This window comes from Archangium lipolyticum (assembly GCF_024623785.1).
GTDB lineage: Bacteria > Myxococcota > Myxococcia > Myxococcales > Myxococcaceae > Archangium > Archangium lipolyticum.
In genome coordinates this window covers 170030-212943 of sequence record NZ_JANKBZ010000018.1, presented here as the reverse complement: position 1 = coordinate 212943, position 42914 = coordinate 170030, and the positions used below count along the sequence as shown (strand labels likewise).

39 protein-coding genes and 1 tRNA gene (1 of these 40 cut by a window edge) are annotated in these 42914 nt (G+C 69.9%); 23 read left to right on the top strand and 17 right to left on the bottom strand.

All coding sequences use genetic code 11. From position 1 onward, the window contains the following. Positions 1 to 39: 39 nt before the first annotated feature. Positions 40 to 1110, bottom strand: a complete 1071-nt coding sequence (locus tag NR810_RS32360) for a coiled-coil domain-containing protein (RefSeq protein WP_257458297.1) — start codon at positions 1108 to 1110, stop codon at positions 40 to 42. A 287-nt stretch (positions 1111 to 1397) separates the two neighbouring features. Between NR810_RS32360 and NR810_RS32355 the strand changes: the two genes are divergently transcribed. After that, the gene (locus NR810_RS32355) at positions 1398 to 2276 is read left to right on the top strand and encodes a 2-oxo acid dehydrogenase subunit E2 (protein ID WP_257458285.1); all 879 of its coding nucleotides are present in this window, start codon (positions 1398 to 1400) and stop codon (positions 2274 to 2276) included. Between the two features lie 31 nt (positions 2277 to 2307). On the opposite strand, the gene NR810_RS32350 is transcribed toward NR810_RS32355, so the two are convergent. Beyond that, positions 2308 to 3270, bottom strand: coding sequence for a zinc metalloprotease HtpX (locus NR810_RS32350; protein WP_407653862.1), 963 nt, complete (start codon positions 3268 to 3270; stop codon positions 2308 to 2310). Positions 3271 to 3497: 227 nt separating this feature from the next. Here NR810_RS32350 and fni point away from each other — a divergent pair, with 227 nt between their 5' ends. The 7 genes from fni to NR810_RS32315 all read left to right on the top strand — a co-directional run bounded on the left by fni (position 3498) and on the right by NR810_RS32315 (position 11406). Beyond that, complete coding sequence (gene fni / locus NR810_RS32345) at positions 3498 to 4583, top strand: type 2 isopentenyl-diphosphate Delta-isomerase (protein ID WP_257458284.1); 1086 nt, start codon at positions 3498 to 3500, stop codon at positions 4581 to 4583. A gap of 44 nt (positions 4584 to 4627) precedes the next feature. Continuing rightward, the gene (locus NR810_RS32340; protein WP_257458283.1) at positions 4628 to 5956 is read left to right on the top strand and encodes a hydroxymethylglutaryl-CoA reductase, degradative; all 1329 of its coding nucleotides are present in this window, start codon (positions 4628 to 4630) and stop codon (positions 5954 to 5956) included. Positions 5957 to 6093: 137 nt separating this feature from the next. Further along, positions 6094 to 7041, top strand: coding sequence for a mevalonate kinase (gene mvk, locus NR810_RS32335; protein ID WP_257458282.1), 948 nt, complete (start codon positions 6094 to 6096; stop codon positions 7039 to 7041). Then, entirely contained in the window at positions 7038 to 8030 is a 993-nt protein-coding gene (mvaD, locus tag NR810_RS32330; protein WP_257458280.1) for a diphosphomevalonate decarboxylase, read from the top strand. The genes mvk and mvaD overlap by 4 nt, the downstream gene beginning before the upstream one ends. Then, on the top strand, positions 8030 to 9109 hold the full coding sequence (locus NR810_RS32325) for a mevalonate kinase family protein (RefSeq protein ID WP_257458279.1): 1080 nt from the start codon (positions 8030 to 8032) through the stop codon (positions 9107 to 9109). The genes mvaD and NR810_RS32325 overlap by 1 nt, the downstream gene beginning before the upstream one ends. A gap of 8 nt (positions 9110 to 9117) precedes the next feature. Beyond that, entirely contained in the window at positions 9118 to 9996 is an 879-nt protein-coding gene (locus NR810_RS32320) for a DUF4846 domain-containing protein (protein ID WP_257458278.1), read from the top strand. A gap of 87 nt (positions 9997 to 10083) precedes the next feature. Further along, positions 10084 to 11406 carry a sensor histidine kinase gene (locus NR810_RS32315; RefSeq protein WP_257458277.1) on the top strand — a complete coding sequence of 441 codons (1323 nt, stop codon included), beginning with the start codon at positions 10084 to 10086 and terminating at the stop codon, positions 11404 to 11406. A 12-nt stretch (positions 11407 to 11418) separates the two neighbouring features. On the opposite strand, the gene NR810_RS32310 is transcribed toward NR810_RS32315, so the two are convergent. Beyond that, the gene (locus tag NR810_RS32310; RefSeq protein ID WP_257458276.1) at positions 11419 to 12648 is read right to left on the bottom strand and encodes an outer membrane protein assembly factor; all 1230 of its coding nucleotides are present in this window, start codon (positions 12646 to 12648) and stop codon (positions 11419 to 11421) included. Positions 12649 to 12777: 129 nt separating this feature from the next. On the opposite strand from NR810_RS32310, the gene NR810_RS32305 reads away from it, so the two are divergent. Together NR810_RS32305 and NR810_RS32300 are read left to right on the top strand one after the other, a co-directional pair. Next, entirely contained in the window at positions 12778 to 14379 is a 1602-nt protein-coding gene (locus NR810_RS32305; protein ID WP_257458295.1) for an alkaline phosphatase family protein, read from the top strand. After that, positions 14376 to 15458 (top strand): lysylphosphatidylglycerol synthase transmembrane domain-containing protein, encoded by a 1083-nt coding sequence (locus NR810_RS32300; RefSeq protein WP_257458275.1) that lies wholly within the window; start codon positions 14376 to 14378, stop codon positions 15456 to 15458. The genes NR810_RS32305 and NR810_RS32300 overlap by 4 nt, the downstream gene beginning before the upstream one ends. A gap of 48 nt (positions 15459 to 15506) precedes the next feature. Here the strand turns inward: NR810_RS32300 and NR810_RS32295 are convergent. The 7 genes from NR810_RS32295 to NR810_RS32265 all read right to left on the bottom strand — a co-directional run bounded on the left by NR810_RS32295 (position 15507) and on the right by NR810_RS32265 (position 20944). Next, positions 15507 to 15590 (bottom strand) — tRNA-Leu (locus NR810_RS32295). Positions 15591 to 15675: 85 nt separating this feature from the next. Next, the gene (locus NR810_RS32290; RefSeq protein WP_257458274.1) at positions 15676 to 16053 is read right to left on the bottom strand and encodes a 2Fe-2S iron-sulfur cluster-binding protein; all 378 of its coding nucleotides are present in this window, start codon (positions 16051 to 16053) and stop codon (positions 15676 to 15678) included. 1 nt (position 16054) lies between these two features. After that, positions 16055 to 17899 (bottom strand): Fe-S protein assembly chaperone HscA, encoded by a 1845-nt coding sequence (hscA, locus tag NR810_RS32285; RefSeq protein ID WP_257458273.1) that lies wholly within the window; start codon positions 17897 to 17899, stop codon positions 16055 to 16057. Continuing rightward, positions 17896 to 18462, bottom strand: coding sequence for a Fe-S protein assembly co-chaperone HscB (gene hscB, locus NR810_RS32280; RefSeq protein WP_257458293.1), 567 nt, complete (start codon positions 18460 to 18462; stop codon positions 17896 to 17898). Before hscB ends, hscA begins: the two co-directional genes overlap by 4 nt. A 187-nt stretch (positions 18463 to 18649) precedes the next feature. Further along, positions 18650 to 19051, bottom strand: a complete 402-nt coding sequence (locus tag NR810_RS32275) for a HesB/IscA family protein (protein ID WP_257458271.1) — start codon at positions 19049 to 19051, stop codon at positions 18650 to 18652. A 29-nt stretch (positions 19052 to 19080) separates the two neighbouring features. Next, complete coding sequence (iscU, locus tag NR810_RS32270; RefSeq protein WP_204227161.1) at positions 19081 to 19479, bottom strand: Fe-S cluster assembly scaffold IscU; 399 nt, start codon at positions 19477 to 19479, stop codon at positions 19081 to 19083. Positions 19480 to 19582: 103 nt separating this feature from the next. Next, positions 19583 to 20944, bottom strand: coding sequence for an IscS subfamily cysteine desulfurase (locus NR810_RS32265; RefSeq protein WP_257458292.1), 1362 nt, complete (start codon positions 20942 to 20944; stop codon positions 19583 to 19585). Between the two features lie 358 nt (positions 20945 to 21302). On the opposite strand from NR810_RS32265, the gene NR810_RS32260 reads away from it, so the two are divergent. Next, a complete protein-coding gene (locus NR810_RS32260) occupies positions 21303 to 23060 on the top strand; it encodes an SPFH domain-containing protein (protein WP_257458270.1) in 1758 nt (585 codons plus the stop codon). Between the two features lie 4 nt (positions 23061 to 23064). Here the strand turns inward: NR810_RS32260 and NR810_RS32255 are convergent, their stop codons facing one another. After that, complete coding sequence (locus NR810_RS32255; RefSeq protein ID WP_306818673.1) at positions 23065 to 23763, bottom strand: hypothetical protein; 699 nt, start codon at positions 23761 to 23763, stop codon at positions 23065 to 23067. 2 nt (positions 23764 to 23765) lie between these two features. Between NR810_RS32255 and NR810_RS32250 the strand changes: the two genes are divergently transcribed. Continuing rightward, positions 23766 to 24125 carry a glutathione S-transferase family protein gene (locus NR810_RS32250; protein WP_257458269.1) on the top strand — a complete coding sequence of 120 codons (360 nt, stop codon included), beginning with the start codon at positions 23766 to 23768 and terminating at the stop codon, positions 24123 to 24125. On the opposite strand, the gene NR810_RS32245 is transcribed toward NR810_RS32250, so the two are convergent. Continuing rightward, positions 24072 to 25256, bottom strand: a complete 1185-nt coding sequence (locus NR810_RS32245; RefSeq protein WP_257458268.1) for a leucine-rich repeat domain-containing protein — start codon at positions 25254 to 25256, stop codon at positions 24072 to 24074. The two genes, NR810_RS32250 and NR810_RS32245, sit on opposite strands and share 54 nt — an antisense overlap. Before the next feature lie 231 nt (positions 25257 to 25487). Here NR810_RS32245 and NR810_RS32240 point away from each other — a divergent pair, with 231 nt between their 5' ends. The 3 genes from NR810_RS32240 to NR810_RS52265 are packed head-to-tail and all read left to right on the top strand — an operon-like array spanning position 25488 to position 28666. Next, on the top strand, positions 25488 to 26069 hold the full coding sequence (locus NR810_RS32240) for a hypothetical protein (RefSeq protein WP_257458267.1): 582 nt from the start codon (positions 25488 to 25490) through the stop codon (positions 26067 to 26069). Between the two features lie 9 nt (positions 26070 to 26078). Next, positions 26079 to 27416 carry a flotillin family protein gene (locus NR810_RS32235; protein WP_257458266.1) on the top strand — a complete coding sequence of 446 codons (1338 nt, stop codon included), beginning with the start codon at positions 26079 to 26081 and terminating at the stop codon, positions 27414 to 27416. Next, the gene (locus tag NR810_RS52265; protein ID WP_306818672.1) at positions 27413 to 28666 is read left to right on the top strand and encodes a flotillin family protein; all 1254 of its coding nucleotides are present in this window, start codon (positions 27413 to 27415) and stop codon (positions 28664 to 28666) included. Before NR810_RS32235 ends, NR810_RS52265 begins: the two co-directional genes overlap by 4 nt. A 69-nt stretch (positions 28667 to 28735) precedes the next feature. Here the strand turns inward: NR810_RS52265 and NR810_RS32225 are convergent, their stop codons facing one another. The 3 genes from NR810_RS32225 to NR810_RS32215 form a co-directional block, all read right to left on the bottom strand. Then, positions 28736 to 29770, bottom strand: coding sequence for a GspE/PulE/PilB domain-containing protein (locus tag NR810_RS32225; RefSeq protein ID WP_257458265.1), 1035 nt, complete (start codon positions 29768 to 29770; stop codon positions 28736 to 28738). A 185-nt stretch (positions 29771 to 29955) separates the two neighbouring features. Further along, the gene (locus tag NR810_RS32220) at positions 29956 to 31203 is read right to left on the bottom strand and encodes a DUF1990 family protein (protein ID WP_257458264.1); all 1248 of its coding nucleotides are present in this window, start codon (positions 31201 to 31203) and stop codon (positions 29956 to 29958) included. A gap of 2 nt (positions 31204 to 31205) precedes the next feature. Continuing rightward, positions 31206 to 31808 (bottom strand): DUF1990 domain-containing protein, encoded by a 603-nt coding sequence (locus tag NR810_RS32215; protein ID WP_257458263.1) that lies wholly within the window; start codon positions 31806 to 31808, stop codon positions 31206 to 31208. An 89-nt stretch (positions 31809 to 31897) separates the two neighbouring features. Here NR810_RS32215 and NR810_RS32210 point away from each other — a divergent pair, with 89 nt between their 5' ends. The 8 genes from NR810_RS32210 to NR810_RS32175 all read left to right on the top strand — a co-directional run bounded on the left by NR810_RS32210 (position 31898) and on the right by NR810_RS32175 (position 42061). Then, the gene (locus NR810_RS32210; RefSeq protein ID WP_257458261.1) at positions 31898 to 32188 is read left to right on the top strand and encodes a hypothetical protein; all 291 of its coding nucleotides are present in this window, start codon (positions 31898 to 31900) and stop codon (positions 32186 to 32188) included. Positions 32189 to 32269: 81 nt separating this feature from the next. Next, positions 32270 to 32914, top strand: coding sequence for a hypothetical protein (locus tag NR810_RS32205; protein WP_257458260.1), 645 nt, complete (start codon positions 32270 to 32272; stop codon positions 32912 to 32914). A gap of 14 nt (positions 32915 to 32928) precedes the next feature. Continuing rightward, positions 32929 to 34242, top strand: a complete 1314-nt coding sequence (locus tag NR810_RS32200; protein ID WP_257458258.1) for an HTTM domain-containing protein — start codon at positions 32929 to 32931, stop codon at positions 34240 to 34242. Between the two features lie 76 nt (positions 34243 to 34318). Further along, positions 34319 to 36505, top strand: a complete 2187-nt coding sequence (locus NR810_RS32195) for a spermidine synthase (protein WP_257458257.1) — start codon at positions 34319 to 34321, stop codon at positions 36503 to 36505. Positions 36506 to 36814: 309 nt separating this feature from the next. Beyond that, complete coding sequence (locus tag NR810_RS32190) at positions 36815 to 38131, top strand: hypothetical protein (RefSeq protein WP_257458256.1); 1317 nt, start codon at positions 36815 to 36817, stop codon at positions 38129 to 38131. 76 nt (positions 38132 to 38207) lie between these two features. Further along, the gene (locus NR810_RS32185; protein WP_257458255.1) at positions 38208 to 39452 is read left to right on the top strand and encodes an MFS transporter; all 1245 of its coding nucleotides are present in this window, start codon (positions 38208 to 38210) and stop codon (positions 39450 to 39452) included. A gap of 166 nt (positions 39453 to 39618) precedes the next feature. Further along, a complete protein-coding gene (locus NR810_RS32180) occupies positions 39619 to 41037 on the top strand; it encodes a protein-disulfide reductase DsbD family protein (protein ID WP_257458253.1) in 1419 nt (472 codons plus the stop codon). A gap of 19 nt (positions 41038 to 41056) precedes the next feature. Next, positions 41057 to 42061 (top strand): hypothetical protein, encoded by a 1005-nt coding sequence (locus NR810_RS32175; protein WP_257458252.1) that lies wholly within the window; start codon positions 41057 to 41059, stop codon positions 42059 to 42061. A 4-nt stretch (positions 42062 to 42065) separates the two neighbouring features. Here the strand turns inward: NR810_RS32175 and NR810_RS32170 are convergent, their stop codons facing one another. Continuing rightward, positions 42066 to 42428 (bottom strand): cupin domain-containing protein, encoded by a 363-nt coding sequence (locus tag NR810_RS32170; protein ID WP_257458250.1) that lies wholly within the window; start codon positions 42426 to 42428, stop codon positions 42066 to 42068. Between the two features lie 82 nt (positions 42429 to 42510). Further along, positions 42511 to 42914: the end of a S41 family peptidase gene (locus NR810_RS32165; RefSeq protein ID WP_257458249.1), read on the bottom strand. The gene runs 1840 nt beyond the window's last position; only the last 404 of its 2244 coding nucleotides appear in the window; its start codon lies beyond the right edge, outside the window; the stop codon is at positions 42511 to 42513.

Here is a 42914-nt window from a genome sequence, read left to right as displayed (position 1 = left end):
CACCCCCGTCCCCTCTCCCAGAGGGAGAGGGGGGAGTAGTTACGCGTTCGGCGCCGAGGGCTTGTCTTCCTGGGTCTCGCCCGCCGCGGGCTGCTCGGTGCCCGCGGCCCCCGTCTGCTCCGTCGACGCGGCCGCCGCCTGCTGCTGCGCCGTCTCGGCGGCGGCTCGGGCCTGCGCCGCCTCCTCTACCTTCTTGTCGCTCGCCGCCATCTCGTCCGGCGTCAGCTCCGTACGCTCGGCCAGCATGCCCGTCTTCTTCTCCAGATCCTTGATGGCCCGGCGCAGCAGATCCCTCTCCAGCAGCGTCCGGTTCAGCCTCTTCTCCAGCGCCTTGTACTTGTCCTTCACCAGCTCCAGCTCGCTCTTGCTGGCGGAGAAGATGCGCTGCTGCGAGTCGGCCCGGCCCTTGATGCGCTTGAGCTCGCGCTCCAGCTCGGCCGCCCGGCTCCGCTCCTTGTTCGCCGTGGCCTCCAGCCGCTCCATCTTCTCGCGATCGGCGTCGTTCAGCTCGCGGTAGCGCCGCGGACCCTTCTCGGCCACGGGCTCGGCGGGGGCCGTGGTGGCGGCGGGCGCCACGGTCGTGGTCGCGGTCACCACCAGATCACTCGTCGGGGCCGACAGCTGCTGCTGCGCGGCCGGCGTGGTGCTCACCACGGCGGCCGGCGCGGGAGCCGGAGCAGGAGCCGGAGCGGCGGCACGGCGGCCTCCCCGGCCCATCTCCATCTCGGACTTCAGCCGGGCGATCTCCGCCTCGGCCTGCGCCAGCTCACCCCGGACCACCTCGAGCTGCGTGGAGGCGTTGCGCTCCACCTCGGCGCGGGCCCTGGCCAGGTCCTTCTCGCCCTTCTCCGACTCCTTCTGCTCGTAGATCTTCCGCTTGGCCTGCTTGAGCTGCTCCTTCACCTCCTGCAGCTGGCCGCGCTGCTCATCCAGCTCCTTGCGCTTGCGGTCGAGCTCGGACTCCAGGCGGGCCGTACGGGCCCTGGTATCGGCATCCAGCTCGACCCGCCCGTGGGACGTGGGGAGGGCGGCGGTCTGCTTCGGACCGAAGAAGATGTAGCCGAGCGCCGCGAGGAAGCCCAGCGAGACGACGATGAGGAGTGCTACCAGCACGAGGGTGACCTCCAGGGAGATGCAAAAAGCGGCGCAGCCTAACGTCAGGGGACGGGACGTCAATAGGTCTCGTCGCCCGCCCTCCAGCCCCTGGACCGAGCCCCACCCCGTCCGTTCTCCCTCCCAGGGGCATGACGCAGTCCACCTCTCAACGTAGGAGCGGGGGCGCCAGCATGCCTGGAGGGCCCGGGTGTCGGTGAGCAGGGCAGGGGGGCTTTCTCCGGGCGCGGGAAACACGTAATGGTGGACGGCTCGTTCGTACCGTCTGGAGGAACCCCCGCGTCATGGCTCACCTGGAGCTCATTCCCAAGGAGAACGTCTCCAGCTTCCGCAAGCTCGCCATCGGAAGCTGGAAGACCGCGTATGACCCGACCGTGTACGGGACGATGACGCTGCGGATGGACAACGCCCTGGCCTACATCGAGGCCTTTCGTCAGAAGACGGGCATCCGCCTCACCGTCACGCACCTGCTGGCCAAGGCCATGGCCGAGGCCCTGCGCCGCTGTCCGGACGCCAACGCCATCCTGCGCTTCAACAAGATCTACCTGCGCAAGCGCGTCACCGTCTCCACGCTGGTGGTGCAGACCGATGGCGGCAAGGTGGACCTGACCTCGGCGAAGATCGACGACGCCGAGCAGAAGACCCTGCGGGAGATCTCCGCCGAGCTCGAGGCGGCCGTCCAGAAGGTCCGTCAGCGCAGGGACGAGGCGCTGGAGAAGAGCAAGGGGACCATTCAGAAGCTCCCCTACATGTTCCTCAACCTCTTCACCTGGTTGATCTCCTTCCTCATGTACACGCTGAACCTGGACATGACCTGGGCAGGCATGCCCCGGGACGCGTTCGGCTCGGCCATCATCACCAACGTGGGCTCGCTGGGGCTGGACACGGCGTACGTGCCGCTGGTGCCCTACACGCGCGTGCCCATCTTCATCGCCCCGGGCGCCATCAAGGACGCCCCGGTGGTGGAGAACGGCAAGGTGGTGCCGGGGAAGGTCATGAACGTGAACGCCTCGTTCGATCACCGCTTCATCGACGGCTTCCACGCCGGCATCCTGGCCACCACGCTGCGCGAGATGCTGGAGAACCCCTTCGAGCACTTCGACAAGCTCGACGACGTGGCTCCCGCGCTGCCGGCCGCGGCCGAGGCCAAGGCCGCGGGGTAGGAGCCCCACCCGCGGGCGGGGCTCCCGGCCCTTACGCCCAGGCGCTGCGCCAGGCGCGCGAGCCCGAGCGGACCCCCATCTCGCGCAGGCGGCGCACCCGCTCGGGGATGGGCGGGTGCGTGGAGAACAGGTGCATGATCGCACCGCCGGACAGCGGGTTGACGATGAAGAGGTGCGAGGTGGCCGGCGCCCGGTCATAGGGCATCAGCTCCGCGCCCCGCTCCAGCTTCAGCAGCGCGTCCGCCAGGGCATCCGGGTCTCCACACAGCTGCGCGCCGGTGGCATCCGCGCCGTACTCGCGCGAGCGGCTCACCGCCAGTTGCAGCAGCGTGGCGGCGATGGGCGCCACCAGCAGCACGCCCAGGTTGCCGAGCATGTGGCCGAGGCCGTCCTCGTCGTCATCGCGGCTGAGCATGGAGCCGCCGAACCAGAAGAGCATCTGCGCCGCGTAGCTGATGACGCCCGCCAGCGTGGCCGCCACCGTGCCGATGAGGGTGTCACGGTTCTTCACGTGCCCCAGCTCGTGCGCCAGTACGCCCTCCAACTCCCGCTGATCCAGGATGTCCATGATGCCGGCCGTCACCGCCACCGCGGCGTGCTCCGGGTTGCGGCCCGTGGCGAACGCGTTGGGCGTCCGGGTGGGCAGCAGGTACAGCTTCGGCTTGGGCATGCCCGCGCGCGCCGCCAGCCGCTCCACCATCTGGTGCAGCCACGGCGCCTCGGCGTACTCCAGCGGTTGGGCCCCGTGCATGGCCAGGGCGATCCGGTCGCTGAACCAGTACGAGGCGAAGTTCATCACGATGACGAAGAAGCCCGCGATGACGAGCCCCTGAGGGCCGCCCAGGCGCTCGCCCACCAGAAGCAGGAGCGCGGTGAGCCCGGCCAGCAGCACCGTCGTCTTCAGCGCGTTGCTCAGCCGGTGGCCCCAGCCGCTCCCGCGCAAGCCCGGATTCTCCCGGGTCGTCGACGATCCATACATCCCGCCAGCACTCATGACGTGTCCTTGCCTTTCCTTTCCCTCTCTTGGGGTCTCGGAAAAAACGTAAGCAGGCGACAGGGCGCGTCAAACGCGGTGGGCTCAGGGCGTCCGGCCTCCGACCCGTCTACCCGGACTCACCGTGTGAGCCCGTTGAACAGGCGTGGCTTGCGCCTGCCTGGGGCACTTGCTAGGGAATCACGGATAACGGACACTCTCGACGTCATTGGAATTTTTTAGAACACATGCCATCCAAAGGTCAGGCGGGACTCAGGGGTGAGGAGGCGACGGCGAAGCGCAAGGATGCCCACCTGGATCTCTGCGCCACCGGGGATGTCGAGCCGCAAGGGAACAGCACGTTGCTGGAGGACGTGCGGCTGGTGCACTGCGCGATGCCGGAGATGGCCGTGGACGAGGTGGATCTCTCCACGGAGTTCCTGGGCAAGCGGCTGCGCTACCCGCTGCTCATCACCGGCATGACGGGTGGCACCGAGCGGGCCGGGGCGGTGAACCGCGACATGGCCACGCTGGCCGAGCGTCACGGGCTGGCCTTCGGCGTGGGCAGTCAGCGGGCCATGGCGGAGAACCCGCAGCTCACGGAGACCTTCCAGGTGCGCCAGGTGGCGCCCACCATTCCCCTGCTGGGCAACATCGGCCTGTACCAGGCGGTGGGCATGGGTGTGGACGGCGTGAGGCGGCTGGCGGAGGACATCGGCGCGGACGGCATGGCGCTGCACCTCAACGCGGGCCAGGAGCTCACCCAGCCCGAGGGCGATCGCGACTTCCGCGGTGGCTACAAGGTGGTGGAGGGGCTGGTGCGCGCCTTCGGCTCGCGCCTGCTGGTGAAGGAGACGGGGTGCGGCATCGGGCCCGAGGTGGCGCGCCGGTTGGTGGAGCTGGGCGTGCGCAACCTGGACGTGTCGGGGTTGGGCGGCACCTCGTGGGTGCGGGTGGAGCAGTTGCGCGCCACGGGCGTGCAGGCCCAGGTGGGCGCGGAGTTCTCCAGTTGGGGCATCCCCACCGCCGCTGCCATCGCCTCCGTGCGGCGGGCCGTGGGCCCGGACGTCCGGCTGGTGGCCTCGGGCGGGCTGCGCACGGGGTTGGACGCGGCGAAGGTGATCGCCCTGGGCGCGGACGTGGCCGGCACGGCGCTGCCGCTCTTCCGAGCCCAGCAGGAGGGCGGACTGGAAGGGGCCGAGCAGGCGCTTGCCATCATCCTCTCCGGGCTGCGTCAGGCGCTCGTGCTCACCGGCAGCAGGAACTGCGGTGAGCTCCGCCAGAAACCCCGGGTCATCATGGGCCAGTTGAAGGACTGGCTCGCGGCACTGTAGGGATTATTCCCGCGGGCGAGGTTCCGTCCGCGGTGGAGAGGATAATGTCCGAAACGTTGACGTCCCGGTTGTCTGGTTTCCACAAGCTGTCGATGGTCGCTCGGCACGAGAAGCTCGCCGAGATGCTGCAGCTGGACGAGATGGACCTGGCCCAGCTCCAGGGCATCAGCGCGTTGCAGCCCGGCCTGGCCAACCAGATGATCGAGAACGCCGTGGGCACGTTCTCCCTGCCGCTCGGGCTGGGACTGAACATGCAGGTCAACGGCCGCGACTACCTGGTGCCCATGGCGGTGGAGGAACCGTCGGTGGTGGCCGCGGTGTCCTTCGCCTCGAAGATCGTCCGCGAGTCGGGCGGCTTCAGCGCCGAGGCGGATGACCCCATCATGATCGGCCAGGTGCAGCTCACCCGGTATGGGGATCCCACCGAGGCCACGAAGAAGATCCTCGCGGCCAAGGAGGCCCTGCTGGCGCTGGCCAACAGCTTCCACCCGTCGATGGTGAAGCGCGGTGGTGGCTGCAAGGACATCGAGGTGCGCGTGCTGCCGGCGCCCGAGGGCCCGCGTGGCGAGCCGCTGCTCGTCGTGCACCTGATCATCGACACGCAGGAGGCGATGGGGGCCAACCTCATCAACACCATGGCAGAGGGCGTGGCGCCGCTCATCGAGCAGCTCACGGGCGGCAAGGTGTTCCTGCGCATCCTCTCCAACCTGGCGGACCGGCGGCTGGCGCGCGCCACGTGCCGGATTCCGGTGGAGGCGCTGGCGGACTTCGACATGCCGGGCCACCTCATCGCCGAGGGCATCTACCAGGCGAGCCGCTTCGCCCTGGCGGACCCGTACCGGGCGGCCACGCACAACAAGGGCATCATGAACGGCATCGACTCGGTGGCCATCGCCACGGGTCAGGACTGGCGCGCCATCGAGGCGGGCGCGCATGCCTTCGCCGCGCGGGATGGCCAGTACCGGCCGCTGTCGACGTGGCACGTGGATGAGGAGCACCTGGTGGGCCGCATCGAGCTGCCCATGTCGCTGGGCACGGTGGGGGGCCCCATCAAGGTGCACCCGGGCGTGCAGGTGGCCATGAAGCTGCTGCGCGTGGAGTCGGCGCGCGAGATGTCCATGGTGTTCGCGGCGGTGGGTCTGGCGCAGAACTTCGCGGCGGTGCGGGCGCTGGGCTCCATCGGCATCCAGAAGGGCCACATGGCGCTGCACGCGCGGTGCGTGGCGGTGACGGCGGGCGCGCGGGGCGACTGGGTGGAGAAGATCGCCGACCTGCTGGTGACGGCGGGCCACGTGAAGGTGGAGAAGGCCCGGGAGATCATCGCCTCGCTGTCGGAGGAAGACTTCCGCGCCGCCACGGGCACCGAAGGCTGAACCACTCCCTCTCCGAGCAGGAGAGGGCCAGGGTGAGGGAGGGGGATGTCCGGGTGTTGAACCCGTGTAGGCCCCCTCTCCCTCTGGGAGAGGGCTGGGGTGAGGGTCTCCCTGCCGCCAGCCCATGACAGGACATCATGGATACGAACGACACTCTGGTGGGCTTCGGCGCGGGCAAGGTCATCCTTCTGGGTGAGCACAGCGTCGTGTACGGCTACCCGGCGCTTGCGGGTCCGCTGTCGCGCGGTGTGACGGCGCGCGGAGAGCCCTCGAACAAGTGCCAGCTGGTGATCCCCGACGCGCTGATGCCGGAGCAGCGCAAGGTGCTGAAGGCGGCCTTCGCGCGGGCGACGGCGGCGTGCGGTGAGCCCGGGGTGAAGGTGTCGTTCGACACGGATCTGCCGCTGTCGATGGGGCTGGGCAGCTCGGGAGCGCTGTCGGTGGCGTGCACGCGGGTGCTGTTGCAGGCCGCGGGACGCAAGACGACGGCGTCCGAGGTGGCGGCCGTGGCGTGGGAGATGGAGCAGGAGTTCCACGGCACGCCGTCGGGGGTGGACCACACGACGAGCGCCATGGAGCAGCTCATCCTCTACCGCCGCAAGCCGGGCGCGGAGCAGGGCCGGGCCAAGGTGGTGGAGAGCCCCCGGCCGCTGAAGCTGGTGGTGGTGATGGCGGGCGCGCGCAGCCCGACGAAGCTGACGGTGGGCGCGCTGCGCGAGCGCCAGAAGCGCTGGTCCGAGCGTTACCAGCGCATCTTCCGGGAGATCGGCCTGCTGGCCTCCGAGGGCGCCGAGGCGGTGGAGGAGGGCGATCTGGAGGCGCTGGGGGACGTGATGAACGTCAACCACGGCCTGCTCGCGGCGCTGGGCCTGTCCTCGCCGGGGCTGGACGACATGGTGCACCGGCTGCGCAACATGGGCGCGCTGGGCGCCAAGCTGACGGGAGCCGGTGGTGACGGTGGCGCCGTCATCGGCCTGTTCAACGACACGGATCCGGTGGTGCACGAGCTCACGCGGCAGGGCATCCGCTGCTTCGACAGCCAGCTGGCGGGTCCGCGTGCCGAGGGCACGAGGGGGGCGGCATGAAGTCCACTGCCCTGGCGCACCCGAACCTCGCGCTGGTGAAGTACTGGGGGAAGCGGGATGACGCGCTCATCCTCCCCCACCAGTCGAGCCTGTCGATGACGCTGTCGCCGCTGTCGGTGCGGACGACGGTGGCCTTCGGGGTGGGCTCGGCCGATGAGGTGGAGCTCAACGGCTACGTGGCCAAGGGCAGCGAGCGCGACCGCGTGCTGCGCGTGCTGGACGCGGTGCGGGCCGAGGCGAAGGACGCGAAGCTGGGCCCCGCGAGGATGGTGTCGCGTGGGGACTTCCCGGCGGCGGCGGGCCTGGCCAGCAGCGCGGCGGGCTTCGCGGCGCTGGCGGTGGCGGCGCGCGCGGCGGCGGGGCTGCCCGCGGACCCGAGGGCGGCGAGCATCCTGTCCCGGATGGGCAGTGGCTCGGCGTGCCGCAGCGTGCAGGGCGGCTTCTGCGAGTGGATGCGCGGCGAGCGCCCGGACGGCACGGACAGCTACGCGGTGCAGCGCTTCGACGAGAAGCACTGGCCGGAGCTGCGCATGGTGGTGGCCATCGTCAACCGCGACGAGAAGGAAGTGAAGTCGCGCGACGGCATGAAGAACGCGGTGGAGACCAGCCCGTACTACCCGGCGTGGGTGAAGGACGCCGAGGCCGAGGTGGTGCGCGCGCGCGACCTGATTGCCCGGAAGGATCTGCAGGCGCTGGGCGAGCTGTGCGAGCGCAACGCGTGGCGGATGCATGCCACGTCGCTCGCGGCGGATCCGCCGCTCTGCTACCTGCTGCCGAAGACGCTGGAGCTCATCCACTCGCTGCGCGAGCAGCGCAAGAAGGGCGTGCCGGTGTGGTTCACGCTGGACGCGGGGCCGAACCCCTGCATCCTGACGGACGCGGCGAACGAGGTGGCGGCGGAGGCGGTGGCCAGGGCGTGCGGCGCCATCGAGGTGGTGCGGTGCGTGCCGGGCGGTGACGCGAAGCTGCTGACGGAGCACCTCTTCTGATGGAGCGCGCCCTCTCGGCCCCGGGGAAGCTGTTCGTGTCCGGCGAGTACGCCGTGCTGTGGGGCGGCGTGTCACGCGTGGCGGCGGTGGGTCCGCGCACGTCGGCGCTGGTGCGCCGGCGCTCGGACAGCCAGGTGCACGTGTGCGTGGAGGAGGGGACGCTGTCGGGACGGACGACGCCTCGGGGTGTGAAGTGGGAGCGCGAGGTGCCCCCGGGCTTCTCCTTCGTGGCGCGCACGCTGGACGAGGCGCTGCGGCTGTACGGGCGCGAGTCCGTGGGCTTCGACCTGGCGGTGTCCCCCTCGGCGGTGGGGCCCAATGGGAAGAAGCTGGGTATGGGCGGCAGCGCGTGCGCCACGGTGCTGGCGGCGGACGCGGTGCGCTTCGTGCTGGAGGAGAAGTTCGACGCGCTGAAGGTGGCGCTCGTCTCCCACGCGGCGGCGCAGGGCGGGAAGGGCAGTGGAGGAGACGTGGCCGCGAGCTACGCGGGTGGCGTGGCGCGCTACCGGCGCTACGAGGTGTCCGGCCTCATCGAGGCGTCGAGCGCCGGTGGTTACCGCGCGGCGCTGGACTCGGCCCCGCAGGTGGACGTGTGGCGGCTGCCGACTCCCAAGCTGTCCCTGGGGTATGCCTTCACCGGGGAGAGCGCCTCGACGCGGGTGCTCATCTCGCAGGTGGAGGCGAAGATGGGAGAGGCGGGGCGCCGGGCCTTCGTGGAGCGCTCGGACGCGCTGGGGCATGAGATCGAAGTGGGGCTCGGGGGCGGGGACTTCCGCGCCTTCTCCGAGGCCGTGCGCGAGCAGCACGCGCTGCTCCAGGAGCTGGGCCCGCTGGAGACCGAGCCGATGCGCCGGGTGCTGGGCATGGCCTCGGCGTACGGGTGCGTGGGCAAGCAGTCCGGCGCCGGAGGCGGAGACGGGTGCATCCTGTTCGCCCAGGACGCGGAGAAGCGCGCCGAACTGCTCGAGGGCATCCGCTCGCGGGGCTTCCACACGCTGGAGCTCGAGGTGGAGCCCGGCATACGCGGCGAGGCCCAGCCGGACGCACGGCTGCGCTCGTGGCTCGACGCCTGGAAGTGAGCCAAGGCATGAGGAAGACGCCCCACCGGCTGTTGGCGCTCGTGAAGCTCGCCGCCCTCCTGGTCCTCCCGGGAGGCGCGCTGGCGGCTCCCTCCGAGCCCCGCGCGCCTACGAAGGAGGAACGGGCCCGCTATCCCTGGCTGTCCGCGGAGCGCTCCATCCGTCCGCTGGGCGAGGCGATTGCTCCTCCATCCGGCTACATGCGGGTGCCGGTAGAGGAGGGGTCCTTCGGCGCGTGGCTGCGGGGCCTGCCGTTGCGTCCGGAGGGGACGCCGGTGCGCGACTTCCGGGGCCAGGAGCTCCGCGCCGGGGATGATGCCTCCGTCGCGGCGGTGGCCGAGCTGGACGTGGGCACGGCCAACCTCCAGCAGTGCGCGGACTCCATCATCCGCCTGCATGCCGAGTGGCAGTGGTCGCGGGGCCAGAAGGAGCGCATCGCCTATCGCTTCACCAGCGGGCACCTGGCCGCCTGGCCTCGCTACGCGGCTGGAGAGCGCGCTCGCGTGTCGGGTTCCAAGGTGACGTGGGTGAGGAGCGGGGCGACGGATGGCTCGCGTGCCTCGTTCCGCGCGTACCTGGACCTGGTCTTCACCTACGCGGGGACATTGTCGCTGGCCACCGAGAAGCAGCGGCCCGGGCGCGAGGACGTGCGGCCGGGGGACTTCTTCGTGCTGGGTGGCAGCCCGGGGCACGCCGTGCTGGTGCTGGACGTGGCGCGCAACGCCGCGGGCGAGCGGGTGGCGCTGCTCGGCCAGGGGTTCATCCCGGCGCAGGACTTCCACGTCCTCTCTCCGGGCGAGGACGGCCCCTGGTTCTCGCTTGAGGCCGACACGGTGGCCACGCCCTACTGGCAGCCCTTCCCCTGGTCCTCGCTGCGCAGGTTCTAGGCCCTCTCGCCTGCTCGCATCCCCAGTGGGCGGATGTCCCTCCACACCCGACCGTGGGGGGACACCCCGTTTAGGTTTGACTCAGTCATGCCCTCGGCGCGGAAAGCGGGTTGGCCTCCCCCTGTCTGGCGGCCGGTGGTCTTCTACGCATTGGTCGCCGCGCTGTGGATCATGTTCTCCGACGTGCTCGCCTCGGCGGTGGTGCGGAGCGTCGGCCACTTCACCCTGGTGGAGATCCTCAAGGGCTGGCTGTTCGTCGCCGCCACCTCGGCCCTGTTGTACGCGCTCATCCAGCGGGATACCTCGGCCCTGCGCCGGTCCGAGGCCCTCCACCGGGCCAGTCTGGAGAGCATGGCGGATGCGCTCTTCCTGGTCGACGCCCAGGGGCGGATCGTGGAGGCGAACCAGGCCACGCTGAAGCTGTTGGGACTCCATCCGGACAGGCTTCCCAAGGACGTCTGCCAGATGCTCACACTGCTCGATATCCGCCATCCGGATGGGAGGCCCCTGGCATGTGACGAGCTGCCCAGCTGCAGGGCCCTGAGAGGCGAGACGGTGCGCGAGGAGGCGCTCGAGCTTCAGCGCCCGAGTGGAGAACGGCTCCACATCAGTGTGACCGCCTCCCCGGTCCTCTCGGGCACGGGACGGCCGCCGGAGCTGGCGGTGGTGGTGATACGTGACATGACCGAGCTCAAGCGCCTGGAGCGGATGCGGGACGAGTTCCTCTCCATCGCCGCCCACGAGCTGCGCACGCCCATCACCACCATCAAGGGGTATGCCCAGCTGCTCGATCGCTGGACACCGGGAGGGCACGAGCCCCGGGAGGGCAGGGCCTTCCAGATCCTCAACCGTCAGAGTGATCGGCTCACCCATCTGGTGCAGGAGTTGCTCGAGGTGTCCCGGCTCCAGCTCGGCCGGCTCGCGTTGCAGCGCCAGCGCTTCGAGCTGGGCGCGCTGGTGGAGGACGTGCTCGAGCGGATGCGCGGTGTCTCCTCCGGGCACCACTTCGTGCTCCATCAGGAGGGCTCCGTGTTCGTGGACGCGGACCCGGACCGGATCGAGCAGGTGTTGGTGAATCTGTTCGACAACGCCATCAAGTACTCGCCCGGAGGGGGAGACATCGAGGTGTCGGTCACGCTCCAGGGCACCCTGGTGGTGGTGTCGGTCCGGGACCATGGGATGGGCATTCCCCGGGAGCGGCAGGGCCAGCTCTTCGAGCGGTTCTATCGCGCCCATGCCGGGCTCGCGTCCGACCGGGGGGGCATGGGCGTCGGGCTGCACCTGAGCGAGCAGATCATCCAGAAGCACGGCGGCCGCATCTGGTTCGAGAGCGAGGAGGGAAGGGGCTCGACGTTCTCGTTCAGCCTGGCCCAGGCCCAGGCCCAGGTCGAGCAGGAGGCGAGGCCCTGAGGCCCGGGAGGCTCAGAACATGTGACCGAAGTTCAGGTACACACGGCTGCGGCCCGTCTCCGGAGACATCGCCCAGTCGAAGCGCACCACCGCCGCGCGCCGGGCCACCCGCACGCCGGCTCCCACGCCTGGATGCCACTTCCACCACGGGCCATCCACCACGTCCGGGTGCCACACACGTCCCAGGTCCACGAAGGCCACGCCACCCACCGTCACCGGCGCCTTGAGCAGCCGGAAGTCGAAGGCCCGCACGCGCAGCTCCGTGTTCGAGAACGCCTTGATGTTGCCCGCGAACCGGTTGCGCTCGATGCCGCGCACGCTGCTCATGCCGCCGATGCCCTCGGAGGTGCTCACGCCGCCCGTGTTCACCCACTCGAAGAAGGGCACCTCGCCGAAGAGCATGTCCAGCGTCAGCCGCTGCGCCAGGAGGATGCGCGGCCCCAGTCTCCAGAAGCGCCGCTCGCTCAGCGTCACGCCCGCGTACTGGTACCGGCTCCACGTGGCGTTCCCCGACACGCGCAGGGCCAGCTCCTCCACGCCGCCTCGCGTCGGGTCCGACTCGTTGTCTCGCGTGTCCCAGAGCACGCCCGCCGCCAGCTGTCCCGTGGGCCCGCCCTCGATGCCCACCGGCCTCTGCTCCTTCAGCAGCGAGGTGTCGAACGTGTCCACCTCCGTGTACCGCCACGAGTAGCCCACGTAGGACTGGAAGGGGTGGTTCTCTCCCCAGGGCCGGCCACGCAGCCGCAGCCACACGCCGGGCGAGCCCTTCTGGTAGTTGAAGCGCTCCTGGTTCTCGTCGCCCTTGAAGTCCTGCGCGGACACGTTGCCCGCCCCGTAGAAGGGGCTGCGCAGCTCGCGCCGGTACTCCAGGCGGAACTCCAGCCGCATGGGCCCGATGAGCTGCGGCCCGTCGTAGCGCAGGTAGTGGTTCTGCTGCCCGCGGCTGGTGAACATCGCCTGGATGGCGATGCCGTGCTGGTACGGGCTGTGGCCCGGCGCGTACAGGTACGCTCCGGCCACGCCTCCATAGGTGAAGCCCAGGTCCGAGTTGTAGCTCACCAGGGGCAGCGCGATGGCGTCGAACCCCTTTTCCTTCTTCTGCGGCAGCTCCTCCTCGGGGGCGGAGGTCGCGGCGGGAACGGCGCTCGGGGCGGCGGCCGTGGCGGTGGCGAGAGTCGTCAACAGCAGCGCGGTCGTCAGCATCACGCTACAAGGTGACACGTCGCCAAGGGGCGGGACCATCTTGACATCAAATGCCCTCGCTCGTCTGGCCGCTCTCCAGCGGGCCTGATCTCATCGCACGGCTGGTGTCCTCCCGGGTGCGCATCTTCCCGGCCACGGATGGGGGAGGGGAGACGAGACGTGCGAGACGTGAACGACATCATCAGCCCGCAGTTGCAGTCCTGGGCCCGCGAGTACGTGCGACGCGTGGGGGCGAAGGTTCCCCCTGTGCCGGCTTCGCGCCGGCGCAAGCTGCTTGTCGTCCATCTGGACGGGGTGCCCAAGGCACATCTGGATGAGGCCGTCCGCACTGGACGGATGCCGTTCCTCTCGAAGCTCGTCCGCTCGGGTACCTACTCCCTGGACGATGCCTTCTGGGGCTCGCCTGCCTCCACGCCCTTCTTCCAGGCGGGCTTCCTCTATGGCCTGCGCCATCCCAACCTGCCCGCCTACAGCTGGTTCGATCGGGAGCTCGGCCGCAAGGTGCAGATGAACACCCCGCGCGACGCGCTCGCCATCGAGGAGCGGTTGGGGCGCCGCGAGGGCGCCAGCCTGCTGGCCGATGGTGGACACACGTACTTCTCGCTCTTCCAGGCCCAGGCCAACAACCGGCTCTGCATGAGCACGCTGGCCAACTTCAAGGTCATGGCGCGCGGCTTCAAGCACGAGATGGAGGGCGTGCTCGTGGCGCGGACGCAGACGCCCCTCTCGTATCTGCGAGGGCTGGGCAAGGACGCGTGGCGGGCCTTCACCGAGGTCTACCGCTGGAGCCGCGCGCTCCGGGACTGGCGCCACGAGGGCGGCTTCCTCATCAGCCGCGTCTTCCTCCAGCGGCTCGGGTGGAGCTTCGCTCACACCAAGGCCCTGGTGGACATGGTGCGGGGCGTGCCCGCCGTGTACCTCGTCTACGGCAACTATGACGAGGTGGCCCACCGCCGCGGCCCCCAGTCGGAGCAGGCGCTCTCGGAGCTGCGGCGCGTGGATGCCTACCTGGCCGAGCTCTACGCCGTGGCCCGGACGGTGGACCCTGGCTACGACCTCGTCTTCCTCACGGACCACGGCCACGTGGACAGCCTCCCGTTGGAGCAGCGCACGAGCCAGCGCCTCGAGGCGCTCCTCCTCCAGGGCGAGGCTCCTCCGCTCTCCGAGGACGTGGCGCGAGGGCTGCTCGATGGCCGTCCGCACCCGGTGGAGTCGGAGCCCTGGGCCACGGAGGAGCCGGTGGTCATCGAGTCCGGCAACTTCTCCCACGTCTACCTGACGCGGGGGCTCCAGCCGCTCGAGGCCGCGCAGCTGGTGGCGCGCCACCCGGAGGTGCTCGCGAGGGCCACGCGCCACCCGGACATCGGCATCGTGGCGATGCGGCGGGGTGACTCGGCGGTGGCGGTCATCAATGGCGGGGTGTACGGGCCGGACGACATCGACAGCGCGCCCTTGTCGACGGAGTTCTCGCGCCGCGCGGTGGCGGACTACCTGCGCGAGCTGCCGCACATGTCCACGGCGGGAGATCTGGTGCTCTTCGGCCAGGCGGTGCGCAAGGGCGGCACGGTGGGCTTCGCCTGGGAGTTCGGCTCGCACGGCGGCCTCACGCGCACGGAGACGTCCAGCGTCATCTGCTGGCCGACCGACCTTCCAGTGGACCTGTCCGGGCTGGGCCACTGCACGCAGCTCCACGAGAGGCTGTCCGAGGTGTACCGCGACGGCGCCCGGCCGGTGGTGTACCCGGACACGAGGTTCGCGGAGGCGACATGAAGGGGCCAGCGGGCCGGACGTACCTCAAGGCACTCGCCGTGCTGGTGGGGGTGGTGCTGTCCGCCATCCTCATCTCCACCGCCTTCTTCCGGTGGAACCTGGGCGGCGACGGGCCGTTGCTCATCCCGCGCTTCTCGTTGGGGAAGTTCGTCCACGACCTGCCCGGCCACCTGCGCTGGCTCATCCCCTTCATGCTGCTGTCGGCGTCCATCATCCCGTTCCGCGCCATGCAGTGGCAGAAGACGCTGGGCAAGCCGGTGCCCATCCGCGAGCGCTACCACCTGGTGGCCATTGGCGCCTTCACCCACAACGCGCTGCCCGGGAAGCTGGGGGACTTCATCCGCTCCTTCCTGTTGTCGCGCACCCAGCGGATTCCCTTCCTGCAGTCGCTGGGCTCGGTGGCGGTGTGCAAGCTGCTGGAGTTCGCCGCGCTGATGGGACTGGTGGCCCTGTCCTTCGTCGGCCCCTTCGGCGAGACGATGGCCCAGTTCTCCGGGGCGCTGCGGGCGGCGGTGGGGGTGTGCGTGGGGCTGGTGGTGCTGGTGGTGCTGCTGGCCCACTATGCGCTGCCGCTCGCCCGGTTGCTGGAGCGCAAGAAGCGGCTGCCGCGGTTGCAGCACCTGCTGGGGCACGTGTCCGAGGGCCTGGGCACCGCGCGCAGCTTCCGGGGCATGGCGGTGGCGCTCCTGTTCTCCATCCCCCCGGTGTTGGCGCCCGCCCTGGGCTACGGGCTGGGCCTGCACGCCCTGGGCATCCACGGGGGCGTCTTCGCGGGCACCGTCATCCTGGGGGCCATCGCGCTGGGCCAGTCGTTCCCCGGGGTACCGGCGGGCATGGGCATCTACTACTTCGTCACCAGCTGGGCGGCGCGGAACCTGGGCGCTTCACCCGAGGACGCGGCGGCCTTCGCCACGCTCACCCACCTGGGCACCGTGGTGAGCCAGGTGGCGGTGGGGGCCCTGTCGGTGCGCATCCGCGGCATCCGGCTGAGGGACCTCCGCAAGGGCGGCAGCCTGGCGCGCGAGGCGGCGAGCCACGTGGCCCACGAGGCCGTGGAGCCCGTCCACGTGCCGAGCTGATGCGGAAAAAGAAAAAGGCCCCGGCTTTTCAGCCGGAGCCTTTTTCAGTGCCCAGGAGAGGACTCGAACCTCCATGCCCTTGCAGGCGCTAGACCCTGAATCTAGTGTGTCTACCAATTCCACCACCTGGGCAGGCGGTGCGTCTCGGCGGTGCGTTGCGTCGACGGGTGCGGTGTATAGATGCCTGAACCGTCCCCGTCAAGCAGTTGTTTCAACCTCACTTCTTCAACGGCCATTTCCCTTCGGACTCGAGCCGGCGCCGGACGGCGGGGTTCTCGTCCATGAAGGCCGTGAGGGACTCTTCGGTAATCTCCACGAAGACGTCCTCATTCCCCAGCTCGGTCTGGCAGGACAGGCGGGAGTACGGGCGCACGTCGAAGCCCATGTCCAGCCGGTCCATCTCCTGGTCCGTCTGCTCGGAGAGGGACTCCAGGCCCTTGCGGACCCAGATGTGACAGGTGGAGCAGGCGCAGACCCCGCCGCAGGAGTGGCCTACCTGGGCGCCGGCCTTCTCGGCGGCGTCCAGCAGGGTGGTCCCCGTCGACACCTCCACGGTGACGTCGTCCAGGGGGCTCTTGAAATGGACCTTGGGCACGTCAGAACTCCTCGACCGAATGGCCCGCGACGACCTTCGTCAGGGCCTGGTTCATCACCCGCTCGACGAAGGGCTTGCACACCTCGTCCAGGGCATGGATGGACTCCTTGAGGGCGTGGTGGTCGTTCCCCTGAGCCACCTCGCGCACCTTCGCCATGGCCGCCTCGATGGTGGCCCGCTCCCCGCCCACCAGCAGCGCGGCGTGCTCCCCCAGCTGACGCCCGGCCTCGGCGAGGACGCGCTCGGCCTCCACCCGCTGCTCGCGCAGCTGGCGCACCTGCACGTCGTCCTCGGCGTGGTCGATGGAGTCGAGCAGCATCTGCTCGATCTCCTCGTCCGTGAGGCCATGGCTGGGCTTCACGGTGATGGACTGGGTGGTGCCGGTGCTCTGCTCCTTGGCCGTGACGGCGAGGATGCCGTCCGCGTCCACCTGGAAGCGCACCTCCACGCGCGCCATGCCGGCGGGTAGGGGTGGAATCCCACTCAGGGTGAAACGCGAGAGGCTGCGGCAATCCTCCACCAGCTCGCGCTCGCCCTGGAGCACGTGGACGTCCAGGCCCGTCTGCCCGTCCTTGAAGGTGGTGAACACCTGGGCGGCGGCGATGGGGATGGTGGAGTTGCGCGGAATCAGCTTCTCCACCAGGCCGCCCATCGTCTCCAGGCCGAGCGACAGGGGGATGACGTCCAGCAGGAGCACCTCGTCCTGCCGGTCCACGTTGGTGAGCAGGTCCGCCTGGACGGCCGCGCCCAGGGCGACCACCTGATCGGGGTCGATGTCGCTGAGGGGCTCGCGGCCGAACAGCTCGGCCACGAAGCGGCGCACCGCGGGCACCCGGGTGGCGCCGCCCACGAGGATGACGCCGTCCAGCTCCGAGGCCGCCACCCCCGCGTCCTTGAGGGCCCGGCGGCACACCACGCCCGTCTTCTGGATGAGCGGGCGGATCCACTCCTCGAAGTCCGGGCGCCGCAGCGTCTGCCGGTGCGCGCCCACGGTGAGCTCCACCTCGGGGGCGTCGGTGAGGGCCTCCTTGGCCTTGCGCGAGGCGGCGAGCACCTCGGCCACCAGGGTGGGGGCGGGGGAGGACTGGCCCATGGCCTCCAGCACGCGCTGGGCGATGGCCCGGTCGAAGTCATCGCCGCCCAGGGCCGAGTCGCCGCCGGTGGACTTCACCTCGAAGACGCCCTCCACCAGCTTGAGGATGGAGACGTCGAAGGTGCCGCCGCCGAGGTCATAGACGGCGTAGGTGCCCTGGCTGCCCTTGTCGAGGCCGTAGGCGAGCGCCGCCGCGGTGGGCTCGTTGAGCAGGCGCAGCACCTCGAGGCCCGCGAGCCGGCCCGCGTCCTTGGTCGCCTGGCGCTGGGCGTCGTCGAAGTAGGCGGGCACGGTGATGACGGCCTGCTCCACCTTGCCGGCGAAGTGGGACTCGGCGCGGCGCTTGATGGCGCGGAGGATCTCCCCGGACACCTCGATGGGCGTCACCGGCTGGCCTCCGGCCACCTCGAAGCGCACCACCTTGCCGCCGCTGGCGAACTTGTAGGCGCCCAGCTTGCGCGTCTCCGCGTCCTCCGGGCTGCGGCCCATGAAGCGCTTCACGGAGATGATGGTGTCGGTGGGGTGCTCGGCCGCGAGCTGCTTCGCTCGCGAGCCCACCACCACGCCCCCATCCTTCCCGTAGTGCACCACCGAGGGCAGGAGGTTCGAGTCTCCCTCGTCCGCCACCAGGCAGCGAGGCTTGCCCTGGATGACGCTCGCCACCAGCGAGTTCGTCGTCCCCAGGTCGATCCCCACCGCGTGCCCCTTGGGCTTCAGCGGGTCATGAATCTGCAGGTAGCCGTTCTTGCTCACGCCAGCATCTCCTCCTCGAAGGCTTCCACCTGCTCGAGGAAGCGCGTGAAGTACCGCACCCGTCCCAGCGCGTGCGATGCCTTTTTCACCGATGACTCGGCCGCAGGCCCCTGCTCCAGGGTGCGCAGCGTGTCCACGGCCTCCTGGAGGGCGGCCTTCTTCCGGCCCTCCACGTCCGTGGCCATCTTCTGGGCCTTCTCCAAATCCTTGGCCTCCATGGCCTCGTCGAGCGCCTCGCGCAGCTCCATCACCTCCTCGAGAAACTCGAGGGGCATGTCCTTCTGCGCTCCGGCGTCCTCCCGCTCCAGGTCCACCCCGTGCACCTTCAGCAGGTAGAAGGCCCGCTTCGTCCCGTCCTTGAGCGTCTTGTAGGCCTCGTTGAGCGCCGTCGTCTGCTCCAGCGAGAGCCGGCGCTCTCGCGCCTCCGCCTGGGCGAACCGGTCCGGGTGCAGCTGGAGGGAGAGCTCCCGGTACTGCTTCTCCAGCGCGGGCACGTCCACGTCGTACGCCCGGGGGAGACCGAAGACGTCGAAGTGCGTGGCACCCGGCGGCCTCGCGGCGATCTTTCCGCAGGCCGGGCAGAACGGGCGCCCCGCCGTGTCCTTTTCACAGTTCCAGCACTTCACCAGCGCTTCCCCTTTCCGGGGCAAAACGAAAGGGCCCGGCTTTCCGCGGCCGAGCCCCCAGATGACTCTCGAAGACCCTCACCCCAGCCCTCTCCCAGAGGGAGAGGGGGCCTTGCTCGGGTCGTTACACGGAGAAGCTCTCGCCGCAGCCGCACGAGCCCTTCACGTTCGGGTTGTTCAGCTTGAACCCCGAGGCCATCAGCGTCGACTCGTACACGATCTCCGTGCCGAGCAGGTACAGGTAGCTCTTCGGATCCACGAACACCCTCACCCCGTCCCGCTCGAAGATCTTGTCCTTCTCGCGCGGCTTCTCCGCCCACTCCATCACGTACGCCAACCCCGAACACCCACCGCCACGCACCGCGATGCGCAGCCCCGCGTCCGGCGTCTGCCGCTCGGCCAGCAGCTTCTTGAGCTGCCCCACCGCGCTGTCATGCAGCGTGATGCCTCGCGCCGGCTTCGCGGCCGGGGCGGCGGCAGGCGTCGTCTGCGTCTGGCTCGTCTGGTTGCTCGCCTGCTCGTTCATCACGTGCCTCCTCCCTTCGGGGCGCTGCACTACGCCTTCTGCTGCCGCGCCTCGCGCTTCTTCTTGAAGTCCTCGATGGCCGCCTTGATGGCGTCCTCGGCCAGCACCGAGCAGTGGATCTTCACCGGCGGCAGCGCCAGCTCGCGCGCCACGTCCTTGTTGGAGATCGTCATCGCCTGGTCCACCGTCTTGCCCTTCACCCACTCGGTGACCAGCGAGCTGGACGCGATGGCCGAGCCGCACCCGAACGTCTTGAACTTGGCGTCCTCGATGATGCCGTCGTCGCTGATCTTCAGCTGCAGGCGCATCACGTCGCCGCACGCGGGGGCTCCCACCAGACCGGTGCCCACGTTGGGGTCCGCCTTGTCGAGCGTGCCGACGTTCCGGGGGTTCTCGTAGTGCTCAATGACCTTGTCGCTGTAAGCCATGGGGATTCCCTTCTGAAGCCTTGTCACCGGGTCCGTTGCCCGCCAATCCCGCCGGGGTCGGGAGCCCGCCTGCCCTCCCACCAGGGGAGGGCGCGCAACGGTGCTAGTGCGCCGTCCACTCGATGCTCTTGAGGTCGATGCCTTCCTTCGCCATCTCGTATAGCGGGCTCATCTCGCGCAGACGGTTCACCTTGTCCACCATGAGCTTGATGACGTAGTCGACCTCTTCCTCGGTGTTGAAGCGGCCGAGGCCAAAACGGATGGAGCTGTGCGCCAGCTCCTCGTCCACGCCGCAGGCGCGCAGCACGTACGAGGGCTCGAGCGAGGCCGACGTGCACGCGGAGCCCGAGGACACCGCCACGTCCTTGATGGCCATCATCAGCGCCTCGCCCTCGACGTAGGCGAAGGAGATGTTGAGGCTGCCCGGCAGGCGGTGCTCCAGCGAGCCGTTCACCGTCACCATGTCCAGCTGGTCCATGATGCCCTTGCGGAGCCGCTCGCGCAGACGGAAGAGGCGCGCGGACTCGTCGGCCATCTCCTGGCGGGCGATCTCCGCCGCCTTGCCGAAGCCCACGATGGCGCCCACGTTCAGCGTGCCCGAGCGCATGCCGCGCTCATGGCCACCACCGTCGATGATGGGGGCGATGCGCACGCGCGGCTTGCGGCGCACGTACAGCGCGCCCACGCCCTTGGGCCCGTACATCTTGTGTGCGGAGATGGACGCCAGGTCGACGTGCATCTCCTCCACGTTGAACGGCACCTTGCCGATGCCCTGCACCGCGTCGCAGTGGAAGAGGATGCCCCTCTGGCGGCACAGCTTGCCGATCTCCGCCACGGGCTGCACGGTGCCGATCTCGTTGTTGGCGAGCATGATCGACACCAGGATGGTCTTGTCGGTCATGGCCGCCTCGAGCTTCTTCAGATCGATCCGGCCATCCTTCTCCACGTCCAGGTAGGTGACGCGCGCGCCACCGGTGGGCAGCTCGGCCCACTGGCGGTACACAGGGTCATTGTCGAGGTCGTGCTTGATGGACAGCTCGGCGAGGTTGTCGCGCGACACGGGCGTGCCGGTGAGCTGGGCCAGCCGCATCTGCCGGAGCTCGTCCAGGCGCTCCTGACGCACGCGCTCCAGCCGCTTGCAGGTGTCGAGCACCGCCTTGTGCTCGGTCTTCAGGGTGATGATGTGGTCACCCTTGTCCTTGTAGAACTCGACCACGCCCTTGATGGCGAGGTTGTCGGACTCGGTGGCGCCCGAGGTGAAGACGATCTCCTTGTCGGACGCGCCGATGAGCGCCGCCACCTGCTTGCGCGCCTGCTCCACCGCCGCCTCGGCCTTCCAGCCGAACGCGTGGTTGCGCGACGCCGCGTTGCCGAAGTCCTCCTTGAGGTACGGCAGCATCGCCTCCAGCACCCGCGGGTCCAGCGGGGTGGTGGCGTGGTTGTCCATGTAGATCGGCAGCTTCAGCATCTCGGTAGACCTTCCAGGCGACTGTCCGGCCCCTCGCCGTGGGTGGGGGATAACCCCGCGACGTTGCTAGGTGCTCCTACATGGACACACCTAATGTGGACTGGACCGGTCAATTATAAAATCGGGACCCCTCTGGTCAAGCCGACATAAGGAGCGGCGGCCCCGAGTCTTTCAACCGCGAATCGGACCGATTCAGTCCTCTATCACGGAGTGGACCGGAGCGGGGCGCTCCATTTCGGAGCACCCGCGCCACCTTGGTGCACCCCGTACGGCCAAGTGCGCGATTTCAGGGCAGCGGGGCGTTGGCCGACAGGCTGCAATTCCGGGAGACCGCGACTTCCGGAGGGATGCGCCGATGGGCACGAACGAGAAGCGGGCGATGAAGCTGAACGCGGTGGGGGCCATGGAGCTGTCGGTGGGAGGGCGGTCGGAGCTGGCGAGGAGCGGGGGAGGCGAGCCGCCCCGGGGTGGGGGGGAGGACCCACACCGGTACCAGGATGGGTGGAGGGCGGGGAAGCCGGCGGAGGATCCGGAGAAGATGAAGAAGTGGGGGCTGGTGACGGCGAAGCCGAGCGAGTTCCTCATCCACATGCGCCGGGGCCGGGTGCGCGAGGTGAGCGGGCAGGGGGCCTCGTGCTTCAAGCTGCCGGGCGACGCGGTGGCGATCGTCCCCACGAGCGTGCAGCGGCTGCAGTTCACCGCGGACCAGGTGACGAGCGAGAAGGTGGGCGTGCAGGTGACGGGCCTGGCGGTGTACCGGATCGTCGACCCGCTGGTGGCCTTCCGGATGCTGAACTTCTCCTTCCCGGAGCGGGCGCAGCAGAAGCTGGCGGAGCTGCTGCGCGAGATGTTCGTGGGCGCGGTACGGCGGCTGGTGGCGAACCTGTCGGTGGAGGAGTGCCTCTCCAAGCGCAAGGAGGGCATCGCCGCGGAGCTGATGCGCGAGATTGCTCCGGTGGTGTCGGGGAAGGGGAGGCTGGAGGACCGGAGCGACACGGGGTGGGGCGTGGTCCTGGACACGATTGAAATCCAGGACGTGCGGGTGCTGTCGGACACGGTGTTCGCGAACATGCAGGCGCGCTTCCGGCAGGAGCAGGAGCGGGTGGCGCGCGAGGCGGAGCTGGCGAAGGAGCGCTTCATCCGGAGGGAGGAGGCGGAGGCGGAGCGGCAGATCGCCCTGACGCGGCTGACGACGGAGGAGGAGGTCCGGCACAAGCGGCAGGAGGCGGAGGAGCAGGCGAAGCTGGAGGCGCTGGCGGTCGAGTCGCGGGTGGAGGAGGCGCGGGTCGCGAAGGAGCGGAGCACGCGGCAGGCGCAGGTGGGGCTGGAGCGGGAGACGGCGCTGGCGAAGCTGAACGCCGAGCTGGAGGTGAGGGAGCAGAAGGCGAAGGCGGAGGAGGCGCAGAAGCTGGCGCAGCTCGAGGCCGAGCGGAGGATGTCGGAGGCGAAGCTGGCGCAGGAGCGGGCGCTGGCGGCGTCGAGGTCCCAGGCGGAGCTGGAGCGGTTGAAGCTGGAGCAGCAGGCGCAGGCGGCGAAGCTGACGAATGAGCGGGCGCTGGCGGCGGCGAAGGCGCAGGCGGAGCTGGAGCGGCTGAAGCTGGAGCAGGAGCAGGAGGCCGCGAGGCTGGCGCACGAGCGGCAGATGGCGGCCGTAAAGGCGGAGGCGGAGCTGGAGAAGCTGCACCAGGAGCAGCAGGCGCAGACGGCGAGGCACACGTCGATGATGGCGGTGTTGCAGCAGGAAGCTGAGCGGGCGAGGGCGCAGGCGAAAGTGGCGGAGGCACGGTGCGCGATTGCCGAGGCCGAGCTGGCGATGGCGGAGATGGACGCTCGCAAGGCTCGGATCATCCAGGACCCGGAGCTGGCGAAGGTACGCGCGCTCAAGGAGATCGACAACACGCTCTCGCCGGAGGCGATCCAGCTGGTGCTGGCGCAGCAGCTGCCGCAGGTGGCGGCGGCGTTCCAGCAGAAGATGGGCGAGGTGCACGTGACGGCGGTGGATGGGGCCAACCCGTTCGGCTACATCGCGGCGGCGGTGGAGGGAGTCATGGGCCTGGCGCGGTCCGCGGGCCTGCAGGTGCCCACGCCGCCGAAGAAGGACCAGCCGGTGTGAAGGTTCAGGAGCGGTGGCGCTCGGCGACGCGGTAGAGCTGCGTGAGGGAGCGGTCCAGCAGTGACTGGCACGAGCGCATGTAGCGGTGGGCTCGGAGATAGGGAAACCAGACGCGAGGGCCGACGCGCACCTGCATCTCCCCGAGCTTCTTGCGCGGTATCCACTGCCCGCCGAGGTTGCGTACCAGGACTTCCCCCAGGTACGCGGCCACGGCGGGCACCGCGTGCTCGTCGATGCGTTCCCGCTCGAAGATCATCGGGAATCGGTCGCGCAGAAAGTGGGCATCGACGTCCGTGAGCGACTCAGGGGTCTCCTTGAAGACGGAGGGCACTTTGGAGTGCAGGAGCGCCACGAGTTGCTCCGAGAGGTGGCCATAGTACTGGCGCACACGCTCCGGGCTCTCCACGTCCGGAGGGAGGGTGGACTCGAGGGGTACCCACTCGTCGGCTTCGGGCGGCTGGTATGCGTTGAGCTCGGTGATCTTGCGCTGGCGTTCGTGGAAGGCGATGTCATCCACCACGCGGGAGAGGAGTGGCGCCACGTCCGGGTGGAAGCGGGGCTCCACGGGGGCGAGCGTGGCGCTGTGCGTGCACCGGACCATCGCGATCACCGAATCCGGAGCAAGCCGATCACTGATCCGGGCCAGGCCGATCATCGACACGGACGTAGGGATGACGGATGCAGTCCAAGGGGGGCGCGCCATTCATGCCTCGCATCTCCAGCGAGGTGAAGAACCACTTCGGCTACATCTCGGGAGCCCTCGCGGAGCGGGACTACCTGGTGGGCAACAGCTTCAGCGCCGCCGACATCCAGATGAGCTTCGTGCTGGAAGCGGCGCGGCTCACGGGCGCCCAGGAAGTCTTTCAATCCCTTCCCAACCTCGGCACCTATCTCGAGCGGTTGCATGCCCGCCCCGCCCATCAGCGCGCCCTTCAGCGTGGCAGGCTCGGCGACACGGGCGGCCAGGACAAGCGCCAACGACTCACGCGCCCCCACCTGGAGGGGCGACCGTCACAGGTACACCGTACATCCGCGCCGCTCGAGCCGCTCGAGCCACCCGGGTAGTGACGACAGCTTGTTCCACCGCAGATCCAGCTTCTGGAGGTTCGGGAGCTCTCTGATGCTCGAGGGGAGGGAACGCAGCAGGTTGCCCCTCAAGTCGAGGTACTCGAGGTGGGTCAACCCGCCCAGCGACTCGGGGAGCGCACCCAGCCTGTTGTTCCTCAAGTCGAGCTCCGAGAGGCGGGTGAGGCCGCCAATCGACTCCGGGAGAGACGTCAATCGGTTGTTCTCCAGGCTGAGCTTCCTGAGACGCGTCAGCCGGCCGATGGACCCGGGGAGCGAGACCAATGCGTTGTTCTTCAGGTGGAGCTCCTTGAGGTTCACCAGCTGGCCCAGCGATTCAGGGAGCACCGCCAACTGGTTGTTGTACAAGCGGAGCTCCGCGAGCGCCTCCATCCCGCCCAGGGTTTCGGGGAGGGCCCGCAGCGCGTTATCCGTGGCGTTGAGATACCGCAGCGCCTTCAGCTTCCCGAGTGACGCGGGCAGGGACGTCAACTGGTTGTCGCTGAGGTAGAGGTAACCCGAGAGACCGGTCAGATTGCCAAGCGACTCGGGCAGGTGGGTCAACGCATTGTGCCCCAGGTCCAGCATTCGTAGCTTCGACAGCGCCCCGATGCCGTCGGACAGGGACGTGAGCTGGTTCTCCGAGAGGTCCAGCGTCTCGAGCTCTGTCAGGTGCCAGAGCGACTCGGGCACCGACGTCAGGCGGTTCCTTCCCAGACGCAGGTCCTCGAGCCCACGCAGACGGCAGAGACCCTCCGGAACGGCCGTGAGCCGGTTGCCCCGCGCGTCCAACCGCTCGAGGCGCGCCAGCCGCTCGATGGCCAGGGGAAGGGAGGTGAGCTGATTGCCGTCCACGAAGAGCTGCTCGAGCCCGGTCAATTGGCCAAGCGACTCGGGGAGCGACGCGAGCTGATTGTCGTCGGCCAGGAGCCGCGTGAGGCGCGTCAAGCGGCCGATGCTCTCCGGGAGGGAGGCGAGCTGGTTTCCCGTCACGTCGAGCTCATGAAGCCCGGTGAGCGCACCGATGGATTCGGGAAGGGCTGCCAGACCGCGGCCCCGGAGCGACAAGGCGGGTCCGGTGCCGCTCTCCGTATTCTGAATCAGGGCCTCGAGGTCGTCTGGGCTCGTCATGAGGCGCATGTACCACCAGGTCGCGCGCCCGCCCATTCCCCGGACGGGAGAGGAATCTCCCACTGGGCGCGGCGAGGGCCTGGGCGGCCAATCGCCCTCCCGGCGCCTGCTGGGCTCGGTGGGTGCCGGGCCGCGCAATCGCGTAGCAGCATACGAATTCGCTCGCCGCGGACATGGCCCGGCCCCAGCTTATTTCGTACCGGGGCATCATCGCCTCGCGCGGAGGGCCACATGTTCGCGCTCTACGTCACGAGCTTCATCATCGGTGGAGGGCTGCTGCTGCTCTCGCTGCTCTTCGGCGGCGAGGCCGGGGGCGTGGACGGGCTCGAGGGCGCAGAGGGCGCCACGGAGGGAGGCGCCCTGGGCCGCGCGCTCCCGCTGGCCTCGCTGTTCTTCTGGACCTTCTTCCTCGCCTTCTTCGGGTTGACCGGGGTGCTCCTGTCCACCCTGGCGCGAGAGGCGGGAACGCTGCTCACCGCGGGCCTGTCGGCGGGCGTGGGGCTGGGCGCGGGGCTCATCGCCTCGCGCGTGCTGCGGGGCCTGGGCCGCGCCGAGGTGGGCAGCGTGGTGCGGCCCGAGGATGTGGTGGGGCGGCTCGGCCGGGTGGTGGTGCCGGTGGGGAGGAATCAGCCGGGCAAGGTGCGGGTGGAACTGAGGGGGCGTACGGTGGACCTCCTCGCCCATGGCGACTCGGTGGTGCCTCTCTCGCCCGCCCACCAGGTGTTCGTGCATGACGTCCTGGCGGACGGCTCGGTGCGAGTCGTCTCCGCCGAGGAGCCTCGCGGCCTCCAGCCACCCCTTCCCGTCTCGTGAGGAGCAGTCATGGACCCGTTCTGGAGCAGCGCGTGGTTCCTCCCCCTGGTGATCGGCGCCGCGGTGCTGCTGGCCGTCGTGGTGGCGCTGCTGGCGGCCAAGGCCCTGGTGCACGTGTGCCGGCCCAACGAGGTGCTCGTCTTCGCTGGACGGACGCACCGTGCGCGGGATGGCGGCCCGGTGGGCTTCCGGGTGGTGGCCGGCGGACGAGCCTTCCGCATTCCCCTGCTGGAGCGGATGGAGCGGATGGACGTGAGCCTGTTGTCGGTGTCCATGACCGTCTCCGGGGCCTACTCGCTGGGCGGCATCCCCCTCACCGTGCAGGCCGTGGCCAATGTGAAGGTGTCCTCCGAGCCCGAGGTGCTCGGCAACGCGCTGGAGCGCTTCCTCGGGCACGGCCGTGCCACCATTACCGAGGTGGCCCGGGAAACGCTGGAGGGCCACCTGCGTGGCGTGCTGGCCACCATGACGCCCGAGCAGGTGAACGAGGATCGCCTCACCTTCGCCGACCGGCTCGCGGAGGAGGCCGGGGAGGATCTCCGCCAGCTCGGCCTGCAGCTGGACACGCTGAAAATCCAGCACGTCTCCGATGAGCGGCGCTACCTGGACAGCATCGGCCGGGTGCGCATCGCCGAGGTGCTGCGCGAGGCGGAGGTGGCCGAGTCCGACGCGGTGCGCGCGGCCGAGGAGTCGGAGGCGGCGGCCCATGCCCGGGCCCGGGTGGCCGAGGCCCAGGCGGAGGCGCGGATCCAGCAGCACCACCATGCCCTGGCCGAGCAGCGGGCCGGGCTCGAGGCCCGGGCGCGCTCGGAGGAGGAGCGGGCCCTGGCGGCGGCCGAGGAGGCGCGCGCGGAGGCGGAGAAGGCGCTGCAGAAGGTACGCGCCGAGCTGGAGGAGCTGCGGCTGAGAGCGGACGTCATCGTCCCGGCGGAGGCCCGGCGGCGCGCCCGGGAGCTGGAGGCGGCCGGGGACGCCGCGCCCGTGGCGGAGAACGGACGCGCCACCGCCGAGTCCCTGGCCCTCGTGTCGGAGGCCTGGCGGGACGCCGGGGGCCACGCGCTGGAGATGTTCGTCCTCCAGCACCTGGAGGAGCTGCTCGGGACCGTGGCGGGCGCCGCGTCCCGGGTGCGGGTGGACACGGTGTCCCTGCTGGACTCGGGGGACGGCGCCACCCTGGCGGGCTACCTGCGCGCGTATCCCGCCGCGGTGGCGGAGCTGCTCCGGGAGGTCTCCTCCACCCTGGGGGTGGACATCCCCGCGGTGCTCGGCGGGCCACCCCGCGAGGCACCCCGCCCTCCGGCGAAGGATGGCTCGGGACAGGACGCGGGAGAGGAGGCCTGGTCATGATGGTGTTCATCGTACTCGTCGTCGTCCTCGCGCTGGCCGCGGCCACGGTGGCCGGGGTGGTGCAGCGGCTGATCCACATCTGCCACCCCAACGAGGTGCTCGTCTTCTCAGGGACGCGGCGGCTCGTGGAGGGGCGGCCCGCGCGCTACCGGTTGGTGCACGGCGGGCGCGGCCTGCTCATCCCCCTGCTGGAGCGCGTGGACTCGTTGGATCTCACCAACATGGTCATCACCGTGAGGGTGCAGGGCGCCTACTCGAAGGGCGGCATCCCCCTCAATGTGGAGTCGGTGGCCAACGTGAAGGTGTCCAGCGGGGAGCCCATCCTCGGCAACGCCATCGAGCGCTTCCTGGGCAAGCCGCGCGAGGAGGTGGTCCGCGTGGCGAAGGAGACGCTGGAGGGCAACCTGCGCGGGGTGCTGGCCACCCTCACCCCCGAGGAGGTCAATGGCGACAGGGCCCGTTTCGCGCAGTGCCTGCTCCAGGAGGCGGACCAGGATCTCAACAAGCTGGGGCTGGTGCTGGACACGTTGAAGATCCAGAGCGTCTCGGACGACCGGGGCTTCCTCAACGCGCTGGGCCGCAAGCAGTCCGCGGCGCTGCAGATGCGCTCGCGCATCGCCGAGGCGGAGAACCGGACCCTGGCGGCCGAGCGCGCGGCGCACAACCGCGAGGTGCGCGAGGTGGCGCGCCTGGAGGCGGAGTTCGCCATGGCGCGCGCGGACGCGGAGCGGCGCATCCTGGAGGCCCAGGCGCGGCGAGCCGCCCGGGTGGCCGAGGAGCGGGGCGCGGTGGCGTCCCAACTGGCGCGGGCCCGGGCGGAGGTGGACGTGCAGCGGGTGCGCATCGAGCAGGTGCGGCTCCTGCTGGAGGCGGACGTCCTCAAGCCGGCCGAGGCGCGGCGTCAGGAGCAGGTGGCGGCGGCTCGCGGGGCGGCCTCCCGCATCGTGGAGGAGGGCCGGGCCACCGCCACCTCCCTCTCGGCGATGGCGCGAACCTGGGAGGACTCGGACGGGTCGGCGCGGCAGATCCTGCTCGCCCAGAAGCTCGCGCCCTTGCTGGAGACCCTGCTCGGCCCGGTGGGGCAGGCGCCCATCGAGCGGCTCACCGTGCTGGACACGCGCCTGGGCGCGAGTGGGGAGCTGTCCTCCCGCGTGGCGCTGATTGGCGAGCAACTCAAGCATGTGTTCGGGGTGGAGCCGCGTGAGCTGCTCCGCCGGCTGGCCGGACCTCCGGCGGCACAGGACGCCTGAAGTCCGGGTGGGAACCGAGGTGTCGGGACGGGGGTCCTCGGGCGGAGACCCGTCCGCGCGTTGAGTGGTTCACCCGGCCCGACGCAGGGCCGTGCGGCCTGCGCTCACCTGCTCGCGAACCGCGGCGATCAACAGGTCCGAGCGCAGGGGGCCGGACAGGAACGCCTGTGCTCCCAGGGCACTCGCCCGCTCCGCGTCACGAGTCCGGCCCGCCAGCAGCAGCCGGGCCTGAATCCCACGCCGCTTCACGCTCTCCACGGATTGCAGCGGCGCCAGGACGACCGCGCTCCCACTCGCTGCCCGTACGTCCTCGGTGCGTGCCACTCGCGCCCGCACGCCCTCGTCCTCCAGCAACTCCAACAACCCCCGGGTTGCCTTGGCACCCCAGCCGTAGACCCAGACCTCCGGCTCGGGTTCCGCCGTGGGCTTCCGTGTCACCTCCACCCTGGGCATCTCCGGCTCGGTGGGCCGAGCGTGCTCAGGGAACTCCTCCGTCAGCGGCAGCATCACCGGCAGGCCGCTCCGCTCGACGGTGGACGCCGGGACGGCTTCCCGCATGATCTGCCCCAGCAACAGGCACTCGGCGCGATCCGTCACCAGCGGCAGGTGCTCATCCGCCTCGGGGAGGGGAATCGGTTCCACCGGACGCCGCGCATCGAGGAGGTGGGGATAGTAGAGCCGCTCGATGGCCTGGGAGATGGCGGCATCGGTCGCCAGCAGCGTCACCACCCGCGCCTTGCCGGTCACCCGCGCCACTTCATCCAGGGCGGTCGGATCCGCTGGCGCCGCGGTGGCCACCACCAGCACGGAGTCTCGCGGTCCTTCCTGCCGGAGGGGGATGACACGGCACGCTTCCGCCACTCGCGCGGGCAGCAATTCCGTCAACTGTGAGTCCAGCGGCTCCGCGTCCAGGTCCAGCGTCGGGAGCTGTACCTGGCTGGCCAGGAGCTCGAGCACCTGCTGTGCGGTGCAGAAACCCATGTCCACCACCACCTGCCCCAATGGCACGCCCCACTTGTTGTGGAAGCCCAGTGCCGCACGCAGCTGCAGCTCGTCGACGAGCCCGTTCTCCCGAAGCAGATCTCCCAGCCGTTTCTTCCGCATCGTCACGCCCTCGGGTTGTCCTCGTTCAACCCTTCTGCGTCCGGCGTGCCATGCCAGGAACGTTTCCCTACGGCTGGGAGCCTCCCTGTTTTCAGGTGCTTGCATCCTCCCCATGCGCATCTGCCCGGTGACACCGGTCATCAGCTGGTGACTGTCGTCACCAGTCGCCCTCGTTGCATTGGCCGTCAATGCATGGCGGCGAGGAGCCTCGTTCCGAGCACGAGGGCCGCGGCGTCCTCCACCAGCCCGGCCACCACATTCGGGAGGCCCAGCCGGCGCGTCGCGAGCTGCCTCAGCTTGTAGAAGGCGAAGGACGAGGCCACGGCCGCCGCCGCGCCGAGCAGGGCACGGCCCGCGGACGGACGCCGGTGTGGAGCGGCCACGGCGGCGCCGGTCAGTGCGCCGGAGAGGGCTCGCGCCACCAGGGCGGGCGGCGAGATGCGTGAGGGAATCCACGAGGTCTTGTCCGCCGCCAGCTCGCCGATGGCCAGCACCCCCAGCACTCGCGAGGTCCGCCTCGAGGCGAGCGCATGGGCGCGTCCCTCGGGCGCCTCGACGGGCTCCCGCGAGAGCAGGTGGCTCAGGAGGGCGGGGGCGCTGAGGGCCCTCATCCCGGCCAGCACCCCGAAGCCCACGGGGAGCAACAGCCGGTCCCGTCTGACGCGCTCCACTTCTCGCTCCACGCCGGAGAGGCGTTGGCCCATTCCCCTCTGGGAATAGAACTGTACCGGCTTCAACGCGATCTTCAGATCCGCCAGGTGTGGCTCCGGGAGGGGCGGGCCTCCGGCCTTGCCGTGCCGCTCCAGGAGACCGGTACGCAACAGCTCTCGCAGCCGCGCGTGGGCCAGGTGGTGCCAGGCGCGTTGGTAGCGCCGCCCCATCAGCGCGAAGCCCAGCCGGCTCCACCAGTTGGGGAAATGGCCCTCTCTCCAGGAGGCCTTGATGTGGAAGCGCAGCTCCCCGCTGCGGTGGTCCTTGCTGAGGAGGAACCACTCCCGCCCTGCCTCGATGTGCCCCCACAGGGTGTCGAAGCGGAAGCCGAACACGGTCCGCTCGCCCTCGTCGCCCGAGCGGATCGCGCCGACACGCACGGGGCAGAGGTAGTGCAGTCCCACGGACTTCAGCTCGAGCAGCACCGGGCGCCCCTGGAGCGGCGTGGCGGCGTCGAAGTATCCGTGCACGACGCGAGGATCGGAGAAGCCCAGGTCCAGGATGGCGTGCTTCAGCTGGGCAAAGGCGTCGTCCCCGGAGGGCGGGCCCGGCCGCTCATGGGCGAGGACGGCCTGGGACTCCACCTGGCTCCAGCCGTTCTCGAGCGTCATCTCCTCCTCGGCTACCTCGAAGTTGAGGGGGAGGGTGGAGGCCCGCGCGAGCCGCGCCGTTATCTCGTCCTCCGACCAGCTCCGCAGCCAGCGCCACTCGACATCCGTCATGTTCAGTCTCCGCGCGCCAGGAAGGTGGGGCCCCGGACGTCATCCGCGCTCTCGTGCGCCTTCTCCATCACGGTGGTCTCCGCGTGGATGAAGCCGATGACCCCCTCGCCCACGGTGAGCGCGACGGTGTTCACGAAATCGGTCCAGGTGTTGGTCTGCATGGCCTCGCCGCCCGTGCGGAACCCCAGGTACATCACCCGCGAGCCGGAGCGCGCCCGGCTGCGGATGTGGAAGATGACGTCGCCCAACTCGTTGCGGTAGGCGCCGAAGGTGATGCGCCCCGCCTCCGGGTGTCCTGGCAGGGTGGCCATGGTGAGGCTCTGGCGATCCCGATGGATGATGCGGACGTGGAAGGTCCCCGCTCCGCGGATGCGCACCCGCAGCTCGTCGCCTGGCTCGAGCGGTGCGTTCCCTCCATCCTCCCGCTCGAAGATGACCAGCTCCTCCGGCGCGAACTCCGCGAACCGGGAGGCCACCAGCTTCATCACCTCCGAGGGCGAGCAGCCGCAGTTCTCGATGACCGCCCAGTAGTCGCGTTGCAGCAGGGGGCCCGCGCCCTCCTCAGCGGAAAGCAATCCCTCCAGCAAGGCCTCGCCTGCCTCCATGCCCACCTCCCTCATCTCGCTGTCTCCGCCAGACGCCTTAAATATGGTGCACCGCGCAATGGTGGGCACACGGGGCGGAGGAGGGTGGAATGCAACAGGACATCAATCCGGCGAGTGAGAGGTCGAAGCGGGACTACCGGGCCGCGACGGTCATGCGGGCGGAGCACGATGAGGGCTCGTTCACCCGGTTGCTGGAGCAGCAGACGGCCAAGATTCCCTCGGACGTCTTCCTCTTCGCCAGCCTGTGCGCGATGGCCTTCTCCCTGGGCGCGGAGCTGGCACAGCGCACCCGCGCCAGCCGCTTCGTGGGCATGTGGGTGGGGCCGCTGCTCATCATGGGCGTGTACAACAAGATGGTGAAGACATTCGGGGCCCGCTGAGCTCCGGCGTCAGCCGTTGACGGGTTCGAGAGACAGGAGCGCATGGGAGGCAGGCTGCCTGGTCTGGTAGCATGCCCCGTCATGACAATTCCGGTACGCCGCCTCCTGCCCCTGTGTCTCCTCCTCCTCGTCGCCACCTCCCGGTGCTCGTGTCTCACCGCGACGAGCTCGACGGGCACGTGTGAGGGAAGCATCGGGGGCGTGGATGTCTCCGGAGAACTGGACCCCGAGAGCGAGCACCACACGGTGTACCCGGATGGGGGGGGCAGCTCGCAGACCGTGCTCACCTTGAGCTGCGCCAAGGGCAAGCTCAAGGTCAAAGGCACCCTGTCGCGGGTCAGTGTGTTTCCCTGGGAGCCCGCTCCGCTGCCGGCGGAGGGCGGCTCGCAGACGTGCCCGGGCACGAGCGATGGTGGCACCCCGGACGCGGGAACCTCGGATGGGGGAGTCTCGGATGCGGGGACGGGCGGTTGCGACGCGGGCTCTCCGTCCAACCGCGGGCCCGTGTATCGCTGGGAGGTGCTCTCGTCGGATGCGCACCCCAAGCTCGTCGCGGGTCTCATCGAGGCCATCCTCAAGCTCGATGAGAGCATCGATGGCACGGTGACGATGGAGTTCGAGGATGGTTCCAAGGTCACCATCCGCTTCAATGCCTACCACGAAGACAGCCTCGACATCGGCGAGCCTCCCTCCTCGGGTGGTGGTGGCGGTTCGGACTTCGACTGAGCGCCACTGGACGCGTGAAGTCCCTGGGTCAACGGTTGCGCGAGCCGGTGGACGCGGCCTTCCTGGCCGCGTTCCGCATCGCCGTGGGCGCGGTGCTCGTATGCGCCATCGCGCGCTACTTCCTCCACGGCTGGATTCACGCCTACTACGTCGCTCCGCGCGTGTACTTCCCGTTCCACGGTTTCGAGTGGCTCCGGCCGCTCCCTCCCGTGGGCATGTACGCGCTCTTCGCGTTGCTGGGGGTGCTCGCCCTCGGGCTGATGGTGGGAGCGTGGCCTCGCGCGTGCGCGGCCCTCTTCGGGAGCCTCTTCGCCTACGTGCAGCTCCTCGACCGCACGCACTACCTCAACCACTACTACCTGGTCTGCATGGTGTGCGGCCTGCTGGCGCTCATGCCGCTCTCCGGCGTGGCGTCCCTCGATGCGCGCAGGCGCCCCGAGCTCGCCCATGACACCGTCCCGGCCTGGACGCTGTACACCCTGCGGGCCCAGTTGCTCGTCGTGTATCTGTTCTCGGGGCTCGCCAAGGTGCAATCGGATTGGCTCGTCCGCAACCAGCCGATGCGCCTGTGGCTCGGAACGAGCGCGGGGGCTCGGGCCCTCGAGGTCCTCGTTCCCCTGGATGTTCTCGCGGCGTTGAGCAGCTGGGGCGGCGCCTTCGTGGTGCTGTGCTGCCCGCCCCTGATGCTGGTGCGCCGGCTCCGGCCGTATGCCTATGCGGCGCTCGTGGGCTTCCACGTGATGTCGGGCAGCCTCCTGACCATCGGTGTCTTCCCCTGGCTCATGGTGCTCGCGCTGCTCGTCTTCTTCGAGCCCGACTGGCCCCGGCGCTGGCTCCGGTGGCGCGCGGCGAGCCCCTCGAGCCCGGCGCCTCCCGCGACGGCGCGCTGGGTGCTGCCCGTGCTGGCGGTGCACTTCGCCGTGCAGCTCGTCCTGCCGCTCCGGCACTGGCTCTACCCGGGCGACGTGCTGTGGAACGAGGAGGGCTTCCGGTTCAGCTGGCACCTGAAGATCATGGAGAAGCAGGGCCAGGCTCGCTTCTACGCCACGGACCCGAGGACGGGCACGAGCTGGGAGCTGCGCGGGGACGACCTGCTCTCCGACAAACAGGCGGGGCGGATGGTGACGGCGCCCGACCTCATCCTCGCCTTCGCGCATGTCCTCGCCGAGCGCACGGGCCTCCCCGGGGTCGAGGTGCGCGCGGACGTGCGGGTGTCACTCAATGGCAGGCCCCCGCGCCCGCTCATCGACCCCAGCGTGAACCTCGCCGCCGAGTCGGACGGCTTCCTTCCCAAGCGGTGGATCCTCCCCCTGGCGGAATCTCCGTGAGGGGGGAGGCGCTTCTCCGGCCCACCGGGGATATGCTCCGCCCTTCAGCCCGAGAGAAGAGCTCGAGACGATGCCCATGCTCCGCTACGCCGTGACCCTCTTTCTCAGCGCCTTCCTCCTCTTCGGCGTGCAGCCGCTGGCGGGGAAGTACTCGCTGCCCTGGTTCGGTGGCACGCCAGCGGTGTGGACGACGTGCATGCTCTTCTTCCAGGCGATGCTCCTGGGGGGATATGCCTACTCGTACGCCAGTTCCCGCTGGCTGGCCCCCAAGCGGCAGGCGCAGGTGCATCTGGCGCTGCTGGGGTTGACGGTGGTGGTACTGCTCGGGCGCGCGCTGCTGGTGGGCTCGCCGGTGGCACCCGGGCCCGAGTGGCGTCCGGCGGCGGATGGCATCTCCACCACGCGGCTGCTGGCCATGCTCGCGGCCACCCTGGGGCTGCCCTTCTTCACGCTGTCCACCTCCGCGCCGTTGCTGCAGAGCTGGTTCAGCCTCATGCGGCCGGGCGCCTCGCCCTACCGGCTCTATGCCCTCTCCAATACCGCCTCGTTGCTGGCGCTGCTGGCCTACCCGGTGCTCGTCGAGCCATGGCTGGGCCGCGGGGTACAGGCGTGGGTGTGGGGAGCGGGGTTCCTCCTCTTCGCCGCCGGCGGCGCGGTGTGCGCCGTGGGGGTGCTGCGTCACGCGGCGGAGCCAGCGAGGGCCGTTACGGTGGAGGAGGGGGGAGCGGAGTCTCCGGGTCTGGCGCGCACCCTGGCCTGGTTGGGGCTGAGCGCGTGCGCCTCGGTGCTGCTGCTGGCCACGACGAATCAGCTCTCGCAGGACGTATCGGCCGGACCCTTCGTCTGGGTGCTGCCGCTGGCCCTGTACCTCGTCACCTTCATCATCGCCTTCGAGCGCGAAGCGCTCTACTCGCGGCCCCTCACCGCGCTGCTGCTGTTGCTGGCGGTGGGCGGGGTGACACGCATCACCTACGAGGGCGCGCACGTGCCCCTGTTCGTGCAACTGCTCGTCCACTCGACGGCGCTCTTCTCCGGGGCCCTGCTGTGCCACGGGGAGCTGTACCGGCTGCGGCCCGCGCCGCGCCACCTCGGCGCCTTCTACCTCTGGGTGTCCGCGGGCGGCGTGCTCGGCGCGGCCCTCGTCCACCTGGCCGCCCCGCGCGTCTTCAGCCTCTACCTGGAGTACCCCCTCACGCTGGGCGTCTGCTGCTTCATGGCGGCGCTCATCCTGTTGCGGCGCGCCCCGGACGAGACGATCGCCCGGGCCTCGCTCCGGTATGTGCCGGCCCTGCTGCTCCTGCTCGTGGCCGGCGGTCTCGGCATGGCGGTGTCGGACGAGCGCCGCGTGGTGGAGTCGTGGCGCGGCTTCTTCGGTGTGGTGCAGGTGACGGAGCCGCTGAGCCGGGAGGACGAGGAGCATGCGTTCGTCCTGCGGCACGGAGACATCGTCCACGGCTTCCAGTACACGCGCCCGGAGCGGCGCATGCGGCCCACGGCCTATTACACGTCCGAGAGCGGCCTGGGGCTCGCCCTCACCGAGAAGCGGCGGCTCAAGGAGGCCGCGGGGCTGCCGCCCTCGCTGCGCGTGGGAGTGTTGGGGCTGGGCGTGGGGACGACGGCCGCCCTGGGGCGCTCCGGGGACACCCTGCGCTTCTATGAGATCGACCCGCAGATCATCTCCCTGGCGCGGGGCACGGGCGGCTACTTCTCCTATCTGAGCGACACGCCGGCCCGGGTGGAGGTGCTGGAGGGAGACGCGCGCATCCTGCTCGAGCAGGAGCTGGCGCGCGGCCAGGCGCAGGGCTTCGACGTGCTCGCGGTGGATGTCTTCAGCTCGGACTCCATCCCGGTGCACCTGCTCACCGAGGAGGCGGTGGACGTCTACCGGCGGCACCTGGCGCCCGGTGGGGTGCTGGCGTTGCACATCAGCAACGTGCACCTGGACCTGCTGCCCGTCGCCGTGGCGCATGCGTGGTTCTCCGGCATGCATGCCACGCTGGTGGCGACGGAGACGAACGGAGACGCGCGCGGCAGCTCCTGGGTGCTGATGGACAAGGAGGGGCGCTTCACCCGGGGGGAGACCTTCTCGCGCGAGGGCGAGCGGGTGCGGCGGCTGGCCTACGCCGAGGCCCCGCGCAAGCGGTGGACGGACGAGCGCAGCAGCCTGCTGCCGTTCCTCAGGGCGCTTGGAGTGGACCGCGGAGGCCTCGTCGAGGAGCCCACCGTGGAGCCCGCTCCCGTGGCGGCTCCCGCGGGGCCCTGAGGAGCCGCCTCCCGCCTGCCTGCCCTGGCTTCCTGAGGGCCCCGAGGGGATGCCGTGAGGCGCCCGGGTCCGACTTGCGGGCATGGCGTGGGGCTTGTGTGGGAAAGCCGGTTCCCATGATCCGCCCCGGCGGCCGTTCACTGCCCGTCATCTGGCCCGGTACGCGGTTTGCTCTCGTGCCTCGCGGCAAGGGGGCACATGACGGTGATTCGCAGACTGCTTGGGGCGTGTGGAGTGGCGGCGTTGGTGGCAGGGGCATGGGCGTGCGGTAACTCGACGGAGGCGCCGACTCGCCCGGCGCAGGAGGATGTGCCGACGCCTATCGACGGCACGCCTCCCGGGACGAACCCTTCGCCCCCTCCGAAGGATGGTGGAAACGTCACGCCTCCGCCCGACGCGGGGGAGAATCCACCGCCACCACCGGATGCGGGCACTCCGCCGGATGGCGGCTCCGGTCCGGTGCAGCAGACCCCGGATCCGTGGCCTCGTGAGGCCGCCGTCAACTACACGAAGCGCTTCGGCGTGGGCCGGCCGCGCGACGTGGCCGTGGATGAAGGCTTCAACATCTGGCTGCTCAACGGCAACCAGATTGGCGTGCTGCGTCCCGGAGACAGCCAGCCCATCTGGGTGAAGGACATCGGCCAGGCCGCCAGGGGCTTCACCTCCACGGTCATCTGCGGTGGCAGCGCCGGCCGCGCCTACGTGGGCTACTACGCCAACGAGCTCGAGGAGGCCGGGCGCCAGTCCTACGAGGATCCCGTCTTCGGCGAGGGCGATCTGGACGTGGTGAAGCTCACTCCGGATGGCAACATCGTCCTGGAGGAGCACCTCTTCCGTTCGTACCGGCGGAACAAGGAGAAGAACGACGGGAGCCTCACCTGGAATCCGCCGACCAACATCGGCCTGCGCAACTCCAACAACTGGACGTTCGACGAGGATCGCGCGGTGCTCAGCTGCTTGAGGGTGATGCGCGGCCGGGACAAGGGTGAGGTGTACGTCGGCACCAACCACGGCGTGTCGCGCATCAAGGGGCTCTACTACAACAGCCACCGCCACCCGGTGTGGTTCGAGGGCACCACCCAGCGCGCCGGTTACACCTATGGCCTGGGTATCTCCCAGAGCGGTGACGTGCTCATCGCCAACAACTGGACCTTCGGCATCGTCACGCCCAACGCGGACCTCGGCGTCTGGGATTGGATGAATCCCAAGGAGCTCAACCCGATGAAGGTGGAGTCCGCGTACCTCCCCGAGGTCAACGCCCTGGAGGTGTTCGACTTCTGGCGCGGCTTCGAGCAGACGAAGGACGGCCGCTACTACCTGGGCAGCAAGGACTTCGGGCTGTGGGAGATGTCCATCATCTCGCGCGGCAATCCCTTCCAGAAGGGCACGAAGATCGCTGGCCTGCCCACCGACGCCATCATGGCGCTGGCGGCCACGGATGATGGCTCGCTCTTCATCGGTACCGATGACGCGGGCCTGTGGCGGATGGACGCGAACAGGACCCTCTCGCGCGTGACGGACGTGCCGGGCGGGCAGGTGCGCAGGCTCATCTACGACCCCAACGGCACCCCGGCGATGCTCTACGTCCTCACCAACGAGGGGCTCACCGTCCTCCGGGGCCACTGAGTGAGGGCCACGTGGGGCGGCGTCTCGTGGCGCCGCCCCCGAGCGCGCGGGGCGGTTCTCCGTTAGGGTTCGGGGTGTGAAGAGAACCTCGTACCGGAAGCTGGGGCTGCTCAGCGCGCTGTACTTCGTGCAGGGGCTGCCCTTTGGCTTCCAGACCACCGCGCTGGCCGTGTACCTGCGCACGCAGGGCGTGTCGCTGATGGTCATCAGCAGCATCGGGCTCCTGTCGCTCCCCTGGATGGGCAAGGCGCTGTGGGCCCCCCTGGTGGACCGCTACGGCTCGGAGCGCCTCGGCCGGCGCAAGTCGTGGATATTGCCCATGCAGGCCGGGATGGCGGCCGCGTGCGCGGCGGCGGCGTTCGTGCCCGTGCCGGGCGCGCTGACGCTGCTGCTGGGGCTCGTCTTCCTGATGAACCTCTTCGCGGCCACGCAGGACATCGCGGTGGATGGCTTCGCGGTGGACCTGCTGGAGCCGTACGAGCTGGGGTGGGGCAACACGGCCCAGGTGGTGGGCTACAAGGCGGGGATGCTCACCGGAGGTGGGCTGCTCGTCTGGATGAGCGAGCTCATCGGCTGGCGGGGCCTCTTCCTGGCGATGTCGCTCCTGTCGCTGCTGGTGCTGGCGGTGGCGGCCGTGGCGCGCGAACCCCGGCGCTCAGCGGAAGGCCCGGCGGACGAGCGGCTCTCCTGGCATGACGTCAAGGAGCGGCTCCTCTCCGCCCTGCGCCTGCCCGGCACGGGGTGGATGCTGCTCTTCATCGGCACCTACAAGCTGGGCGAGACGATGGTGGACGTGCTCTTCAAGCCCTTCCTCGTCGACGTGGGCTTCACGCCCGCGCAGATCGGCCAGTGGGTGGGGACGTGGGGCCTGGTGGCCTCGCTGCTCGGCTCCTTCGCGGGAGGCTGGCTCGCCACCCGGATGCCGTTGCTGGGGGCGCTCGCCCTCGCCGCGCTCCTGCGCGTGTTCCCCCTGGGGGGCGAGTGGTGGCTGGCGCTGCATGGGCCCACGGCACCGGGTGTCATCGCCGTCACCGTGGCGGAGCACTTCTTCGGCGGCGTGCTCACCACGGCGCTGTTCGCGTTCATGATGTCGCGGGTGGATCGGCGCATCGGGGCCACGCACTACACGCTGCTGGCGAGCGTGGAGGTGGTGGGCAAGGCGCCAGGAGGGCCTCTCGCGGGCCTGCTGGCCACCCGGGCGGGGTGGAGCTACTCGGACGTGTTCCTGCTGGGCACGGTGCTCTCGGTGGCCTTCCTGGCGCTCCTGCTGCCCCTGCGGCAGGGGGCGTCACACTCCCGGTCCGTCTCTCCCCAGGTGTAGGGAGGACTGCTCCAGAACAGGCTCCCTGGATGCCGGAGGACGGAGCCGACGAGGGCTGGCATGCCGGGCCGCCGTTCGTTACCTCCTCGGCCCCTGGGACAACCTCGGGTGTCACCATCCGACGCTGGCGCGTATAAAGGGGGTCCCGGAGGGCAAGAGGAGCGACATGGACGCGAAGAAGAAGGTGGGAGTCATCGCGGCGGTAATCGGGCTGGCCGTGGCGGTCGTGCCCTGGCTCCTGCCAACGGGCCCCAGCACGGGGCTGGACGCGGCGCGTTTCCTGGAGGCCGGCAGCTTCGCGCTCGGCGCGGCCGTGGTGTTCGCCGGTGGCCTGCTCACCGCGATGACGCCCTGTGTCTACCCGCTCATCCCCATCACCGTGTCCGTCTTCGGGGCGCGCAAGGCCGAGGGGCGTGGCAAGGCGCTCGTGCTGACCAGCTCGTACATCGTCGGCATGGGCGTGGTGTTCAGCGGGCTGGGCGTGCTGGCGGCGAAGACGGGGCAGGCCTTCGGGTCGATGCTCGGCAGTCCCGTGGTGGTGACGGGCCTGGCGGTGTTCCTCCTGCTGCTGGCCACGTCCATGTTCGGCGCCTTCGAGCTGGCGCTGCCCCAGGGGCTGCAGCAGCGGCTCAACTCGGTGGGCGGCTCGGGCGTCACCGGCGCCTTCCTCATGGGCAGCGTGTCTGGCTTCCTCGCTGCGCCGTGCACCGGGCCGGTGCTGACGGGCCTGCTCGCCTTCGTGGCCAAGTCGCAGAGCACGGTGCTTGGCGCGGCGCTGCTCTTCATCTACGCGCTCGGCATCGGCGTGCCCTTCTTCCTCATCGGCGTCTTCACCGTGCGCCTGCCTCGCGGCGGGGTGTGGATGGAGTGGGTGAAGAGCGTGCTGGGCATCGTGCTGGTGGCGCTGGCCATCTCCTACCTGAAGGACGGCTTTCCGGCGCTGGGCGGGGCGGTGAAGGGCCTGGCCGAGCAGCTCGGCCGCCACCCGGGGACGGCCATCGCCTCGGTGCTGGCGGTGCTGGGCGTGCTGCTGGGTGCCATCCACCTGTCCTTCAAGGAGGGCGCGCGGGACTTCGCCCTCAAGGGGGCCGGCGTGGCGCTGGTGGTGGCGGCCCTGGTGCTGCGCGGTGGCGCCATGGACTCGAAGTCGGCGGGGATGCTCTGGGTGTCGCTCGGCTGGATGGAGCCGCCGAAGGCGCCCACCTTCGAGTGGCACTCGGTGCTGCCCGCCAAGGGCAGTGGCTTCTCGTCCGAGTCCTTCGAGCAGGTGCTGGCCCGTGCGAAGAGCGAGGGCCGGCCGGTGATGATCGACTTCTTCGCGGAGTGGTGCGCGGCCTGCAAGGAGCTGGACCGGGAGACGTACCCGGCCATCGAGGTCATCGAGGAGGCGGGCCGCTTCATCAACGTGAAGGTGGACGCCACCCAGAGCGACGACGCGCTGGACGCGCTGATGGAGCGCTTCGGGGTGGAGGGCCTGCCCACGGTGGCCTTCATCTCGTCCAACGGCGAGCTGCTCCGCGACCCGAGGGTGACGGGCTTCCTGGATCCGCGCGCCTTCGTCGTGCAGATGAAGAAGGTCGACTAGCGTTGGTGGTGGCCCCACCATGAGCGACCTCGAACCCTTCCAACTCCACACGACTCCGAGGACGGGAGAGACGCTCCGGGGTGAGCTGGTCCTCCAGGCGGGAACCCCCGGGCTGGAGCGGGTCTCTCGTGTGGTGATCCGCGTCCAGGGGATGCTGGAGTACTACGATGAAGGGACGCGCCGTGAGGTGCTTTCTGGCTCGGAGTTGGTCAGGGACCGGCCGCTCCGGGGGGAGCTGCGAATCCCCTTCGACCTGGGTCTGCCTCGGGATGCACCTCCGAGCTACCAGGGCAAGGACGTGCGGATCTCCTGGGAGCTGGTGGCCTCCCTGCACGAAGAGGGTGGCGGGGAGCTGATGCGGTGGAGCCGGCCGCTCCAGCTCGAACCGGGCCGGACGACGCGGACACCCGAGTGGATCACCCCACGCGCACCTCGCGGCTCCTCCGCGGTGGCCGCCAGCACCTGGGGATGCCTGCTCTTTCCCTTGCTGTTCTGCATCTGTCCGGGCGTGTTCGCGCTGTTCGGTGACCTGCTCGGTTCGGGCACGAAGTACTCGGCTGGCGAAAGGGCCGTGGGAATCATCTTCTGCCTCGTCCTGATCGCCGCGGGCGTGGGCTTCGGCTTCCTGCTCTTCGGCAAGGCGCGGACGGTGTCGAAGTTCAAGGCGGCCTCCTTCATTCCCCTGGCCGAGAGCTTCCCGCTCGGCGCGACCGCGCGGCTGCGGGTCTTCCTGGAGCTCACGACGACCTTCACCGTACGCGGGGCCCGGATCGAGCTCAGCGCCTACGAAGGGGTCGCGAAGAAACGTTCCATGGGTCCGGTGCCCGTTCAGCTGCCGGCGCGGCTCACCCGGGGATGGCACCAGTTCGACGTGGAGCTCCCCATCCCTCGGGACATCCCACCCACCTTCAGCACGCACCTGGGCGCCCTCTGCACCCTGACCCTTCAGTTCGAGGGATACGAGGACATGCAACTGCACGCCTCGATCAAGCTCGCGCCGGAGGTGCTGGAAGAAGTGGTGTGAACGGCTACGCGTCGCGGTGGACGGTGTCGGGCGAGAAGGCGGGGAGGCAGATGGCGATGTACTCGGCGCCGTCGGCCTCGGGGGTGCTGTAGCGGACCCACTCGCCGGGCTCGGTCACCACGGCCTGGCCCGCGCGCACGTCCAGCTGGCCGCCCTTGTGCTCCACGCGCAGCACGCCCTTGAGGACCACGGTGATTTCACGGAACTCGGGCGTCTGGCCGGGCTCCAGCCACCCGCCGGGGCTGCGCATGTGGGCGACGCTGAGCTCGGAGTGCTTCGTGTTCACCCGCCCCACGTACTCGTCGATGAGCTTGGGCTTGTTGCCCGCGGCGGTGACGCGAGTGGGGGCGGGGATGAGGGTCGGCATGTCTCTCTCCGGGGAAGGTTGGGGGCGCGACGCTACCCGGCGGGGGTGTTGAGTGCCACCCGCCGGGAGCCAGGGAGGGCCGCTACGGCGTGTCGCGGGCCACCGCCATGCCCGGGCCCGCGCCCCCGAGGTACTCGATCGCCCGGTCCAGCACCTCGTCCCTGCCGGCCTGGATGCCGGCGAGGGTCGGCCTCACGAAGACCTGGGGCCGCAGGCCCACCCGCTGCAACTGACGGCCATCCAGGTGCCGCACGTCGTGGCCGGTGAAGGTCATCGTGATGCCGCCGGGGAGCACCAGGTCCGTGAGCTCCCCGTTCGTGCCCGCGCTGGGGCTGCCGATGAAGGTGGCGCCATTGGCCGCCTCGAGGAGCAGGCCCAGGTGCTCGGCCTCGCCGCTGGCCCGCTCGTCGACGAGCATCACCGTCTTGCCGGGGTACACGGGCACGCGGGCCCTGGGCAACTCCTGGAGGAACTTGTGCCGGCCAT

Excerpts from the sequence above, each read along its gene's own strand:
- NR810_RS32355 (WP_257458285.1), top strand. The coding sequence starts at position 1,398 with ATGGCTCACCTGGAGCTCATTCCCAAGGAGAACGTCTCCAGCTTCCGC.
- NR810_RS32350 (WP_407653862.1), bottom strand. The coding sequence starts at position 3,270 with ATGAGTGCTGGCGGGATGTATGGATCGTCGACGACCCGGGAGAATCCG.
- fni (WP_257458284.1), top strand. The coding sequence starts at position 3,498 with ATGCCATCCAAAGGTCAGGCGGGACTCAGGGGTGAGGAGGCGACGGCG.
- NR810_RS32340 (WP_257458283.1), top strand. The coding sequence starts at position 4,628 with ATGTCCGAAACGTTGACGTCCCGGTTGTCTGGTTTCCACAAGCTGTCG.
- mvk (WP_257458282.1), top strand. The coding sequence starts at position 6,094 with ATGGATACGAACGACACTCTGGTGGGCTTCGGCGCGGGCAAGGTCATC.
- mvaD (WP_257458280.1), top strand. The coding sequence starts at position 7,038 with ATGAAGTCCACTGCCCTGGCGCACCCGAACCTCGCGCTGGTGAAGTAC.
- NR810_RS32325 (WP_257458279.1), top strand. The coding sequence starts at position 8,030 with ATGGAGCGCGCCCTCTCGGCCCCGGGGAAGCTGTTCGTGTCCGGCGAG.
- NR810_RS32320 (WP_257458278.1), top strand. The coding sequence starts at position 9,118 with ATGAGGAAGACGCCCCACCGGCTGTTGGCGCTCGTGAAGCTCGCCGCC.
- NR810_RS32315 (WP_257458277.1), top strand. The coding sequence starts at position 10,084 with ATGCCCTCGGCGCGGAAAGCGGGTTGGCCTCCCCCTGTCTGGCGGCCG.
- NR810_RS32310 (WP_257458276.1), bottom strand. The coding sequence starts at position 12,648 with ATGGTCCCGCCCCTTGGCGACGTGTCACCTTGTAGCGTGATGCTGACG.
- NR810_RS32300 (WP_257458275.1), top strand. The coding sequence starts at position 14,376 with ATGAAGGGGCCAGCGGGCCGGACGTACCTCAAGGCACTCGCCGTGCTG.
- NR810_RS32275 (WP_257458271.1), bottom strand. The coding sequence starts at position 19,051 with ATGAACGAGCAGGCGAGCAACCAGACGAGCCAGACGCAGACGACGCCT.
- iscU (WP_204227161.1), bottom strand. The coding sequence starts at position 19,479 with ATGGCTTACAGCGACAAGGTCATTGAGCACTACGAGAACCCCCGGAAC.
- NR810_RS32260 (WP_257458270.1), top strand. The coding sequence starts at position 21,303 with ATGGGCACGAACGAGAAGCGGGCGATGAAGCTGAACGCGGTGGGGGCC.
- NR810_RS32255 (WP_306818673.1), bottom strand. The coding sequence starts at position 23,763 with ATGGCGCGCCCCCCTTGGACTGCATCCGTCATCCCTACGTCCGTGTCG.
- NR810_RS32250 (WP_257458269.1), top strand. The coding sequence starts at position 23,766 with ATGCCTCGCATCTCCAGCGAGGTGAAGAACCACTTCGGCTACATCTCG.
- NR810_RS32245 (WP_257458268.1), bottom strand. The coding sequence starts at position 25,256 with ATGACGAGCCCAGACGACCTCGAGGCCCTGATTCAGAATACGGAGAGC.
- NR810_RS32240 (WP_257458267.1), top strand. The coding sequence starts at position 25,488 with ATGTTCGCGCTCTACGTCACGAGCTTCATCATCGGTGGAGGGCTGCTG.
- NR810_RS32235 (WP_257458266.1), top strand. The coding sequence starts at position 26,079 with ATGGACCCGTTCTGGAGCAGCGCGTGGTTCCTCCCCCTGGTGATCGGC.
- NR810_RS52265 (WP_306818672.1), top strand. The coding sequence starts at position 27,413 with ATGATGGTGTTCATCGTACTCGTCGTCGTCCTCGCGCTGGCCGCGGCC.
- NR810_RS32225 (WP_257458265.1), bottom strand. The coding sequence starts at position 29,770 with ATGCGGAAGAAACGGCTGGGAGATCTGCTTCGGGAGAACGGGCTCGTC.
- NR810_RS32220 (WP_257458264.1), bottom strand. The coding sequence starts at position 31,203 with ATGACGGATGTCGAGTGGCGCTGGCTGCGGAGCTGGTCGGAGGACGAG.
- NR810_RS32215 (WP_257458263.1), bottom strand. The coding sequence starts at position 31,808 with ATGGAGGCAGGCGAGGCCTTGCTGGAGGGATTGCTTTCCGCTGAGGAG.
- NR810_RS32210 (WP_257458261.1), top strand. The coding sequence starts at position 31,898 with ATGCAACAGGACATCAATCCGGCGAGTGAGAGGTCGAAGCGGGACTAC.
- NR810_RS32205 (WP_257458260.1), top strand. The coding sequence starts at position 32,270 with ATGACAATTCCGGTACGCCGCCTCCTGCCCCTGTGTCTCCTCCTCCTC.
- NR810_RS32195 (WP_257458257.1), top strand. The coding sequence starts at position 34,319 with ATGCTCCGCTACGCCGTGACCCTCTTTCTCAGCGCCTTCCTCCTCTTC.
- NR810_RS32180 (WP_257458253.1), top strand. The coding sequence starts at position 39,619 with ATGGACGCGAAGAAGAAGGTGGGAGTCATCGCGGCGGTAATCGGGCTG.
- NR810_RS32175 (WP_257458252.1), top strand. The coding sequence starts at position 41,057 with ATGAGCGACCTCGAACCCTTCCAACTCCACACGACTCCGAGGACGGGA.
- NR810_RS32170 (WP_257458250.1), bottom strand. The coding sequence starts at position 42,428 with ATGCCGACCCTCATCCCCGCCCCCACTCGCGTCACCGCCGCGGGCAAC.